The organism is Microbacterium arabinogalactanolyticum (assembly GCF_030268005.1).
In the GTDB taxonomy this organism is placed as follows: domain Bacteria; phylum Actinomycetota; class Actinomycetes; order Actinomycetales; family Microbacteriaceae; genus Microbacterium; species Microbacterium arabinogalactanolyticum.
On the sequence record NZ_BRZC01000007.1, the window covers coordinates 490,365 to 545,894 of the forward strand.

Annotated in this window: 57 protein-coding genes and 1 pseudogene; 14 read left to right on the forward strand and 44 right to left on the reverse strand. The window is 69.4% G+C overall.

The window, feature by feature from the left end; genetic code table 11:
• From MIAR_RS13890 to MIAR_RS13935, 10 genes and pseudogenes are all read right to left on the reverse strand, one after another.
• A pseudogene (locus MIAR_RS13890) lies at positions 1-748 on the reverse strand (hypothetical protein); the annotation flags it as partial.
• The gene (locus MIAR_RS13895; protein ID WP_285637125.1) at positions 745-960 is read right to left on the reverse strand and encodes a helix-turn-helix domain-containing protein; all 216 of its coding nucleotides are present in this window, start codon (positions 958-960) and stop codon (positions 745-747) included. The pseudogene MIAR_RS13890 and the gene MIAR_RS13895, both read right to left, overlap by 4 nt.
• Positions 960-1,436 carry a DUF2975 domain-containing protein gene (locus MIAR_RS13900; protein ID WP_285637128.1) on the reverse strand — a complete coding sequence of 159 codons (477 nt, stop codon included), beginning with the start codon at positions 1,434-1,436 and terminating at the stop codon, positions 960-962. Before MIAR_RS13900 ends, MIAR_RS13895 begins: the two co-directional genes overlap by 1 nt.
• A 132-nt stretch (positions 1,437-1,568) precedes the next feature.
• A complete protein-coding gene (locus tag MIAR_RS13905; protein ID WP_285637131.1) occupies positions 1,569-2,216 on the reverse strand; it encodes a spermidine/putrescine ABC transporter substrate-binding protein in 648 nt (215 codons plus the stop codon).
• Positions 2,217-2,339: 123 nt separating this feature from the next.
• Positions 2,340-2,834, reverse strand: coding sequence for a DUF6121 family protein (locus MIAR_RS13910; RefSeq protein WP_285637134.1), 495 nt, complete (start codon positions 2,832-2,834; stop codon positions 2,340-2,342).
• A gap of 39 nt (positions 2,835-2,873) precedes the next feature.
• Positions 2,874-3,911, reverse strand: a complete 1,038-nt coding sequence (locus tag MIAR_RS13915; RefSeq protein WP_285637137.1) for an ABC transporter — start codon at positions 3,909-3,911, stop codon at positions 2,874-2,876.
• A gap of 104 nt (positions 3,912-4,015) precedes the next feature.
• Positions 4,016-4,165, reverse strand: coding sequence for a hypothetical protein (locus tag MIAR_RS13920; protein WP_285637140.1), 150 nt, complete (start codon positions 4,163-4,165; stop codon positions 4,016-4,018).
• Positions 4,166-4,213: 48 nt separating this feature from the next.
• A complete protein-coding gene (locus MIAR_RS13925; protein ID WP_285637142.1) occupies positions 4,214-5,215 on the reverse strand; it encodes a TolB family protein in 1,002 nt (333 codons plus the stop codon).
• Positions 5,215-6,510, reverse strand: a complete 1,296-nt coding sequence (locus tag MIAR_RS13930; protein ID WP_285637144.1) for an MFS transporter — start codon at positions 6,508-6,510, stop codon at positions 5,215-5,217. Before MIAR_RS13930 ends, MIAR_RS13925 begins: the two co-directional genes overlap by 1 nt.
• Before the next feature lie 4 nt (positions 6,511-6,514).
• Positions 6,515-8,662 carry a chitosanase gene (locus tag MIAR_RS13935; RefSeq protein ID WP_285637145.1) on the reverse strand — a complete coding sequence of 716 codons (2,148 nt, stop codon included), beginning with the start codon at positions 8,660-8,662 and terminating at the stop codon, positions 6,515-6,517.
• A 174-nt stretch (positions 8,663-8,836) separates the two neighbouring features.
• On the opposite strand from MIAR_RS13935, the gene MIAR_RS13940 reads away from it, so the two are divergent.
• Positions 8,837-10,087: an ROK family transcriptional regulator gene (locus MIAR_RS13940; RefSeq protein ID WP_285637147.1), complete on the forward strand. Its 1,251-nt coding sequence runs from the start codon at positions 8,837-8,839 to the stop codon at positions 10,085-10,087.
• A gap of 51 nt (positions 10,088-10,138) precedes the next feature.
• On the opposite strand, the gene MIAR_RS13945 is transcribed toward MIAR_RS13940, so the two are convergent.
• The 7 genes from MIAR_RS13945 to MIAR_RS13975 form a co-directional block, all read right to left on the reverse strand.
• Entirely contained in the window at positions 10,139-10,786 is a 648-nt protein-coding gene (locus tag MIAR_RS13945) for an HAAS signaling domain-containing protein (protein ID WP_285637150.1), read from the reverse strand.
• Positions 10,783-11,478: an HAAS signaling domain-containing protein gene (locus MIAR_RS13950; protein WP_285637153.1), complete on the reverse strand. Its 696-nt coding sequence runs from the start codon at positions 11,476-11,478 to the stop codon at positions 10,783-10,785. Before MIAR_RS13950 ends, MIAR_RS13945 begins: the two co-directional genes overlap by 4 nt.
• A complete protein-coding gene (locus MIAR_RS13955) occupies positions 11,475-11,810 on the reverse strand; it encodes a PadR family transcriptional regulator (protein ID WP_285637155.1) in 336 nt (111 codons plus the stop codon). The genes MIAR_RS13950 and MIAR_RS13955 overlap by 4 nt, the downstream gene beginning before the upstream one ends.
• Before the next feature lie 187 nt (positions 11,811-11,997).
• The gene (locus tag MIAR_RS13960; protein ID WP_285637157.1) at positions 11,998-13,884 is read right to left on the reverse strand and encodes a glycoside hydrolase family 13 protein; all 1,887 of its coding nucleotides are present in this window, start codon (positions 13,882-13,884) and stop codon (positions 11,998-12,000) included.
• A gap of 131 nt (positions 13,885-14,015) precedes the next feature.
• On the reverse strand, positions 14,016-14,966 hold the full coding sequence (locus tag MIAR_RS13965; protein WP_285637160.1) for a sugar ABC transporter permease: 951 nt from the start codon (positions 14,964-14,966) through the stop codon (positions 14,016-14,018).
• 1 nt (position 14,967) lies between these two features.
• Entirely contained in the window at positions 14,968-16,584 is a 1,617-nt protein-coding gene (locus tag MIAR_RS13970) for an ABC transporter permease subunit (protein ID WP_285637163.1), read from the reverse strand.
• 85 nt (positions 16,585-16,669) lie between these two features.
• Positions 16,670-17,923 carry a sugar ABC transporter substrate-binding protein gene (locus MIAR_RS13975; RefSeq protein ID WP_285637166.1) on the reverse strand — a complete coding sequence of 418 codons (1,254 nt, stop codon included), beginning with the start codon at positions 17,921-17,923 and terminating at the stop codon, positions 16,670-16,672.
• Positions 17,924-18,110: 187 nt separating this feature from the next.
• On the opposite strand from MIAR_RS13975, the gene MIAR_RS13980 reads away from it, so the two are divergent.
• Positions 18,111-18,599, forward strand: coding sequence for a YajQ family cyclic di-GMP-binding protein (locus MIAR_RS13980; RefSeq protein WP_285637169.1), 489 nt, complete (start codon positions 18,111-18,113; stop codon positions 18,597-18,599).
• Between the two features lie 522 nt (positions 18,600-19,121).
• Here the strand turns inward: MIAR_RS13980 and MIAR_RS13985 are convergent.
• Positions 19,122-19,307, reverse strand: coding sequence for a hypothetical protein (locus MIAR_RS13985; protein WP_285637171.1), 186 nt, complete (start codon positions 19,305-19,307; stop codon positions 19,122-19,124).
• Positions 19,308-19,659: 352 nt separating this feature from the next.
• Positions 19,660-19,902, reverse strand: a complete 243-nt coding sequence (locus MIAR_RS13990) for a hypothetical protein (RefSeq protein ID WP_285637174.1) — start codon at positions 19,900-19,902, stop codon at positions 19,660-19,662.
• Positions 19,903-20,034: 132 nt separating this feature from the next.
• Here MIAR_RS13990 and MIAR_RS13995 point away from each other — a divergent pair, with 132 nt between their 5' ends.
• A complete protein-coding gene (locus MIAR_RS13995) occupies positions 20,035-20,250 on the forward strand; it encodes a MerR family transcriptional regulator (protein ID WP_285637177.1) in 216 nt (71 codons plus the stop codon).
• Between the two features lie 142 nt (positions 20,251-20,392).
• Positions 20,393-20,599, forward strand: coding sequence for a WhiB family transcriptional regulator (locus MIAR_RS14000; protein ID WP_285637180.1), 207 nt, complete (start codon positions 20,393-20,395; stop codon positions 20,597-20,599).
• 62 nt (positions 20,600-20,661) lie between these two features.
• Here the strand turns inward: MIAR_RS14000 and MIAR_RS14005 are convergent, their stop codons facing one another.
• From MIAR_RS14005 to MIAR_RS14025, 5 genes are all read right to left on the reverse strand, one after another.
• Positions 20,662-21,348 (reverse strand): hypothetical protein, encoded by a 687-nt coding sequence (locus MIAR_RS14005; RefSeq protein WP_285637183.1) that lies wholly within the window; start codon positions 21,346-21,348, stop codon positions 20,662-20,664.
• 213 nt (positions 21,349-21,561) lie between these two features.
• Entirely contained in the window at positions 21,562-21,714 is a 153-nt protein-coding gene (locus MIAR_RS14010; protein ID WP_285637186.1) for a hypothetical protein, read from the reverse strand.
• A gap of 2 nt (positions 21,715-21,716) precedes the next feature.
• Complete coding sequence (locus tag MIAR_RS14015) at positions 21,717-22,211, reverse strand: hypothetical protein (protein WP_285637188.1); 495 nt, start codon at positions 22,209-22,211, stop codon at positions 21,717-21,719.
• A 173-nt stretch (positions 22,212-22,384) separates the two neighbouring features.
• Positions 22,385-22,813 carry a hypothetical protein gene (locus tag MIAR_RS14020; protein ID WP_285637191.1) on the reverse strand — a complete coding sequence of 143 codons (429 nt, stop codon included), beginning with the start codon at positions 22,811-22,813 and terminating at the stop codon, positions 22,385-22,387.
• Positions 22,806-23,264, reverse strand: a complete 459-nt coding sequence (locus MIAR_RS14025; protein WP_285637193.1) for a hypothetical protein — start codon at positions 23,262-23,264, stop codon at positions 22,806-22,808. Before MIAR_RS14025 ends, MIAR_RS14020 begins: the two co-directional genes overlap by 8 nt.
• Positions 23,265-23,702: 438 nt before the next feature.
• Here MIAR_RS14025 and MIAR_RS14030 point away from each other — a divergent pair, with 438 nt between their 5' ends.
• Positions 23,703-24,326: a GntR family transcriptional regulator gene (locus MIAR_RS14030; protein WP_285637196.1), complete on the forward strand. Its 624-nt coding sequence runs from the start codon at positions 23,703-23,705 to the stop codon at positions 24,324-24,326.
• 18 nt (positions 24,327-24,344) lie between these two features.
• Here MIAR_RS14030 and MIAR_RS14035 read toward each other — a convergent pair whose 3' ends face one another.
• The 5 genes from MIAR_RS14035 to MIAR_RS14055 all read right to left on the reverse strand — a co-directional run bounded on the left by MIAR_RS14035 (position 24,345) and on the right by MIAR_RS14055 (position 29,816).
• Positions 24,345-25,331, reverse strand: coding sequence for an alpha/beta hydrolase (locus MIAR_RS14035; RefSeq protein WP_285637199.1), 987 nt, complete (start codon positions 25,329-25,331; stop codon positions 24,345-24,347).
• A gap of 59 nt (positions 25,332-25,390) precedes the next feature.
• Positions 25,391-26,770, reverse strand: a complete 1,380-nt coding sequence (locus MIAR_RS14040; protein WP_285637202.1) for an FAD-dependent oxidoreductase — start codon at positions 26,768-26,770, stop codon at positions 25,391-25,393.
• A gap of 14 nt (positions 26,771-26,784) precedes the next feature.
• Entirely contained in the window at positions 26,785-27,846 is a 1,062-nt protein-coding gene (locus MIAR_RS14045; protein WP_285637205.1) for a polyprenyl synthetase family protein, read from the reverse strand.
• 86 nt (positions 27,847-27,932) lie between these two features.
• Complete coding sequence (locus MIAR_RS14050; protein ID WP_285637207.1) at positions 27,933-29,201, reverse strand: isochorismate synthase; 1,269 nt, start codon at positions 29,199-29,201, stop codon at positions 27,933-27,935.
• A gap of 9 nt (positions 29,202-29,210) precedes the next feature.
• On the reverse strand, positions 29,211-29,816 hold the full coding sequence (locus tag MIAR_RS14055) for a DUF402 domain-containing protein (RefSeq protein WP_285637210.1): 606 nt from the start codon (positions 29,814-29,816) through the stop codon (positions 29,211-29,213).
• 75 nt (positions 29,817-29,891) lie between these two features.
• Between MIAR_RS14055 and MIAR_RS14060 the strand changes: the two genes are divergently transcribed.
• A complete protein-coding gene (locus MIAR_RS14060) occupies positions 29,892-30,605 on the forward strand; it encodes a class I SAM-dependent methyltransferase (protein WP_285637213.1) in 714 nt (237 codons plus the stop codon).
• Between the two features lie 107 nt (positions 30,606-30,712).
• Here MIAR_RS14060 and MIAR_RS14065 read toward each other — a convergent pair whose 3' ends face one another.
• Positions 30,713-31,555 carry a PPK2 family polyphosphate kinase gene (locus MIAR_RS14065; protein ID WP_285637216.1) on the reverse strand — a complete coding sequence of 281 codons (843 nt, stop codon included), beginning with the start codon at positions 31,553-31,555 and terminating at the stop codon, positions 30,713-30,715.
• A 116-nt stretch (positions 31,556-31,671) separates the two neighbouring features.
• On the opposite strand from MIAR_RS14065, the gene MIAR_RS14070 reads away from it, so the two are divergent.
• Positions 31,672-33,237, forward strand: a complete 1,566-nt coding sequence (locus tag MIAR_RS14070; RefSeq protein WP_285637219.1) for a DNA recombination protein RmuC — start codon at positions 31,672-31,674, stop codon at positions 33,235-33,237.
• A 26-nt stretch (positions 33,238-33,263) separates the two neighbouring features.
• Here MIAR_RS14070 and menD read toward each other — a convergent pair whose 3' ends face one another.
• Both menD and MIAR_RS14080 read right to left on the reverse strand, forming a co-directional pair.
• Positions 33,264-34,946 (reverse strand): 2-succinyl-5-enolpyruvyl-6-hydroxy-3-cyclohexene-1-carboxylic-acid synthase, encoded by a 1,683-nt coding sequence (gene menD / locus MIAR_RS14075; RefSeq protein WP_285637222.1) that lies wholly within the window; start codon positions 34,944-34,946, stop codon positions 33,264-33,266.
• Positions 34,943-35,284, reverse strand: a complete 342-nt coding sequence (locus tag MIAR_RS14080) for a PLD nuclease N-terminal domain-containing protein (RefSeq protein WP_285637225.1) — start codon at positions 35,282-35,284, stop codon at positions 34,943-34,945. Before MIAR_RS14080 ends, menD begins: the two co-directional genes overlap by 4 nt.
• 93 nt (positions 35,285-35,377) lie before the next feature.
• On the opposite strand from MIAR_RS14080, the gene MIAR_RS14085 reads away from it, so the two are divergent.
• Positions 35,378-35,638, forward strand: coding sequence for a DUF4229 domain-containing protein (locus MIAR_RS14085; RefSeq protein WP_285637228.1), 261 nt, complete (start codon positions 35,378-35,380; stop codon positions 35,636-35,638).
• 66 nt (positions 35,639-35,704) lie between these two features.
• Here the strand turns inward: MIAR_RS14085 and MIAR_RS14090 are convergent, their stop codons facing one another.
• The 3 genes from MIAR_RS14090 to MIAR_RS14100 are packed head-to-tail and all read right to left on the reverse strand — an operon-like array spanning position 35,705 to position 37,013.
• Positions 35,705-36,346 carry a dihydrofolate reductase family protein gene (locus tag MIAR_RS14090; protein ID WP_285637231.1) on the reverse strand — a complete coding sequence of 214 codons (642 nt, stop codon included), beginning with the start codon at positions 36,344-36,346 and terminating at the stop codon, positions 35,705-35,707.
• Between the two features lie 8 nt (positions 36,347-36,354).
• Positions 36,355-36,648, reverse strand: coding sequence for a DUF4287 domain-containing protein (locus tag MIAR_RS14095; protein WP_285637234.1), 294 nt, complete (start codon positions 36,646-36,648; stop codon positions 36,355-36,357).
• Between the two features lie 11 nt (positions 36,649-36,659).
• On the reverse strand, positions 36,660-37,013 hold the full coding sequence (locus MIAR_RS14100; RefSeq protein WP_285637237.1) for a cupin domain-containing protein: 354 nt from the start codon (positions 37,011-37,013) through the stop codon (positions 36,660-36,662).
• A gap of 67 nt (positions 37,014-37,080) precedes the next feature.
• On the opposite strand from MIAR_RS14100, the gene MIAR_RS14105 reads away from it, so the two are divergent.
• Positions 37,081-38,112, forward strand: a complete 1,032-nt coding sequence (locus MIAR_RS14105) for an ArsR/SmtB family transcription factor (protein WP_285637240.1) — start codon at positions 37,081-37,083, stop codon at positions 38,110-38,112.
• A 1-nt stretch (position 38,113) separates the two neighbouring features.
• Here MIAR_RS14105 and MIAR_RS14110 read toward each other — a convergent pair whose 3' ends face one another.
• Positions 38,114-39,085 carry a 1,4-dihydroxy-2-naphthoate polyprenyltransferase gene (locus tag MIAR_RS14110; RefSeq protein WP_285637243.1) on the reverse strand — a complete coding sequence of 324 codons (972 nt, stop codon included), beginning with the start codon at positions 39,083-39,085 and terminating at the stop codon, positions 38,114-38,116.
• A gap of 34 nt (positions 39,086-39,119) precedes the next feature.
• Complete coding sequence (locus MIAR_RS14115) at positions 39,120-39,575, reverse strand: Lrp/AsnC family transcriptional regulator (protein WP_285637245.1); 456 nt, start codon at positions 39,573-39,575, stop codon at positions 39,120-39,122.
• A gap of 72 nt (positions 39,576-39,647) precedes the next feature.
• On the opposite strand from MIAR_RS14115, the gene MIAR_RS14120 reads away from it, so the two are divergent.
• Complete coding sequence (locus MIAR_RS14120) at positions 39,648-41,078, forward strand: DUF6421 family protein (protein WP_285637248.1); 1,431 nt, start codon at positions 39,648-39,650, stop codon at positions 41,076-41,078.
• A gap of 117 nt (positions 41,079-41,195) precedes the next feature.
• Positions 41,196-41,840 (forward strand): SDR family NAD(P)-dependent oxidoreductase, encoded by a 645-nt coding sequence (locus MIAR_RS14125; RefSeq protein ID WP_285637251.1) that lies wholly within the window; start codon positions 41,196-41,198, stop codon positions 41,838-41,840.
• Here MIAR_RS14125 and MIAR_RS14130 read toward each other — a convergent pair.
• Positions 41,803-42,450 carry a TMEM175 family protein gene (locus MIAR_RS14130; RefSeq protein WP_285637253.1) on the reverse strand — a complete coding sequence of 216 codons (648 nt, stop codon included), beginning with the start codon at positions 42,448-42,450 and terminating at the stop codon, positions 41,803-41,805. The two genes, MIAR_RS14125 and MIAR_RS14130, sit on opposite strands and share 38 nt — an antisense overlap.
• 79 nt (positions 42,451-42,529) lie before the next feature.
• Entirely contained in the window at positions 42,530-43,945 is a 1,416-nt protein-coding gene (locus MIAR_RS14135) for an MFS transporter (protein WP_285637255.1), read from the reverse strand.
• Positions 43,946-44,026: 81 nt separating this feature from the next.
• On the opposite strand from MIAR_RS14135, the gene MIAR_RS14140 reads away from it, so the two are divergent.
• Positions 44,027-45,094, forward strand: a complete 1,068-nt coding sequence (locus MIAR_RS14140) for a threonine aldolase family protein (protein WP_285637258.1) — start codon at positions 44,027-44,029, stop codon at positions 45,092-45,094.
• 118 nt (positions 45,095-45,212) lie between these two features.
• On the opposite strand, the gene MIAR_RS14145 is transcribed toward MIAR_RS14140, so the two are convergent.
• The 4 genes from MIAR_RS14145 to MIAR_RS14160 form a co-directional block, all read right to left on the reverse strand.
• Positions 45,213-47,126 (reverse strand): M3 family metallopeptidase, encoded by a 1,914-nt coding sequence (locus MIAR_RS14145; protein ID WP_285637261.1) that lies wholly within the window; start codon positions 47,124-47,126, stop codon positions 45,213-45,215.
• 91 nt (positions 47,127-47,217) lie between these two features.
• Complete coding sequence (locus MIAR_RS14150) at positions 47,218-47,805, reverse strand: NUDIX hydrolase family protein (RefSeq protein WP_285637264.1); 588 nt, start codon at positions 47,803-47,805, stop codon at positions 47,218-47,220.
• 130 nt (positions 47,806-47,935) lie between these two features.
• Positions 47,936-51,175 (reverse strand): hypothetical protein, encoded by a 3,240-nt coding sequence (locus tag MIAR_RS14155; RefSeq protein ID WP_285637267.1) that lies wholly within the window; start codon positions 51,173-51,175, stop codon positions 47,936-47,938.
• The gene (locus tag MIAR_RS14160) at positions 51,165-52,499 is read right to left on the reverse strand and encodes an SWIM zinc finger family protein (RefSeq protein ID WP_285637269.1); all 1,335 of its coding nucleotides are present in this window, start codon (positions 52,497-52,499) and stop codon (positions 51,165-51,167) included. Before MIAR_RS14160 ends, MIAR_RS14155 begins: the two co-directional genes overlap by 11 nt.
• 55 nt (positions 52,500-52,554) lie before the next feature.
• Between MIAR_RS14160 and MIAR_RS14165 the strand changes: the two genes are divergently transcribed.
• Positions 52,555-53,199, forward strand: coding sequence for an alpha/beta hydrolase (locus MIAR_RS14165; protein WP_285637272.1), 645 nt, complete (start codon positions 52,555-52,557; stop codon positions 53,197-53,199).
• 3 nt (positions 53,200-53,202) lie between these two features.
• Here MIAR_RS14165 and MIAR_RS14170 read toward each other — a convergent pair whose 3' ends face one another.
• Positions 53,203-53,484, reverse strand: coding sequence for a hypothetical protein (locus tag MIAR_RS14170; RefSeq protein WP_285637274.1), 282 nt, complete (start codon positions 53,482-53,484; stop codon positions 53,203-53,205).
• Positions 53,485-53,768: 284 nt separating this feature from the next.
• On the opposite strand from MIAR_RS14170, the gene MIAR_RS14175 reads away from it, so the two are divergent.
• The gene (locus tag MIAR_RS14175; RefSeq protein ID WP_285637276.1) at positions 53,769-55,505 is read left to right on the forward strand and encodes an ABC-F family ATP-binding cassette domain-containing protein; all 1,737 of its coding nucleotides are present in this window, start codon (positions 53,769-53,771) and stop codon (positions 55,503-55,505) included.
• Positions 55,506-55,530: the final 25 nt, after the last annotated feature.

Here is a 55,530-nt window from a genome sequence, read left to right on the forward strand (position 1 = left end):
CGGCGAGCCCGAGCAGCGAGGTCCACAGCCAGATGCGGATGCGGGCGCGCAGCGCAGCGGCGAGCATCAGGAGGCCCGCCGCCGCCGTCGCGATCGCGGCGGAGGTCCATGCCGAACCGGCACCCGGGAACGAGCCGGCGACCGCCTGCACGTCGAGGCCGACGAACACCAGGCCGAGCCCCCCGACCGCCTCCGCAGAGGACTGGAGTCGACGCCGTGCCAGCAGCCACGCGCCGCCCAGGAACGCCAGCGTCACACCCGCGATGATCCAGCTGCGCACCGCGCGGTCGGCCAGCTCGGGGTTGAAGAAGGTGAACACGATCGCGGCGACCGCGAACAGTCCCGCCCCGGCGGTGGCGAGCACCGACTGCAGGCTCGCACCGTCGGTCGCGGGCGGCGACGGACGCAGGGGCTGCACACCGACGGCGCCCGGGACGGGTCCGGCCTGCGCGGCAGCCGGCGGCCCGGCCTGCACCACCGGGGAAGGCCCGGCCTGGCCCACCGGGGGTGCGACGACGCCGACCGCGGTCGGCACCGGCACCAGCCTCGGGACGGTCGCGAGCAGCGCCTCCCGAGCACGCAGCGATTCCGCCGCCGTCGTCGACGCGTTCCAGAGCACGACGCCCTGCGGCCCGCTCAGATCGGCCCCGCAGTACGCGCAGCGTCCCTGCACGAGATGCGACATCTCGCACAGCGGGCAGAGCCGCGCATCGTTCAACCGCTCTATCGCGGCATCCGACCACTTCATGAGCGCCCCCTCGGCTCGTATCTCAGAATGTCGCCGGGCTGGCACTCCAGCACCCGGCAGATCGCGTCCAGTGTGGTGAAGCGCACGGCCTTGGCCCGCCCGTTCTTCAGCACCGCCACGTTCGCCGGGGTGATGCCGATGGCATCGGCGAACTCCTGCACGCTCATCTTTCGACGGGCGAGCATCACGTCGATGTCGATCACGATGGGCATCAGACCACCTCGGACAGATCCTGCTCGAGCTGCAGCGCCTTGCGCAGCAGGCCCCGCATCACGCCGACCAGCAACGCCAGCGACAGGCTGACCACCACGCCGAACACCGCGAGCACCAGGATGCTGGGGTTCACCGCGCCGTCCTTCGCCAGCACGATGAACGAGGCGACGAGCAGGGCGGCGGCCGCCAGCATCGTGCCGATGATGATGTCGACCCAGCGGAAGGAGTGCGGGCTGAAGATGCGGTCGGCGCGCACCAGCGACAGCAGGGCGAACACGCAGACCAGGACGATCTGGACCAGGGCGAGGAACAGCACCGCTCCGATGATCCCGGGGACCTCGAGATATGCGAGGCCGGGGTTGCGGCGCGCGGTCTCGTCGGCGACGCCGGGGATCATGACCACCTGCACGAAGACCAGCAGCGCGATCAGCACGGCGATCATCGCCCTGAGCAGGAGTGTGGCGACGGGCTGCATGGCGCTCCTATCGAAAGACAGTAACTATCTATCGAAAAACGATAGCCAGCGGATGCATAGGAACTCAAGCGGGTGCGGGTGATTCCCAGCATCCGTGCGGCCGCACGTCGTTGGGCGGGTCGACGCGCGACGTTACGGGGTGTCGGGATCGAAGGGCGAGTCCAATGCCTCGCTGAGCTCGGCCAGCATCGCCTCGATCTGCGGCTCGACGTACTGCGAGATCGCCGCCTGCACGCTCAGCCGGTGCCGCAGCAGGATGCCGCAGATCTCCCGGCCGATCATGTTCGCGTACTCGTCGGCGAGCGCGACCTCCTGGCGCAGAGCGGCCTTCGCCTCATCGCTGAGCGGAGGCAGCGGCGGCAGTTCCGCGGATGCCTCGTCGGCAAGACCGGCCACGGTGAACAGGAACGGCGCCCCCGGCACCGGGTCGGGGTCCAGCGGCATCCCCTCGTACTCGGGATCCAGGCCCTCGGCGGGACGGTACGTGCGCGAGCGGTTGCGGTCGGCCTGATGATCGAGCTCGGCCTGCAGCATCGGCAGGTTGCGTGCCGTGTACTCCGCGACGGCGTGATCGACGATCGCCTTGATGCGGGTGGACAGACCGTGCTGCACCCCGTGCGGGACGTTCCCGCCGATCCCGGCGGCGGAGAGGATCGGCGACCCCAGGCAGCGGCGGCACGGAGCGACCCGGCCGCGATGCGTGGCGGGCTCCCAGCGCGGCACCCAGCGCAGCCAGGCGTCGACTGCCTGGCCCACCTGGGTTTCCAGTGACCGCTCCACGGTTACAGGGTACGGCCCGGAGGGCTTCGGGGCGCGGCATCCGGGCGTGTCATCCGTCGCCGTCCGGCGGCGGATCCGGAACCCCACGTCCGGCGCCTCGCGCGGTGAGGCCTCCGTCACGCCTCATTCCTCGTCGGTGCGCTCCCACGGCCAGTGCGGAGCGGCCGCCTTCGTGCGGCGCAGGGCGATCGCGATCCAGGCCGCGATGAGGGCCGCTCCCAGCAGCACGGCGCTCGAGCCGCGCGAGATCAGCTGCACGACGGCCTCGAGTGCGGAGTCCGTGCCCGCCCCGCTCAGCAGCGCGCTGAGCCACACGAGCACGAGATGCGCGACCGCGGTGACCAGCACCACGGAAGGCACCGCGAGGAACGACGCCCGCCCGCGGGACAGCGTCGGCCACAGCATCCACGAGAAGGCGCCGATCGCACCGAGCATGCCGACGATGCCGGGCCACCAGTCCAGCCCCGGCACCGCGAGGATGTCGATGTCTGCGAAGTAGCTCAGCATCCCCAGGCCCAGGATGCACAGCGCAGCGAACGAGACGAAGCCGATCACCAGCGACAGAGACGCGGAGACCCCCTGCGGCGGCGTGCCGTGGGGGTCTCCGGTGGTGGTCATGGCGCCACCTTACGCGCGTGCGCGACGGTGGAGGGCGGTTCAGCGCAGAGCGCTGGGGCCCGCCTCGAGGGTGCGCTCGTACTCGGCCTGAGCCTCCGCGTTCAGCGCTTTCTTCTTGGCGCCGCTGCGGGCGACCCATGCGCCGAACCAGATGGTGAGCTCCCGGGCGAACAGGAAGGCGGCGATCGCGAGCGGTGCGAGCAGCTGCTCGTTGACCAGCTCTGCCGACTTGCTGGGCGCGATGCTCCAGAACGGCGCCTGGAACAGCTGGCCGAGGATGTGGCCGCCGTAGGTGGCTGCGGCGACGAGCAGGCCCAGGATGACCCACTTGCCCCAGCGGGCGCGGTTGACGAAGGCGCCGAGCAGCCAGAACGCCAGCCAGAAGACGACCACCGGAACCCAGAAGGCCCACGTGGTCAGCGGCTTGAGAGCCGCCGTGCCGATGTTCTCGCCCGTGACGTCGCCCGCGAGGGCGCCGAGGCCCAGGATCGCGCCGAGGTAGAGGATGGCGAAGACCACGGCCGCGATCAGGCCGATACCGCCTGCGGCACCGCGGTTGCCCAGCTCCCGAGGCGGCTCGGGAGCCTGGACGAAGATCGGCTGCGGGGCGGCGGGCGGGGCGACCGGCTCGGCGGGCATGACCTGGGTCTCGGCTGCGGATGCCGCGGCTGCAGCCCCGGCGCCGTAGGCGGTGTCCGCGACGGTCGGGGTGTCGCTCACGTGCGAGGTGGCGACCTCACCGGTGTCCGAACCGGAGGAGTACGAGTAGTCCCGTCCGACGGCGGGCTTCACGTCCTCCTCGGCGGGCGCCGCCTCTGCCGCGGCTGCCTCATCGGCATCCGCGGTCTGCTCCGCGGCGGGCCGGGACTCGGCGGAGTCGGCTGCCCCGAACGTGCCGGGGTAGTCGCGCTCGGCGGCGGCGAACGCCTCCATGTCGGCGTCGGAGTGCGGCTCGGCGGAGTCCGCGGGGGTTTCGGCGCGGGCCGCGGCGGCAGCGTCGAGACCCTCGTTGGCGCTTCCGACGACGTCGTCGATGTCGTTCGGCTTGTCGTTCTGGGGAACCTCGGGGTCGCTCATGGCCTCGCCTCTCCTGGATAAGGTGCACAGCGAGGGTAACGCGCGCGCAAACGCGCGCCTCGGAGGCGTGCCGACGTGTCGGTGCTTCGCCGTCCGGCGAGACGTCAGCCGCCGCCGACCATCTGCTCGAGGATGAACAGCAGCCCCGGTCCCGCTCCCAGGGCGAGCCACAGCAGGCCCGCCACCGTCGCCGCGCAGAGGAGCCCGACGATCCAGCTGATCGCCAGGCTCCTTCCCCCCACGCGTGCGGTCATGGCGTCACGGTACGCCCGGCGACGGTCGGCGGGCGCGCGCAACGCCGATCAGGGTCGCACCATCGCCGGCGACGACGCTCCCGGGGCGAGAAGTCTCGGCGCGCCCGTACCGTCGGAGGGCACGGCCCAGACCCCGTCGTCGACGGCGTACGCGAGCGTGTCGTCATCGAGCCAGGCAGCCTGATCGTCGACGCTGCGGTCCTCGGCCACGGCCGTCTCCTTCATGGTCGCCAGATCCAGGACGTACAGCCGCCAGGGCGACTCGACGCCGGGGTCGACCCGCTTCTTGAAGGCGATCCGGGTGCCGTCGGGCGAGAGCGACGGGCACTCGACGTTCTTCCGCAGCGTGTGCGCGGTCCACGACGCCAGGTCGCCCTGGGCGAGGTAGGTCTCCCCGCCGGTCGACACCGTCACGTAGAAGGTGTTCTGGTCGTCGGCGAAGGTGAGGCCCCAGTAGTTGACGTCCTCCGGCGACCGGAGCCGGCCGTCGATGGAGAGGCCGAGGTCCTCCACCGACTTCACCAGGAAGTCCTGCTCGAGGTCGTAGAAGCCGGTCCTGGTCGAGAAGTCGGTCGTGGCGTACTCGTCCCCGGTCACGAACACCGTCCACGATACGAAGCGCCCCTCCCCCGACACGCGCGCCCTGCTGGGCACGCCGCCGAACTCGAAGCGCTGCTGCTGCTCGAGGTGGTCGTCCAGGATGATCGCGCTGGTCATGGGCTTGACGCCCAGACGCGTGGTCAGGCACACCGCGGTGCCGCCCTCCGCGTAGAAGCGGGCGCAGTTCAGCCCGGTACCGGTGCGGTCCGGCGCCGCACCCCCCTTCCCGGCCTTCGCATCGGGTGACTGCACCACGATCGACCCCCCGGCATCCCGCACGTAGAGACCCGGATGCTCCGCGGGCGTCGCTTCTCCGGCGACAGGCGCGCCGCCTGCGGACGGCCTGTTCATGGCATAGGCGGTGTAGCCGACGCCGATGGCGGCGAGCACGAGTGCGGCCCCCGCCACCATCAGCATCCTGCTCCGCACTGCGGAACGTCCCGCGGCCATCACGCCCTGCTCCCGGCATCCGATGACGGAACGACGCCCTCGTCCGCACGGTGGTCGGGACGGATGAGCACGGCCGCGACGATGACGACGGCCAGCAGGGCGACGGATGCCGCCGTGAACGCCGCGCCGAGGCCCCACAGCGTCCACGCCGCACCGAAGAGCACGGCCGCGAGCAGGCGCCCGACGGCCTGCCCGGTCTGCAGCAGGGCGAGACCCCCGGCCCTGCGGTCCCGCGGGATGCCCGGCCCCGCCAGCGCCATCAGCACTCCGTCGGTCGCGGCGTAGAACAGCCCGAGCATCCCGAGTGTCAGCACCAGAAGCAGGGGACCGTCGATCGGCAGCAGCATGGTCGAGTAGGCGCCCAGCAGCGCCAGGTTCCCGAGCAGGAACGGCAGACGCCGGCCGATCCGGTCGGCCAGCCGGCCGAACGGCACTGCGAGCACCAGGTAGACGGCGGCGCTGCCGAGCGGAAGCAGCGGGAAGAACACCGTGTCCAGCTGCATGCGGTCCTGCAGACCGAGATACAGGAACCCGTCGCCTATCGTGACCATGCCGAGCAGGGTGGCCGCGATCAGCAGGCGACGATAGCGCGGTTCGGCGAGGATGCCGACCGTCTGCCGCAGTGTGGGTCGCACACTGCCGATCGGCATCGAGGAGCGGCCGGGGACGAACGCGATGAGCACCAGCACGCCCAGCGTCGCGACGCAGAAGCTCACCATGAACACCGCGTCGAACGCGTCGGCGACCAGCCAGAGCAGCAGGAAGGCCGCGAGGGGACCTGCCAGCGCGCCGGCGGTGTCCATGGCCCGGTGCACGCCGAATGCACGGCCCTGGTGGGCGTCGTCGACCGACAGCGAGATCAGCGCGTCACGCGGGGCGGTGCGGATGCCCTTGCCTATCCGGTCCACGGCGAGCGTGGCGGACAGCGCGGTCGTGTTGGCGCCCGCCAGGAGCAGGAAGGGCTTGCACACGGCGGACAGGCCGTAGCCGATGCCCGCGACGAGCTTGTGTCGCGACCATCTGTCGGCGACGTGCCCGCCCAGGAGCCGCACGAACGCGGTGACCCCGTTGTAGAGGCCGTCGAGGAAGCCGAACTGGAGTGGGCTCATGCCCAGTCCGACGACGAGGTACAGCGGCAGGACCGCCGTCACCATCTCGGAGGAGAGATCGGTGAGCAGGCTCACCGTTCCGAGGGCGACCGCGGTGCTTCCGACTCCGGCGGCTCGGCGGCCCACCGTGGGGTGGACCGCCGAGTCTCCTTCGTCCTGCCGCGCTTTGCTGCCGGCGAGATACATGTCGTCAGTGGCAGCTGTACGTCGGGCTGGTGTCCTGCACCTGGCCGTCGATCGTGACGAACTGGGTCGTGAACGAGTCGTCCGTCAGGTTCAGCTTCAGAACGCCGTAGTCGGAGTTGTACCGGAAGAGGCTGTTCTTCTGGGGCGTGTCCTCGATGTCGCGGAGGTTCACGCCACCGAGGCCCGCGATGATCTCGACGATGCCCGTGGCGGACGTGGCACCCGCCGACGTCTGCGGTGCGAAGCGCTCGTAGTGGTGGTCGTGCCCGTTCAGCACGAGCTCGGTGCCCGCCGCCTCGAGCTTGGTCCACACCGGCTTGCTGCTCAGCTGGTTGCCGTGCTCCCCTGATGTGAACAGCGGGTCGTGGAAGTAGGCCACCGTGCACGGTTTGGTGTTGGCGGCGAGATCGGCGTCGAGCCAGTCCATCTGCTCGCGGTCGTAGAAGAGGTTCGAGTTCAGCGCGATGAAGTGCCAGTTGCCCTGGTCGTAGCTGTACCAGCTCTTGCCCTGGGGCGTGGCCTGGGCGCCGAAGTACTGTCGATAGGCCTGCTCGTCTCCGCGGTCGGTGTCCTCGTCGTAGTCGTTGTCGTACTTCTCGTGGTTCCCCGGAACCGGGTGGGTCTTGTCCTTGAAGACGCCCCAGGACTTGGAGTAGTAGTTCTGGAAGTCGGACAGGTGACCGTCGTCGTACTGGTTGTCGCCGAGCGTGATGTAGAACTCGGGCTCCATGGACTGCGCCAGGTCGGCGGTGAGGAAGTGCGCGCACGTGTCCTCATCGGGCGCGGAGCACTGGCCGGCTATGTCGCCGGCGGCCGCGACCGTGAACGCGCCGGAGCCGGGGTTGCCGCCCGGGTCGCCGCCGTCGGTCCCCGCGGTGCCGAACACGGAGAGGTCGTACAGCGAGTACCCGTAGCTTGTGCCGCGGGCGGTGCCGTAGATGCGCAGGTAACGGCCGGTGCCGGTCAGGTTCGTGAACTCGTCGGTGCCTCCGTTTCCCGCGGATTCAGTGGCCAGCGTCGACCACGTCGTCCCGTCAGGGGAGATCTCCACGCGGTACTTGGTCGCGTAGGCGGCCTCCCACTTCAGGACCACCTTCGACACCGTCGCGCCCGTTCCCAGATCGACGCGGATCCACTGCGGGTCCACGCCCTCCTCGCTCGCCCATCGGGATGTCGCGTCCGCGTCGACGGCCTTCGCGCCCTCGAAGCCGGCGCCCTCCGTCGACGACGTCGCGGTCGGCCGGTTCTTCGAGATCAGCGTCACCGTCCCCGGCACTCCGGACGTCGGAGTCGGGGTCGGCGTGGGCGTCGTCCCGGTGCCGTCGCCGATCTCGTTGAGCGGCCAGCGTGGCGTCGGATCCGTGGCGATCGAGAACGGGTCACCGTATACCGACCACGTCAACGGGGTCTCCAGGTCCAGGTTCCCCGCCTTGAGCCACACCCGCTGCGCGTTCTCGATCCGGGAGACGTCCTCATGCGCCTCCTCCTTCTTCATCTCCTTGACGCGCTCGTCCAGGAAGGCGTTGAGGTAGGTGGTCTCGTTGCCGCCATTCGCAGGGGTCGATGTCCTCGCCTTGGCCGCGGCACGGATGTCCTCCATGCCGTCGAAGCCGTGGACCACGGCCGCGTCGTAGTACGCGAACTGGCCCAGCGCGTTGAGGTGATCCTCCAGCGCCAGGTCGACGGAAGGCTCGAAGTACCACTCCCGCGTCAGATCCCGCTGCGCCCGCTGGAACGCGGGAACATCACCCTCCGCCTCCCACGCGGCCACGAATGCGCTGCCCAGACCGGCATGCGAGTCACTGCCGTCCACGGAACGGAGCGCCGGCAGGTACTTGGCGAGGGGATTGCTCGGATACTTGGCGGTGTATCGTTCGACCAGTTCGAGCATGTCGCTCGTGCCCGACGTGAACCCGATGATCCCCCCGGTGTACCCTCGGCCATCCTTGATGTCCTCGATGTACCCGTACCGGTTGTACCAATCCAGCACCGAGTTCTCCGCCGACGTGATGATCTCCTGCGCGATCTCCCTCTTCACGGGATCGCGCAGCGTGCTCAGGTCATCCGCCTGAGCGGCGCCCACCGCCAGTCCGCTGAGGGGGATGATGACCGCGGCCGCAAGCAGCGCGATCAGTGGTCTCCGTTGACGCATGATTCCTCCGGTATCGCTCATAGTTTGGAAAACACCTTTACGATGAGTTATACCCGACACGGATCCCGATGGCAACCGTTTTCCAGACCCGGGGTTCCGTCCGCCGACGGATAGCATCCGTGTAACCGCTCCCACGACTCCGGGTGCAATCGATCTCATCCTCAGAAGGACACCGTGGCCACTCGACCGATCGGAACCAGCGTCGTCCGCGCGATCAACGCTCGTGCGGCATTCCGGCTCCTGCTGGACCAGGGCCCGCTGAGCAGGCCGGAGATCGCCTCAGCATTGGCCGTGTCGAAGCCCACCGCATCCCACCTCCTCGCGCAGCTGCGCGAGAGCGGCCTCATCAGGAGCATCGGGAACCGCGACGGCGGCATCGGCCGGGCCGCGGAGCTGTTCAGCGTCGACGGCGGGGTGGCCCACGCGGCGGCCGTGGACGTGACGCCGGAGCGCATCGCGGCCGTCGTCGTGGATCTCACGGGCGCGAGGGTCGGCGAGTACGTGCTCCCGACGTCCGATCAGGCGGCGCCCGATCCGGGCGCCCAGGTGCTCGCCGTGCTGCAGTGCGCATGCGACGGCACGGACGTGGAGCCGGCCGGGCTGCAGCGCGTCGTCGTCGGGATCCAGGGGGCGATCGATCCCACCTGCGACCGGTTGCGGTTCGCCGCCCATCTGCCCGGCTGGCAGGATGCCGCACTCACCTCCACGCTGCAGGACGCCATCGGCACGACGGTCGACATCGAGAACGACGTCAATCTCGTGACCATCGCCGAGCACGCCCGCGGTGCGGCGATGGACCACGACAGCTTCGCCGAGCTGTGGGTCTCGGATGGCATCGGCCTGGGATTGATGTTCGGCGGCAGGATGCTCCGCGGACGCACCGGCGGCGCAGGAGAGATCTCCGACCTGCCCCTTCCCGGCGCTCCTGTGCCACCCGACGAGAACGAGCACGGCGCCAGCGGCATGCAGGCCCTCGCCGGCGCCCCGTCACTGGGACGGGTGCTCGCGGAGCGCGGGTTCGGGGCTGCAGCACCCGCGGATGCCATGCGCAGCGCGGCGTCCTCGGATGCCCCCGACGCCGAGGCCGCGCTCGACGAGGTCGCACGCCGTCTCGCGCTCGGCCTGTCGGCCGTGGTCGCCATCGTCGACCCGGACGCGTTCGTGCTGGCGGGCGACATCTCCGTCGCAGGCGGCGAGCGGCTCCGCAGCCTGGTCGAGCGGCACCTGCACTCGACGGTCGTCGCCCGGCCGCCCGTGCTCCTCTCCGAGCTCGTCGACGAGCCGGTGCTCGCCGGCGCCGCGCACATGGCCCTCACCGCCGTGCAGGACGACCTGCTGCGAACCATCACCGGCGGGCAGCGGACCCCCGCGGCAACCGCGACCCCCGCAGGCAGCACCCCGGACACGCCCGGCGCCTCCGACTGACGCGCTGACGCCCGGCGGGGAATCCGCCGGGCGTCAGTCTCGGAGTCGTGGTCAGGCTGCCGATCGGCCGCGCATGCGCCAGAGCAGCCAGAGTCCGGAAAGCGGGATCACCAGCAGTCCGAGCACCCAGAAGCCGGACCAGATCACGTCGTACCACGTAGGCAGCAGCGGGCTGGAGACCTCAGGAGGGACACCGTCACCGCTCATACTCCCGCCCGATGCCTCACCGGTCGTGGTCCACATCGTCAAGCTCGACAGCACCGAGAAGCCCCCCAGCACCAAGGGGACGAGGATCGCCACCGCCTTCTCCCACGTGCGCCACATGGAGCTCATGGCGACGAGGACCGCCCCGACGATCCACCCGATGAAGGGGAGGACGAAGCCGCCGAAACTCAGCGTGAGTGCCGCTGCGATCGCGAAGCCGCGCGTGCGGGTCGCGGGGACGGGCGCCGGGTTCACCGCAGGCGCAGTGCCCCCGGCGACTCCAGGTACCGGAGGTACGAAGCCGCCGGCGTCCAGAGCCTCGCGAGCGATCCTGGCGGGATCGCCCAACTGTGCGATGCGCGCTTCAGCGGCATCTGGATCCAGAGCCGAGAGCTCCTCGGCGATGCCCGCACGGATCTCGGCGGCGATGCCATGCGGCACGTCTCGCAGAGCGACTTCCAGTCGTGCGAGGTAGTCGGAGGTCGTGGTCATCATGATGCTTCCTCTCCCAAGGGGCGAGAGACGGTTCGGGGGAAGGGCTCCTGAGGTGTGCGGCCGCGCATGCGCCAGAGCAACCAGAGTCCGGACAGCGGGATCACCACAGCGACGGCGATGATGATGAGGAAGTGCGGGCCTGCGAGGAGGAGGTCGGGGACGAGCGGGTTCTCCACTTCCGGCGGAGTGCCCGTTCCGGATGCCTCGTGCACCTCCACGGCGCCCGTCGTCGTGAAGGCGGCGAATGAGAACAGCATCAGTCCGCCGAAGAGCACCACGGGGACGAGGATGGCGACCAGTTTCTCCCAGGTCCGCCACATCGAGCTCATGAGGACGAGCGCCACGCCCACGAACCAGCCCACGACGGGCACGAGGTAGCCGCCGAAGCTCAGCGTGAGCGCCGCCGCTATGGCGAACCCGCGGCTACGGGAGACCGGGACGGAGCCCGGCGATGCGACCGTATCCGGACGCGCGGCGGCCGGCGCAGCCGGTGGCGCGTACCCGCCGGCATCGAGAGCCTCACGGGCGATCACGGTCGGATCGCCCAGTTGCGCAATGCGCGCCTCGGCGGCATCCGGTTCCAGGCTCGTCAGCTCCTCGGTGATGCCGGCGCGGATCTCCGCGGCGATGCCGTGTGGCACATCGCGCAGCGCGACTTCGAGTCGGGCGAGGTAGTCGGCGGTGGCGGTCATGATGGTACTTCCTCTCCCACGAGGCGTGAGACGGTCAGGGCGAAGGGCCGCCACTGCGTGCGGAACAGCGCGAGCTGCGCGACTCCGGCATCCGTGAGCCGGTAGTACCGGCGCACCGGACCGGAGTCCGACGGCTGGTCGAAGGTCGTGACCCAGCCGTTGTCGCGGAGCCGCCCGAGCAACGGGTACAGGGTGCCGATGCTGGCGATGAGCCCGGACTCGGTGAGTGCGTCGGCGAGCTGCCAGCCGTACATCGGCTCGCGGGCGAGCAGGCCGAGCACGCAGTACTCGACCACGCCCTTGCGCATCTGCGCTCCCACATCCGCTGTCATGCGTCACAAGCTAGCATGCGTCGCAAGACAGCACAACATGCGGTGCCGGTCCCGTGCGCGCCAATTCGTCGCATCCGCTCGGTCGACCGATGGCGCGGATGCGACGAAGTGGAGCGGATACGCGCGCACGACATCAGCGCAGACGGGAGGCCGTCCCGCGCGTGGGCACGGTGCGCGCGGCGCGGGGTCAGCCGCGCGGCACGAGCACGCCGGGCAGGCTCCACGCGGCGAACGCCGGGCCCTCGGCCGCGAGCGCGACCGCGCCGTCGGATGCCGTGGCCAGTGTCGCGTCGCCGTACAGCTCCGCGGCGTCCGCTGCACCGGCCAGCGCGCCGGGCGCGAGCTCGACGTCCGCTCCCCCGCGGGTCGCGAGCACGAGCAGGCTCTCCTCGGCGCTCTCACGAACGAACACGACGGTCTCGTCGTCGACGTGCAGCCAGCGCATCCCGCCCGTCCCCAGCACGGGGTGCGCACGGCGCAGCCCGACCAGCGAGCGGTAGGTCTCGAACACCTCTGCGAGCTCGGGCTCGTCCTGCCGCGACCACGGCATGGGTGTGCGGCTCGCCTCGCCGTCGGTGCCGGTCACCCCGAACTCGTCACCGGCGAACACGACCGGCACCCCGGGCATGGTCATCGACAGCCCGACCGCCACCGGCAGCGTGCCTGGCGCGGCGTTGGTCGCGAAGCGGGCCGTGTCGTGCGTGTCGAGCGGCTGCATGTTCCCCAGCCGCACCCGCCACGGGATGCCCGCCGTGAAGCGGGTCACGGCATCCGCGAACTCTCGAGCGGTGTACTTGGGGATGCCGCCGATCGGCTGCCCGAAGAACCACGGCTCGGTCAGCTCCTCCCCCTCGCCGTTCAGGTAGGGCGCACCGGTCGGCTCGCTGAGCCACCCCCACAGCGGGCGGGTGAACGAGGGATAGGTCATCGCGCCATGCCAGCCATCGCCCTGCAGGTCGCTGGCGGCGTCATTGGTCGACTCGCCGAGCAGGATCGCGTCAGGGTTGATCGCGAGCATCGTCTCGCGGAGCAGCTGCCGCACCTCGGCATTCAGGTCGATGTCGCCCAGGCGGCCGGTCATGTTGGCCACATCGATGCGCCAGCCGTCGATGGAGTACGGCGGCTTCAGCCACTTCGCCACCACCGCGTCCTCGGCGGTGATGAACCGCTCACGCAGCGCCTGGCTCGCCCAGTTGAACTTCGGCAGCGTCGGCGTCCCCAGCCACGACTCGTAAGTCGTGTTGCCGGCATCCGTGAAGTAGTAGAAGCTCTCGGTCTCGGCGCCCGGGTGCCCGAGCGCCTTCTGGAACCATTCGTGCCGGTCGCCGGAGTGGTTGCTTGTCAGGTCGCCGATCACGCGGATGCCGCGGGCGTGCGCCTCTTCGATCAGCCGGATGTACGCCTCGTCACCACCCAGCAGCGGGTCGATGGAGTCGAAGCTCGCCGCGTCGTAGCGGTGGTTGGAGGCTGCCGGGAAGACGGGCGTCAGATAGAGCAGGTCCACCCCCAGCGAGACGAGGTGGTCGAGGTGCTCGATGATCCCTGGCAGGTCGCCGCCATAGAACTGCTGCGAGCGACCGGGCATCACGGCATCGACCGGGTCATCCCAGGATGCCGCGATCGCCCACTCGGGGGTGGGGTGCTGATCCGCCTGGGCGGAACGCGCGAACCGGTCGGGGAACACCTGGTACATGACCGAGCCGTGCAGCCAGGCGGGTGGGGCCGGGTGCGCGACGAACGCGAAGTCCTCCGCGTCCAGCGTCTCGAGCGTGTGGATGCCGGTCTGATTCAGCCACTCGACGCGTCCGCTCTCGTGCTGCAGCACGAAGCGGTAGCCGTGCCGGCGGTTGCGCACGTGGATCGGCGCCTCCCACCAGTCCCAGCCGTCGACGGAGCCCGTGAGCAGGGCATCCGTCCACTCCGGCTCGTGATCGGGGTTCGACCGCGTGCGCACCGCCTTCAGCGGCCCGTAGCCGGACGGCACACGCAGCCGCACGGTGACCGTGTCGCCGAGAGCGGGCGCGTCGTCGGAGACGTGGAGCGGTGAGCCGTCGTGGTGGGGAAGCGGATTCATGTCAGGCCTTTCGTGACGGCGGGTGCACCCGCCTGAAGCGACGTGGTTGCACAGCCGGCGGCCATGACAGAGCCCTTGGATTGTTGTTCGGGAGAGAGTCTCCCACGAGGCGGTCCGCCTCGTGGGATCCGCTACTTGACGCTGCCGGCGGTCAGACCGCCGACGATGTACTTCTGCAGCGCGAGGAACAGCGCGACCGGCAGGATCGCGGCGAGCACGGCGCCGGCGGCGAACACGCTCCAGTTCTTCGAGAACTCGTCGGAGACGAAGCGGTACAGGCCGACCGCGAGCGTCTGCTTGTCAGGATCGATGAGGATGACGGATGCCAGGACGAACTCGCTGCACGTCCCGATGAAGCTCAGCAGACCGACCACCGCGAGGATCGGGGCGACCAGGCGCAGGATGATCGTGAAGAAGATCCGCGCGTGGCCGGCGCCGTCGATCTTCGCGGCCTCGTCGATGGACGCGGGGACCGTGTTGAAGAACCCGTACATGAGGTAGGTGTTCGCACCCAGCGCGCCACCGAGGTAGACCATGATCAGACCGATCTGGGTGTTCAGTCCGATCGCCGGGAAGATGTCGCTGATGGTGACCATCAGCAGGAAGATCGCCACCATCGCGAGCATCTGCGGGAACATCTGCACGACCAGCAGCGCGGTGAGCGTGAAGCGACGGCCCTTGAAGCGCATCCGCGAGAAGCTGTAGGCCGCGAGGGCACCCAGCAGCACGGTGAGCGCCGAGGTGATCAGGCCGATCACGAGGGTGTTCATGAACCAGGCGCCGTAGGGCTGAGACGGATTCTGGAACAGTTCGACATAGCTGCCGAAGTCGAAGCTGCTGAACAGCGAGTTCGCCGTCAGCAGGGTGCCCCCGGGGTTGAGCGACGCACTGATCACGTACAGCAGCGGGAAGAGCGCGAACACGGTCGCGACGACGCCGACGAGGTGGCGCCAGCCGGTCTCGCGGAAGTACTTGCCGAACGGCCGGCGGGGCTCCTTGCCCTCACCGCGGACGCCCGCGCCGGTTCCTGCTCCGGTGACGATCGCGCTCGTGGAGGGCGCCGTGGTCTGAGTGGTGCTCATGTCAGTTCAGATCCTCCAGGGCCTTGGTCCGTCGGAACGCGATCACCGAGATGGTCGCGACGAGGATGAAGATGATGATCGAGAACGCGCTCGCGAGGCCGTAGTCGGACGTCGACCCGACGAACGCCACCTTGTAGACCATCGTGATGAGGATGTCGGTCGCCCCGACGTTGACGCCCGCCGTGATGTCGCGCGGACCTCCGCCGGTGAGCATGTAGATCAGGCTGAAGTTGTTGAAGTTGAACGCGAACGACGAGATCAGCAGCGGCGCGACCGCGACCAGCAGCAGCGGCAGCTTGATCGAGCGGAACACCTGCCAGGCGCTGGCGCCGTCGACCCGCGCCGCCTCCTGCACGTCGTCGGGAATGGACTGCAGGGCCCCCGTGCAGATCAGGAACATGTAGGGGAAGCCCAGCCACAGGTTGACCAGGATGATGCTGAACTTCGCGAGCCACTCATTGGTCAGCCACGGGATGTCGGCCCCGTTGAACAGCACGACATTGAGGAAGCCGAACTCCTGGTTCATCATGCCCGCCCAGACCAGTGCCGAGAGGAACCCGGGGAAGGCGTACGGCAGGATCATCAGCACCCGGTAGTACTTCTTGGACTTCATCCGCGGGTCGTTGAACACGATCGCGAGGAACAGTCCCAGCGCGAAGCACGTGAACACCGACAGGATCGCGAACACGAAGGTCCACACCAGCACCTGCAGGAACGGTCCGCGGATCGACTCCTCCGAGAACGCCCTGGCGAAGTTGTCGAAGCCGACGTTGATCTGCCACCCGGGCTTGAGCTGGGTGCCGTCTTCGGCGGTGAACGCTCCCGTGCCCACATCCTTGTAGACCACGCCGGAGCGGGTGTCGGTCATGGTCCCGGCGGCATCGTCGTACACGAGCTTGGACGTGTACGCGTATGCGGTGGAGCCGTCAGGCGTGCGCAGCACGCCATCGTTCGGATCGGAGCTCAGCGGCACCGACATGTCGGCGATCTTCTCCTGCTGCGCGACGATGTCGCCGAACTTCAGCGTGGTGTACCCGGGCAGCCCCACAGCCTTGCCGGCCTGCATCTCGGCATCCGACACCTCCTGGAGGGGGCGCTCCTCGCCGCCGATCTGCACGTCGCCGTCCGGGTCGGTGACCAGGAACGACAGCTCGCCGAGCTGATCGACGATCGTCAGCTTGTACGACGGGGAGTCCGGCACACGCTCCTGTGCGGAGAGCATCAGCGCGTTGACGGCGCTCGCCTTGCTGGCGTTGTGACCGGTGCTGTAGTTGGTGAAGGCGACATAGCCGGTGTACAGCGCGGCGAACACCTGGAAGACGAACAGGAAGATCAGGCCGGGCATCAGGTACTTCGCGGGAAGCCTCCCGCGCCCCATGTAGACCCAGACAGCCAGCAGCGCGACCAGCACGACGATGACCGCGGCCACCCACTGGTCGGTGCGCGAGAGGACGAGGGCGGTGTACACGGCGAGCGCGAGGATCAGCCCCAGTAGGACGATCTTCGTGAGCACCAGCACCCAGCCGCCGCCGGCGGCCTCGGCCATGCGTGCGGCGCGGCGGTGACGCGGCGTCGTCGGTGCGGTGGTTCCGTGCTCCGGATCCTGCGTGATCGTCATTGAGGTCCTCGTCGAGATCGCTGTGCGGTCGTTCTCATGCGGAGTGCGGGCGGCATCCGGTTCTCCGGACGCCACCCGCCTCAGCTCACTTCTTGATGGCGCCCTGGATGTCGGCGGCCATCTTGTCCCACAGCGCGGCCGGGTCGCCGCCCTTGTTGTTGATCAGCGCGGTCTCGGTGACGCCCCAGTACTGCCAGACTGCGCCCATCTCGGGGATGCTGGGCATCGGCACGGCCTTCTCGCCGACCTTGCCGAAGCCGGCGGTGATCGGGTCGCTCTTGACGGCGGCGTCGTATGCGGCAGTCAGCGCGGGCGCCCGCCCGCCGACCTTGTACAGCGCGGTCTGCACCTTCTCGGAACCGACGTAGTTGAGCAGGAACTCGTTCGCGGCGAGCTTGTTCTTGCTCTCCGCGCTGAGGAAGAATCCCTGCACGCCGGCGAACGGCTGAGCCTCCTGGCCGCCCGCGGACGGGATCGGGTCGATCGCGATCTTCAGCCCCTTCTCCGTCGCGGCCGGAGCGTTCCACGGACCGGTGAGGAAGAACGGCGACTTGCCTGCAAGGAAGTTCTCCTTGGCGAGATCGCCCGTGATGTTCGTGTTCAGGATGCCGGCCTTGCCCTGCTCTCCGAGCCAGGCGGCGAACTTCTTACCGCCGTCGTTGCCGATCTGCAGGTCGGAGGCGTCGTATCCGCCGTCGGAGTTCGTCCCGAAGACCGGGGCGCCGAAGGACGTCTGGAACGGGTACAGGTGGTACGGGTCGGCCTGCTCGGGGTCGAGGCCCACGAGGAACGCGTACTGGGTGCCTGCTGCCTTGCCCTTGGCGATCATGTCGTTGAAGTCGGTGGGAGCCTCAGCCACGAGGTCGGTGTTGCGCATCAGGCCGATGTTCTCGATCGCGTACGGCACGCCGTACAGCTGGCCGTCGTAGCTGAAGGCGTCGAGGGCGACCTTCTGGAACTCCTTGGCGCGGTCGCCGAGCTCGACGGGGGCGACGACACCGTTGGAGACGAGCACGCCGAGCCAGTCGTGGGCGCCGACGACGACGTCGGGCCCCTTCCCCGTCGGTGCCTGCTGCACGAACTGGTCGCGGATGTCGCCGAATTCCTTCTGCACGAGCGTGACCTTCACGCCGGTGTCGGCGGTGAACTCCTTCGCCGCGTCCTTCATGACGTCGGCGCGGTCGGCGTCCACCCAGACGGTGATCTTCCCGGACAGGCCGGCCTTGTCGCCGGAACCGGAGTCACCGGATGGGCTGGACGATGAGCAGCCGGCCAGGGCCAGCGCGGACGTGGCGGCGATTGCGCCGAAAGCGAGGATGCTCCTCTTGGTCACCTTCATTGGTGCGTGCCTCTCTGATACGGGACCTGCAGGAAACTGCAAGCGCTTACAGTATGCCTGGCGCAGAGGCGGGAATGCAATGGCGGAGATCCTTGATATCAACCCGTTATCCCACCCCTGGGTGACCACTGGATTTGAAAGCGCTTCCAGATCCGTCGTCAGGCGGCATCCTCGATAGACTTCCGGCATGGCTGACAGCTCATTCGACATCGTGTCCAAGGTGGATCACCAGGAGGCGGACAACGCCCTCAACCAGGCCCGCAAGGAGATCGAGCAGCGCTACGACTTCAAGGGCACCGGCGCCTCCATCTCGTGGAGCGGCGAGCAGATCGTCATCGTCGCGAACTCCGAGGAGCGCGCGAAGGCGGTGCTGGACGTGTTCCAGACGAAGCTCATCAAGCGCGGCATCTCGCTGAAGAGCCTGGAGTCCGGCGACCCCGTCGCCAGTGGCAAGGAGTACCGCCTGACGTCGACCCTCAAGGACGGCATCTCCAGCGAGAACGCGAAGAAGATCGGCAAGATCATCCGCGACGAGGGCCCGAAGGGCGTGAAGTCCCAGATCCAGGGCGACGAGCTGCGCGTGCAGTCGAAGAGCCGCGACGACCTGCAGGCCGTGATCGCGCTCCTGAAGGGCAGCGACCTCGACATCGACCTGCAGTTCATCAACTACCGGTAGAGCTACCCGCTGACCTGGAGTTTTCCTGTTTCAGTCCGCACAGAGTCCGCAATTGGAAGCGCGGACGCTGTCGGACCGCGATTCTTGTTCCACCACGAGACCACGGTATCGATGCGCTTGCGCGCATCACGCTCGACCTTCCGGCCCTCCTTCGATTACCCCGACGGTAAGTCCTGTTCGATCTCCATGGTTCGCAGATCTAAGGTCAATCGCTCATCGTGAGTCCTGGAATCTCGACGTGCGCATGCGGCGGATCATGGTCACCTGAGTGGATCACGAGCATTACACCATTGCCGAGGTTCAACCCCTCCGCCGTTAGCGCAATCATGACCCCATCGACATCGAACGCTACGACGTCACCATCGTGCCCGCCGTAAGCATGCTGGATCATGCCTTACACACGGGCCGCGATGTGCTCCGGGGTCACATACCCGTTAGCTACGGCGTCCGCCCAGTCTTGCTGATCGGTCGTGATCGGCCGGTCAGACTCCTAATGCCAGAAGGGGTTCCCGACATAATGGCTCATATTGCGCCCACTCCCCCGCCCTCACCGAGACCTGCGATTTCGGCCATGAAGCCCGCTGTCGCACCGCGGGTCTTGCCCTCCGCGGACGACCACAGGTGGCTGTACACGTTGAGCGTGATCGAAGGCTGAGCGTGCTCGAGCGCGCGCTGCACGGTGACCACATCGCGCCCCGCCGCGATCAAGTTGGACGCTCACGTGACTATCGCAGAACTAGACGGCTGGCGCGTGCGGCCCGTCAAGCAGCGAACCTTCGTCCGCGACAGGCGAGCTTGGGCGGCTGAACCACGGGACTATGGAAGCCCGGCCCCGTGAGGACCGGGGCTTCACCCTACGGTTCGAACCCACTTACAGCGCTCTTCTCTTGCGCGTGAGGCAACCGCTATCGCGCGTACCGATTTGTCGGCGGAGGCTGCGCGGGCAAACTCCACTCGTTGCCACACGACGAGCACACGCCCCGGTACTTCGGGAGCGAGTACCTCGGAGGGTTCTCCACCCGCTCAGCGTGTTCGCCGCACTTCGGGCAGAATAGGCCGCTCATATCAGCACCCACTCGAAGTGCCGCTCTTCAGCAACAGCCTTCGCGTAGTCCGCGATCTGCCCCGGCTGCAGTTGCACCCCGATGTCGGCGAACCACCGCCCCACGCGCGGCTCAATCTCCGCCACATCCTTCCCCGCGAATTCCGCACGGAACCGAACGTCGGCATCCTTGATCTTCTGCTGGATGCCCTCGACCAACCGGCGCATCCCCGCCTCATTGATCTTTACCTTGCTGGTCATCGCTGACCTCCCATCGCAACTCGAACCGATAACCCCTGCAGTCATCCCCAGGATTCGAAACGCATCACCAGCGTCCCACGAGCATCCGACATGACCCCAGGTGCGAACCCGGCTCTAGACGATGATGAGCGCATGGAACCGACGAACACCTCTGAGTCCCCAGCCCGCCGAGGCCCCGCCCTCACCACGAAACACGCCGCCGAGTATGTCGGCTTGAAACCGCAGACCCTCCGCGTCATGAAAGGCGAGTGCACCGGCCCCACCACTTTCGAGCAGGGCCACCTGAACGTCTACTACCCCGCCGACCTCGACGAGTGGCTCAACGAAAGGCTCCACCTCGAAAGCTGACCCGATCGGGTGCAATGACCCTCGCGCGCGGCGTCACGGGCGAGACGAAGCCGAACCCGCGGGGAACGATCCGGGCCACCGTCGAGACTTAGGGTTAGCCTGACATCTAGAGCAGCGGAGTCCGCGTACACGCGGCTGTCACATGCACTCGAGCTCCGCGCACCCCGAGTGCAACCACATCGACCTGTTCACGGCCGACATCCTCACCCGAGCAGACACCGAAGTCCTCAAGCCCATCTGTGCCGCCTGCGACGTCGCACTCCTCTGCCGGCAGTACGCGAAGCCCGCACGGCTCAAGCACGGATTCTGGGCCGGGAAGGACTACACGCGCAAGCCGGCCTCATCCTGAAGGCCGCCTGATGCCCGCACACTCCCCAGGCCACCCGGGACACTCTTAGCGAGGCTCATCCCTCAGGCTTCCGCGTCCAGGGAGAAGTATCCTGACGCGAGGTCATGTTCGACCTGCGCACGAACGTTCGCGATGATGCGGAGCAAGACGTCCAGTTGCATGACCACCGCCGTGCGGATGCTCCGCTCCGACGGCACGTTCGCCAGACGCGCGATCCGCGCGTCATCTTCATGAAGTGCCACGCCGTAGATGTAATCCATGGCGATCTGATCCGTGCCAAGCAACTTGCCCGGTCCTAGACCGTTGTCCATTTCCAGGCGCCCGCTGTACATGGGAGCACCACCCTCGGGCATCACCAGCCCCGATGACCGCACTACCTGGGCGACGTGGTCTACCAGGGGCTTGCGTGCAACCGACTGTTCACGCGTGAGCAGAGATCTAAGCGCGCTCACCACGCCAGGGAGAAAACAGTCCTCCCCGGACAGGAAGAACACGCGACACTCAACGATCACACTATCGAGAGTCCTTTTGTCGAGATCAGGCGGCTCGAAACTAGAGAGGCGAGAAGTGCCCGACTCCCGGTCGATCTCCCACATCAGTTTGATCGCTAGGTTCCCGTTCTCCGGATCACGCAGGTCGACGATCGGCTGCCCAAGTCCGTCTCCGCTTCGAGCGAGAAACTTCCGAAGCTTCCGCTTTGCGACGAGGGCGCGTGCACCTGCCCGATCATCAACCTGTCCAGGACTCACAACTGCACAATATCGACCAGTCGATGTCACCGGTACGCGCGCGTAATGTGCGCGGGTGAGCTGCGTGCAACCGAATCTGACCGGTCATCGAACGTTCGATCCGCACGTGCGCGCGTGCGTGTCAGCCGCGTGCGGCCGAACTCTCGTTCAGGAAGCTCCTGAATCGTTTGAAGCCCCGGCCCTCACACGAGGAACCGGGGCTTCGCCGTCATGCTACTCGCCCTTCGGCCTCGCCGAAGGGATCGGCTTCTCACGCGGCGGCTCACCACCCGTGCCGAGGATCGTCTGCTGACCCTCCGTCACGCGCTGGAACGCATCCTCGTCCGTCTGCGGCGGCGGCGGCCACTCCTCGTCCTTATTCGCCATGTTCACCCCCCTCCAAGGTTGTGCGAGATGGCGATCGCCGCGAGCACCAGACTGATGCCCAGCAGACCGAGGCCCGCCGAAACCATCCGCATCCGGAGCGAGATCCACGCTTCTCGACGTTCGATCAACGACAAGTACTGGTCCACGAGGTACAGGCTTGCCTCCTTTGGCTCCCGCCGAGCGAGCACCTCAGCGCGAATCTTCTCCGGCTTCAGCTCCTCAATCGACTTCGGGAAGATCGTCGCGATCCCGAATCCTGCAGCAGCGATGTTCACCACCAGGGCCACGAGCACCTCGTACGACATTGGCGTCGCCACGAGCAGCCCCGCGAAGATCGCTGACGACGCGATCAGAACGCCCGAACGCGACTCCGCATTCGCTATTCGACGGTCCTGACTCGCAAGATGCCGTTCCAGCTCACTCAAGACCAGCTCAAACTGACGCTCCCGCCCATCCGGCGGAGAACCGCGATCACGGAGCCAGCTGAGCAACGACATTCCCACAGCATCCCAGAACACGGCCTTCCCTCCCAGCGAGGGCGACGTGTGTTCGAGCACCGGCGCGTAAGTAGACGCAGGGAAGGGGCGAGACCGATTGGTCTCGCCCCTTTCGCGTACCCGGAGGGGGTGGCCGGTTCCGATGGCACCCGGTCGGTCACGAGTGCGTTCAATCAGGCGAACGTAACCTCGCGCGCGTCTTGCAGCTTGGATGGCCTGTCGTCCCGCAAGATCGCCGGGACCATGACGCCATGCTCCTGGGTGGCCACGTAGTCAAGGAAGGTTCCAACATGCACGACACCCGAGGGCGCTTCAGAGATCATGTCTTCGGCGACGTCGGAGAACAATGCGCTCTCACCACGAACCGCACTGACCTGGCGCACCCTCGACTTTCCGCTGACGAAGATGTTCGCGTATCCCCCGACTGCGTGGACGCGATGCATCAGAGTTGCAAGGAGCTCAGTCTCCAGTGCGGCAATTACTGGCCGACGCCCATCGACGCCAACCACATTGAGCGAGATGTCACTCGTTGACAGATTCAACATCAGTTCGATACGAAACTTGTCGAGGTCAGTGAGTTGGAGCTCGGTTGCATCAGTCATCGCCGTTTCCCCTTTCGTTTCCGACTCTAGTTGCAAGTTTGATGATCTGGATGGTCGCCGTGCGGAACGCGGGTTGAACATCATCCACGGTGTCTATCCGTCTGATGTGGAACGGATCTGAATCCTTACTAGGACCAACCAGCAGGTGAGCATGCGCATGCCCATGGCAGATGTCTGCGCGGACCAGGTCGAGTGTGTCCCATCCTCCCTTGGCGAGACGCATTGCCGATGCAATCAAATGGAAGTCTACGAGCCTGTCATCCGTCCACGTCCTCTGCTCAACCTGGAACGTTGCATCGTCATCCAGTGGAAGGTAGAACACCTTCTCAGTGCAGGTTGAGCGCGAAGGTGGAACGTACGCGCCATGCACTTCGCCGGATCTCCGCGCTTCCTCCGAGTCACGTGCGACTCGGCGCTCGTCCTGCTTCGCCTGCTGAGTTCGTCGCACCATCAGCCCAGAATACGGGCCTGGCTGGCGCATCCGGCGAGCGACGCGAACACCCGCCAACGCTCCCATCATGTCCGCAGCCGCCGACATTGGAAACAGCGACCGCGATGGCGCATGGACAGGACGAAGTCCGCAGAAAGTCCGCCAGAAGCCCTGTGGAGCCTCGGGGCTAACTTCGCCACACTTCGGACGATCCCTGTCATTTCACGGCATCCCTCGATACGCACGGTTCCACACTGACCGAGATGCGTGACATCAACTACCGCTGACCCGCAGCCGCCGTCATACCGGCATCCTGCCCTCTCCTCAGATGCCCGCGCACCCGCTAGAGTGGGGCCCAGCGGGGCGTTAGGGGACGCTCCGCCCGGGGATTCGTGGGGAATCCCTGGGTCATTGGGGAATCTGGGGGTCATCGGGGTGTCCGTCGACGAAGAACAGCGGATGGGGTCCGCGAGCACGGCGAAGAAGCAGCTGCTGGCCGAGGGGGTGTTCCACCTGATCGGCGAACGCATCGTCACGGGCGAGCTCGCGCCCGGCGACCGCATCCGCGACGCCGATGTGGCGCAGGAGCTGGCCGTGTCGCGCACGCCCGTCCGGGAGGCGCTGCAGCGGCTCGAGCGCATCGGCCTGGTGACGATGTACCCCAGCCGGTACACCGAGATCAGCCGCCTCACGCCCGAGACGATCCGGATGTCGCACGACTTCGCCGGTCTGCAGGCCGGCGTCATCGTGCGGCTGTCCTGCCCGCGCCTGACGACCGCCGACCATGAGACGCTGTCGCCGATGATCGCGCGGATCGCGGCGAGTGTGGATGACCCCGCCGCCTGCTCGCAGGCTCGACGTGAGGTGATCGGCTACCTCGCCGCCCGGAGCGGCAACACGCTGCAGCAGTCACTGGTCGACGAGGCCTCCATGGCGCTGGCTCGCGCGCTGCGCGGGTTCGCGATCACCCCCGAGCACAAGCCGCGCCTTCTCGACGCCTGCGTCGAGCTGGACCGGGCGCTGCACGACGGCGATGCGGATGCCGCAGAGCAGGCCTGCCGCGTCATCTACGACGTGGCGTGATCCGGGGCATCCGGTCCGTCAGCGCGAGGCCACCCACCCGGTGACCCAGCGGTCCAGGCGGGCGTAGGCGTCCTCGCGCGCTTCGTGGCGCGACAGGAACACGTCGTGCAGTGCGCCGTCGATGCGCTCGACCGTCACCGACGGCCCGAGCTTCAGGGCGGCGCGGGCGATGTCGTCGACGACCAGCACGCTGTCGGCCCTCGTGAGCTCGTCCGACCAGCGCGTCGGCACCGCGGTGCGCGCCGACAGCAGCACGCAGACCGGGGCGTCGATGTGCAGGCCTGCGGAGACCGCCCGATGCCCCTGCAGGATCGCGTGCAGCCACGCGGCGTGCACGGTCATGGTCTGCTCGGGACGCCAGGCCAGATCCACCTCCATGGGATCGTCGGGGTCGGCCACCTCGTTCTGCGCACGCGTGTAGAAGCCCAGATCCACCTGCGGCGCGGCGTCCTTCGGCCACCATCTCGCCTGCAGCTCGACCATCGGCGCGATCGCGGTGCGCGCAGCGCCGAGCTGGAACTCCAGCCACGGCGAGTTGAGGATGACGGCGTCGACCGCGCGCGGATGGCGTGATGCCCACAGGCTGAGCGTCAGCCCGCCCGTGGAGTGCCCGAGCAGCACGAGCCGGCGCCCCTCGGCATCCCCTCGCGCCGCGAGCGCGGCCTCGATGTCGGCGTCGTATTCGGCGAGGTCCGTGATGAACCCCGGCGTCTGCCCGGGACGCAGGCTGCGCCCGTACTTGCGCAGGTCGAGGGCGAAGAACCGCGCACCGCGCGAGGTCCAGAACCGGGCCAGGCGCTTCTGGAAGAAGTAGTCCGACCACCCGTGCACGTACAGCACGTCGACGTCCGCCAGCGGACGCCGGTCGCGGACGTGCCACCACGGCCGCGGCTCGGGCAGGGCGCGGACGACCGTCGCGACCACGTCGCCCTCGGCATCCGGCTCCAGCGGCAGCGTCAGCTGCTGGAACTCGTCGCCGAGGACATCCGGAACCCACTCGCCCATGAGGTCAACCTATCGGTCGGCCGGACGGCGCTTCGAACCCACGGCTCCGAGGGGTCCGCTCACTCCCCGCGCGAGACGCGGACCATCTCGTCGCGCGGCACGAGCTTGACGCGCTCGCGCGTGCTCTCGTGGGCCTCGCCCAGGGCGATCTCGTGCGCGTCCAGGCGGTGCCAGCCCTCCAGGTCGGTCCACTGGACGCCGCGCTCGGCGAGCAGCGCCGGGATCGCCTCGTCGGACGGGTCCTCCGGGTGCCACCACGAGCCCTGGTCGTTGATCAGGTGCTGCACGGTCTCCATGGCATCCGACTTGGTGTGGCCGATCAGGCCCACCGGACCGCGCTTGATCCAGCCGGTCGTGTAGATGCCGGGCACCCGCTGGTTCGACTTGGTCTCCAGCACCTGGCCCTCGCGGTTCGGGATGACGCCGTGCTTCTTGTCGAACGGCACACCCGCCAGTGGCGAGCCGAAGTAGCCGATCGCGCGGTACAGCCCCTGCATGGGGACCTCGCGGAGCTCGCCGGTGCCGACCGCGCCGCCGGCGCCGTCGGACTCGGTGCGCTCGTAGACGAGGGCCGCGACGCGGCCGTTCTCGTCCTTCTTCACCTCGACCGGGCGCGCCCAGAAGTGCAGGTGCAGACGGCGGGATGCCGTGCCCCCCGCGTTGTTCACGGAGTCGAGCTTGCGCCAGGACTGCATGATCCGGTCCATGACCATGACCTGCTTGTTACTGGCGACGGCCTGCTGGGAGGCCTCGTCGTACTGGAAGTCCTCGTCGTACACGACCATGTCGACGTCGCGCAGCTCGCCGAGCTCGCGCAGCTCGAGCGGGGTGAACTTCACCTGTGCCGGACCGCGCCGGCCGAACACGTGCACGTCGGTGATCCGGCTGGCCTTCAGCCCCTGGTAGACGTTGTCGGGGATCTCGGTCACGAGCAGGTCATCGGCGTGCTTGGCGAGCATGCGCGCCACGTCCAGCGCGACGTTGCCGTTGCCGATGACGCCGACCGACTCGGCATCCAGTGTCCACTCCGGCGAGACGTCCGGATGCCCGTCGAACCAGCTCACGTACTCGGCCGCGCCGAAGGAGTGGGCCGCGTCGATGCCGGGGATGTCCAGGGCCGAGTCGCGGACTGCGCCGGTCGCGAAGATCACCGCGTTGTAGTGGCGCTTGAGATCCTCGAGCGTGATGTCGGTGCCGAAGTGGACGTTGCCGAACAGGCGCATGTCGCCGTGGTCGATCACGTTGCGCAGCGCGTTGATGATGCCCTTGATGCGCGGGTGATCGGGCGCGACGCCGTAGCGGACCAGGCCGTACGGCGCCGGGAGCTGCTCGAACAGATCGATGGAGACGTCGAACTTGCGCTCCGCCTTGAGCAGGATGTCAGCGGCGTAGATCCCCGCCGGTCCCGCCCCGACGATGGCCAGTTTGAGCTTCGTCAATGGGGTTCCTTCCGTCAGCTGCTGCGGTCTGCCAGAGACTCCGCGAACCGGGTCAGCGACTCGCGCACGGTGCCCTTGGGCAGCGGTGCGAGCGCGGCGACGGCATCGGCCGTCCAGGTGCGGGCGAGCTCCATGGTGCGCCGGGTGGCGTCATGATCGCGCAGTTCTGCGAGCGGCCCGTCGAGGACGGCGGGATCCGCCCCCTCGGCGATGCGCGCGACGCCCTCGTCGATGCGCGCGGCCAGGTCGATGTCGGCGGGCGCCGTGCCGGTCTTCAGCAGCAGCGAAGGCATCGTGGGGACGCCCGCCCGCAGGTCGGTGCCGGGAACCTTGCCGGTCTCCTCGGCATCCGCGGAGAGGTCGATCACGTCATCGAGCAGCTGGAAGGCGACGCCGACCTTCTCGCCGTAGACGCGCAGCGGCTCCTCGAACTCGGTGGGGGCGCCGGAGAAGATCACGCCGCCCTGCGTGGCCGCGGCGATCAGCGAGCCCGTCTTGTCGGCGAGCACCTGGATATAGAACTCGATGGGGTCGTCGCCCGGCTGCGCGCCCACGGTCTCGTGCATCTGACCGAGCACGAGGCGCTCGAAGGTGTCCGCCTGCAGGCGCATCGCCCGCTCGCCGTGCCGCGACATGATCTGGCTGGCGCGCGAGAAGAGGATGTCGCCGGTGAGGATCGCGACGTTGTTGCCCCACACGCCGTGCGCGGCCGGGACGCCGCGTCGGGTGTCGGCGCCGTCCATGACGTCGTCGTGGTACAGCGAGCCCAGGTGGGTGAGTTCCAGCGCCTTGGCGATGTCGATCACGGCCGCGCTGTTGCCGTCGCCGAGCTGAGCTGTCAGCAGCGTGAGCACGGGGCGGATGCGCTTGCCGCCGGCCTCGTAGAGGTAGCGCGCCACGGCGTCCGCGACGGGGTCCGCCATCCTCAGCTCGTCGGCCAGCCCCGCCTCGACCAGGTCGAGCCCCTCCTCGATGCGCGTGGCGATGCGTCGCGCGGCGGGACCGAGGAAGACGCGGTCGCTGAAGCCGAGTCGGCTCGCCAGTCGCGTGCCCGGGGAAGCGGGGCTCGAAGTCACGTGTTCCAGCCTACCTGCGCGCACGGGCGCGCATGTCCGCCCGGTGGCTGACGAGTCGCAGACGACTTCTCCGGCCCCGCGATCAATCAGGCCAGGGCGTCCACGAGCGGACGGAACTTGACGCGGGTCTCCAGCAGCTCCGCCTCGGGGTCGCTCCCCGCCACGATGCCGGCGCCGGCGTAGGCCGTCACGGCGCGAGCGCAGGATTCGTGCTCGGGGGCGTCAGCGAACTGGGCGCAGCGCAGGGCGATCGCCCACTCGCCGTCGCCCGAGGCGTCTATCCAGCCGACCGGCCCCGCATAGCGCCCGCGATCGAAGGGCTCCAGGCGGCGGATCGCCTCGACCGCGGCATCCGTCGGAGTCCCCGCGACGGCCGCGGTGGGATGTATGACGCCGACGAGGTCGAGTGCCGAGGCGCCGTCGCCGAGCTCACCGCTCACGTCGGTGGCGAGGTGGAAGAGATTCGGCAGCTCGAGCACGAACGGGGCGTCGCTCGCCGTGAGGGTGCGGGTGTGCGGACGCAGCGTGGCCAGCACGCTCTGCACGGCGAAGCTGTGCTCGGCGAGGTTCTTCGCACTGGTCGCGAGATCGGCGGATGCGACGGAATCGGCTTTCGGGTCGGCGCCGCGCGCCGTGGTCCCGGCGAGCACGCGCGCGGTGACCGTACGGGCGTGCGTCGTGACGAGCGTCTCGGGGCTCGCGCCGATCAGGCCGTCCACCGCGAAGGTCCAGGTGTCCGGGTAGTCGGTCGACAGGGCGCGCACCAGACGGCGAAGGTCGGCGTCGCCCGGCACCGTACCGGCGAGATCACGGGCCAGCACGACCTTGCTGTACGAGCCGTCCGCGATCTCGTCGAGCGCCCTGCGCACGGCATCCTGGTAGCTCTGCGGCGTCTGCGCACCGGGGCCGACGCGCCCTGCCCAGTGCGGCGCGAAGCTCTGCGGCTCCGGCACCTCGGAGAAGCCGGGCTCGTCGGAGGCGCGAATGAGGGTGATCCAGCTTCGGCCGTCTCGGCGGCCGATCACGGCCCTCGGCACGACGAGCACGCTCGCGGCCGACGAGTCCTCGTCGAAGGTCAGCGCGCCGAATGCGACCAGTCCGGTGCCGGGAAGTCGCACGGGGTCGTCGATCTCGGCATCCTGCACCAGCTGCCGCCAGGCGTCCGCGATGATCGCGGCGCGGGGCCTGTCCTGCCCGGCCGGGACGCGGACGGTCGCGGCGATCCCGTCGCCTGCGGCCACGATCCCCTCGCCGCGGCGCAGCCATGCGACGGGTCCGGCGGCGGAGGTGTGTGCCAGCAGATCGTCGACGGGTGGGATCTCGCGGGTCTGCGCGACCAGGCGGGTGCTGCTCACCCGTCCAGCCTACTTCTCGGGCCGGCGCTCCATGCCCAGCGCCTCCAGGCGGTCGAGCCACGGGTCGGCGGTGGCGTCGTCGAAGGGGGCGACCTGCGCGCGCACCTTCTGCTCCAGATCCAGCGCGAGCGCCTCCAGGTGCGCGATCACGTCGGCCGGGTACCCGTACTGCACCAGGTGCTCCGCCCACTCGTCGCGGTCATCGACCCAGGTGCCGCGCTCCCCCTCGACGCGCACGACGTCGAGGTCCATGTCTATCCCGTGCGCGAGCGCGGGCATGCCGGGGGCGCCGTCCTCGGCATCCGCCGTCCAGCGCAGATCCCATGCGAGGTCGATGTAGATGCGCATGCCCTTCGGATGCCCGCGGTTGATCGTGAGCGCGAGGTCGGCGGCGCCGCGATCCGGGTCCGGATGCGGGATGAGCGTGATGTTCGGAGCGGATGCCGTGAACTCGCGCCCGGGACGGCTGCTGCGCCATCCCTGCGGCTGCCCCACCCAGTCGCCCCACCGATCCGAGCCCAGGTAGACCTGCTCGTTGGTCCAGTGCGGCGAGCCGTCCCACTTGCGCCACTGGACGATCATCGGGGTGCCGGGCTCAGGACGTTTCGCGCTCACCCGCCGAGTCTATGCCTGGGGTTCTCATGCGCCGGCGGCGAAGCGCACGGCATCCGCCCGCTTTAGGATCGAAGCATGGAGCCGAACCGCGCCGACCTCGGCAAAGACCCCTCGCACGTCAGCGGCATGTTCGACCAGGTCGCCGCCGGGTACGACCGCACGAACACCGTGATGACGTTCGGCAACGACGCCTTCTGGCGCGCGGCGACCACGCGCGCCGTCGCGCCGAAGCGCGGCGAGCGCATCCTGGATCTCGGCGCGGGGACCGCATCCTCGTCGGCCTCCCTCGCCGGCAGCGGCGCGCAGGTCGTCGCCGCGGACTTCTCCCCCGGGATGCTGGCGGAGGGTCGCCGTCGGCACGGACACCTGCCCAACCTGAGCTTCGTCGAAGCGGATGCCACGAACCTCCCCTTCAAGGACCGCGAGTTCGATGCCGTCACGATGTCCTACAGCCTGCGCAACGTGCAGGAGCCGAAGAAGGCGCTGGCCGAGCTGTTCCGGGTGACGAAGCCGGGCGGGCGCATCGTGATCAACGAGTTCTCCACGCCTCCGGGCAAGCTGTTCCGAGGGCTGTACCGCTTCTACAACGCGCAGGTGCTGCCGAAGGTCGCCCGCCTCGCCGGCACCAACGGCGATGCCTACGACTACCTCAACGAGTCGATCCGCGATTGGCCGGACCAGCGCACGCTGGCGGGCTGGATCCGCGAGGCCGGCTGGACGGACGTCGAGTACCGCAACCTGTCGTTCGGGATCGTCGCCCTGCACCGCGGACGCAAGCCGCTGGCCTGAGCTCCGGCCACAACTCCGGAGATCTGTGCGCGTCGAGTCCGAATCGGCCGACTCGGGCAGCTCCGACAGATGTTTCTCCGGAGTTATGGCGCACTCGCTGAACTGACTCAGCTGGCCTCGAGGCGCATCTTCTCGGCCTCCACGTCGAAGTCGGCGGCGGGCCACTGCGGGTCGATGTCCTCGAGGGCGGCGATCAGCAGCTCCTGCACGGCGAGGCGCGCGTACCACTTGTGGTTCGCCGGGATCACGTGCCAGGGCGCCTCGGCTGACGAGGTGCGCTCGAACGCGGTCTGATACGCCGCCATGTAGTCGCCCCAGCGCAGACGCTCGTCGACGTCGCCGGGGTTGTACTTCCAGTGCTTGTCCGGGCGGTCCAGGCGCTCCATCAGGCGCGCCTTCTGCTCGTCCGGCGAGATGTGCAGCATGACCTTGACGATGCGGATGCCGGATGCCGCGACGCGGCGCTCGAAGTCGGCGATGGCGCCGTACCGGCGCTCGATCTCCTCCTCGGATCCCAGCCTGCGCACCCGGCCGATCAGCACGTCCTCGTAGTGCGAGCGGTCGAAGACGCCGATGAAGCCGGGCTGGGGCAGGCGGCTCTCGACCCGCCACAGGAAGTCGTGCGCGAGTTCCTCGTCTGTCGGTGCCTTGAAAGCCACCAGCTCGATGCCCTGCGGGTCGACTCCGCCGACCACGTGCCGCACGATGCCGCCCTTCCCCGCGGTGTCCATCGCCTGCAGCACGAGCAGCACGGCATCCGTGGCGATGCCGGCGCGCGATTCCGCGAACAGGCGCTCCTGCAGCTCGCCCAGCACCTCGCGGCGAGCGGCGAGCTCCTTCGCGCCCTGCTTCTTGCCGCCGTCGAAGCCAGGAGTGCTGCCGGCATCGACATCCTCCAGCCGGAAGCCCTCTCCGACCTGCAGTGCCGTGGCCCATGTCGTCTTCGTCATGCCTGCCATTGTGCCGGGTGCACGGCCGGGTGCGCCGCAGTGCCGCGAGACGAAGTACGCCGCGCTGAGCAAGCGGAGCGAGACGAAGTGTCGGTGGCCCCGTGCACAATCGGACCATGGACACCTCGCTTCTCGTGATCGTCGTCGCCGTGATCGCCGCCGCCCTCGCCGGCGGACTCGGCTTCGTGCTCGGCACACAGCGCGGGCGCGCCACGGATGCCGCCGGTCAGGCCGCGGCGAGTGCCGCGCAGCTGCGCGTCGAGGCGCTGGAGCGGGATGCCGCCGCGCTGCGCGCGGAGATCGCCGGTCGCGTGCAGGAGGAGCGCGCTCTCGGCGAGCAGCGGCTGGCGGAGGCACGCCGGCAGGGCGAGGCTGCTGTCGCGGATGCCAGGGCGCAGGCGCAGGCACGCCTGGAGCACGAGCGTTCGGAGCACGTGCGGCGGCTCGCCGAGGTACGGGATGAGGCGGAGGCCGATCTCGCCGACGAGCGCCGCCGCGCCGCCGAGCGCCTGGAGGAGCTGAAGGCCGATCAGAAGCGACTCTCCGACGAGTTCGACGCCCTGAGCCGGCGGGCGCTGGAGGCCAACTCCAAGGCGTTCCTGGAGCAGGCCGAGGAGCGGCTGAAGCGCAGCCAGAGCGAAGGGGCTGCCGAGCTGCAGAAGCGGCAGGACGCCGTGCAGCAGCTCATCGAGCCGATCCAGAAGACGCTCGACACGGTGAAGACCGAGATGACCACCGCCGAGAAGGCACGGTTGGAGGCGCACGCTGCGCTCAGCGAGCAGGTGCAGTTCATGCGGCAGTCCTCCGAGACGCTGGGCGCCGAGACCCGCAACCTCGTGAACGCGCTGCGGGCGCCGCAGGTGCGCGGCCGCTGGGGCGAGCTGCAGCTGCGCCGTGTGGTCGAGGCCTCGGGCATGGTCAACCACGTCGATTTCGACGAGCAGCTGCACCACAGCACCGACGAGGGTGCGCTGCGCCCCGACATGGTGGTGCACCTCGCCGGTGACAAGCGGGTCGTGGTCGACTCGAAGGTCGCGTTCAACGGCTATCTCGAGGCCATGGAGGCCACGGACGACGCCGTGCGCGCCCAGCGCCTCGCGGCGCACGCCCGGCATCTGAAGAAGCACATCGACGACCTGGGCACCAAGGAGTACTGGGACGTGGTGGCCGGCTCTCCCGAGTTCGTGGTGATGTTCGTGCCCGCCGAGCCGTTCCTGGCCGCGGCGCTCGACCAGGACGCCACCCTGTACGAGTACGCGTTCGAGCGGAACGTCGTGATCGCGACTCCCTCCACCCTGATCGCGCTGCTGCGTACGGTCGGGCACGCCTGGCGGCAGGATCAGCTCGCGCAGGAGGCGCAGCAGATCTTCACCGTCGGCAAGGAGCTGCACAAGCGCCTCGGCACGCTCGGCCAGCACCTCGCGAAGCTGGGCAAGAGCCTGAACAGCACTGTCGACGCCTACAACCGGTTCGCGGGCTCTCTGGATCGCAACGTGGTCACGCAGGCGCGCCGATTCAGCGCGCTGCAGGGGCTGGACGAGGTGCTGTCCGACACCTCACCGGTCGAGGCCCTCGCGATCGCTCCGTCCAAGGCCGATCTGTACGAGCTCGAGGCGCCCTCGGCGGATGAGGAGCGGTACGCCAGCGCGGACGTCGGCGAGATCGCACAGCGGCTCGAGTAGACCGCGGCCGGTCGGAGCGGCATCGTTCAGCGCTCCAGCGGGACCTCGATGATCTGCGGACCCGCCACCGGCGAGGTCAGCGCCTGGTCCAGCGCGGAGCGCGTGGTCACCTGCGCGAAATCCCACCCGTAGGCGGCGGCCAGTTCGCGCAGGCTCGCGCCATGCGGCGTGTAGAAGGCACGATCCAGGTCCTCGACGGGAGCGGATGCCGCCACCTCGAGCCCGTCGAAGATCGTGCCGCCGCCGTCGTTGCCGACGATCACCTGGATGCGCGGCCGCGGCTCATCCGCCGGCAGCAGCAGCGCCCCGACGTCATGCAGGAAGGCCAGATCGCCGAGGAGCACGCGCGTCACGCCGACCGCGCCGGCAGCCTGGCTCGCCAGCGCGATGCCGAGCGCCGTGGCGATCGTGCCGTCGATCCCCGCCAGCCCGCGATTGGCGTGCACGGGCACCTTCTTGCCGCCGAGCACCTGATCGGCCACGCGCACCAGTCGCGAGGATCCGAACACGAGACGGTCATGCGGCCAGGTGGCGCGCCACACGGCGTCCGCGAGGATCCCCCGGTCCACGCGGCGCCGCACCGCATCCAGCTCGGCCCGCACCGCGCTCAGCCGGGTGGCCTTGTCCTCGGACGACAGCCCGTCCTGGTCCGGCGCCGGGGCACTCAGATCGATCGCCCTGCCTGCCGAGGCGTTCATCCACGCGCCCAGCCACTGCCGGTCGGCTGTTCCGTCGGCCACCGACACGGCGTCCACCGAAGTCGTGCGTCCGTTGAGATCCAGCTCCTCGCCGCCGCCGCGCACCGCGACGACATCCAGGTCGGCGCGGGCGAGGAGGGCCGCGACCTCTCGGCTGAGGGTCGGATGCCCGAAGACGACGGCGCGCTCGACCCGGCCGCCGAGTGCCTCGTCCCGCAGCAGCTCGCGGTAGCCGTGCACGATGAGCCGGCCGAAGCGCGCGCCGCTGACGATCTCCGCGATCAGCGGCCAGCCGCCGCGATGCGACAGCTCCTCGGCCCCCGCGCCGGCATCCGCTCCGGCGATCACGATCGTGCGCGGGCCGCGCTCCAGGACCAGCGGGTCCGCGGCCGCACGGGCAGGCGCGGGACCCGGCACCGCTTCGGCGGTACCCGCTGCGGACAGGGGTTCGCGCGCGGGAAGGTTGAGATGCACCGGGCCGCCGACTCCGGCGACTCCGTCGCCGAGCAGACCCAGGGAGGCCTCCACAGCCGCGCGGGCGAGGCCGGTCCAGCCGTCCTCCGGCGCGGACGGCGGCACCGGGGCATCCGTCGCCATCCGCACGAACGGCCCGAACAGACCCTGCTGCACGGTGGCCTGGTTCGCGCCGATGCCGCGCAGCTCCGGCGGGCGGTCGGCGGTCAGCAGCAGCAGCGGGATGCCGGAGTGGAAGGCCTCCATCGTGGCGGGCAGCAGATTGCCCGCCGCCGTGCCCGATGTGCAGACGATCGCCACCGGGAGTCCGGTCTCGCGCGCGATGCCGAGGGCAGTGAACCCCGCGACGCGCTCATCGATGCGCACGTGCACCTGCAGGTGGCCCGTGCGCGACAGATCCATGGCTGCCAGCGCGAGCGCCTGCGACCGCGAGCCCGGCGCGAGCACGAGGTCGCGCACGCCGCTCCCGATCAGTCCGGCGAGCAGTTCGGCGGAGGCTTCCGAAGCGGGCGAGGCGGAGGGGACGGGCCCCGTCACGAGCGCGGGTCCGCGCCGTCGGGGTCGTCGTCCAGGCGCGCCAGTTCGGCCTCGAGCTCGCGGATGCGGGCATCCTGCTCGGCGTCGTGCATGCGTCGCAGCACCCGCGGATCATCGTCCGGCGGCACCACGTAGGCCGTGTTCACCTCGTCGGCGCGGAGCCGGCCGAGTGCGAACCAGAGGATACCGCCGATCACCGGCAGCAGCAGCACGATGAGCACCCAGGCGGTCTTCGAGACGCCACGGTGCCGCGTCGCCGGCTGCACGCTGCAGTCGACGATGCTGAACACCCAGAACACCACGGCGAGGAAACCGCCGATGATCAGGAAACGCGCCATGCTTCCAGTGTAGGTCGCCGGGTCCGGACGGGCCCCGGGACCTCATCGCCGCCGCACAGCGCACGCCTAGCGCGCGCTTCTAGACTCTCCTCTGTGAAGAAGTTGCCACCCCTCCTCGTCTACTCCGTGCTGCGGCTGCTGGCGTTCCTCGTGCCGCTCGCGATCATGTGGTTCTTCTTCCCGATCTTCCAGGAGTTCTGGTGGCTGGCGGCCCTGTTCGCCGCGCTGATCGGCATGAGCATCTCCCTGCTGTTCCTGCGCGCGCCGCTGTCCGACGCGTCGCGCGACATCTACGCCCGCCGCAACCGCACGGACACCGATGCGGATGCCGAGGATCGCGCGACCGACGAATGAGCCGCACGCGGTGAGATGCGGAAGGAGCGGATGCCGATCGGCATCCGCTCCTTCCGCGTCAGCGCCTCAGCGCCGGAAGGTCACGTGCGTCGTGCCGCTCTCCGCCACCTCGCTGACGACCTGGTAACCCTGCTCGAGGCCGCGCAGGTCGTCCCACAGCCGCTCGCCGCGGCCGAGCAGGATCGGCGCGATCGCGACATGCAGCCGATCGACGAGGTTCGCGCGCAGGAACTGGCGCACGACGTCGACGCCTCCGCCGACGCGCACATCGCCTCCCGCGGCGGCCCCGGTCGCCCGCGCCAGGGCGTCCCCCGGGGTCGTGTCGATGAAGTGGAACTCGGTGCCGTTCGCGAACTCGATCGACGGCCTCGCGGTGTGCGTGAGCACGAACACCGGCACCTGGAAGGGCGGCTCCTCGCCCCACCAGCCCTGCCAGTCGGGGTCGTCGCCGAACAGGTGCAGCCCGAACATGCCCGCGCCCATGATCTCGGCGCCGGTCCCCTCGAAGTAGGCGCTCGCGTACTTCTCGTCCACATCCGTCGTGCCCTCGCCGGAGGTGTCGCCCAGCACCCGCTCGCGGAAGGTGCGCGTGGAGACGTACGCGGCGGTCAGCCGCCCCCAGTCCTCCCCCATCGGGTTCTCCGGGGTCTGGTCGACGGTGGTCGCGAACCCGTCGAGCGAGATGTTCAGGTCTACTCGTACTGCCATGGTCTCTCCTAGCCGTTCGCGGGATTCGTGGCCTTGCCGTCCAGCCACAGCACGTCCGAGGCGTCACCGTGCGATCCGGTGCTCCCGACGTGCTTGTCGCTGATCTGAGGCCCCTTGGTGATCACGTGCACGAGCGCCATTCCGTAGCCGCGCGACAGATCGTAGTCGGATTTCAGCCACTCCAGGATGGGTGTGGCCTTGGTGGTGGAGTCGAAGCCGCGCTGCGTCGCCAGTTCGATGAACTGGCGCGGGGTGAGGCCCGTCTTCGTCTCGATGTTGTCGAGGTACGCCTGAAAGGACATGTCCGCTCTCCTCAGAGGTCTGTCTGGATGATGACGGCGGAGGCGTGGATGCCGATCAGGCGCATCGTCCCGGTGCCGGTGTTGGTGAACTTGTGCGGCACGAACGCCGGACCGGTGACGGTGTCACCCGCACTGGCGACGATCTGCTCATCCCCCACCTGGAAGGTCGCGTCCCCCTCGAGCACGACCCAGGTCTCAGGATACGGATGCCAGTGCAGCCCCGACCCCTTCCCCGGCTGGTTGTCGACGTAGAAGTACGACACCGCGGCCCCGTGGTCACGGCCCTCGAAGCGGCGACCGGGACCGGCCCCGAGCGGTATCTGGGCTGGTGCGACGAGCGTCGGCTCGGCGAGTGTGTCGATCATGATCTGCTCCCTGTCGTGTGCATGCCTCACTCTTCCGCCGCGTGCGACGCGGCCCTAGAGTTTCGATGTGGATCGAAACGTTCAGCGCCGGCCGGTGGAGGGTCGGGAGCACCCCGATCATCGCGTCGACTTCCACCTGAGCCCCGGTGACATCCAGGCGGTCCGCTTCGGCATCTCGCCCGGTCACGAGTTCGCGCACGCCGTGCGGATCCTGCTGCGGCCCGAGCAGCATCCGCTGCAGTGGGGCTGGCTGCGCCAGGTGCGCGATCGGCTGCCGCGAGAGCCGTTCAGCCTGCTCGCCCAGGTGATCGGCGACGACGGCTACATGCCCGACTTCCTCACCGCGGACGCGAGGTGGGACATGACGCCCGCCGATGAGCTCGCCGCCCTGCGCGAGGCGCCGATCCCCGGCATCCTGGTCGATCTCGGCAAGATGATCGTGCGCTCCTCCGGCGAGCGCCGGGCCGCACTCGTGCGGATGCACGCAGACCCCGTGCGCGCGCGAGCCCTGATCGCCGACGCCTGGGATCAGGTGTGGGATGCCGTGCTCGCCCCCGTGTGGCCGCAGTTGGAACGACTGCTGCGCGCCGACATCGCGGTGCGGGCGCGCACGATCACCACGGACGGCCTCTCCGCGATGGCGGGCGCGCTGCACCCGAACGTGCGATGGAGCGACGGCGCCGTACGGGTGCGCCTGCGCCGGCACAGTGAGGACGTGGACTGCCGCGGCTCCGGGCTGGTGCTCGTCCCGTCGGTGATGTCGTCGTGGGGATGCATGGTGATCACCGAGACGCCCGCGCAGCCGACGCTGTTCTACCCCGCGCGCGGAGTCACGGCGGGGTGGGCGCGAGACAGCGCGGAGCTCGAGGACGCCCTGGGCGCGCTGCTCGGTCCCGCGCGTGCGGGGATCCTGCTGCGGGCGCACGTCGCGCGCACCACCACCGGCATCGCGAAGGATGCCGGGATCGCCGCGTCCACGGCATCCCACCACCTGACAGTGCTCCGCGACGCAGGCCTGATCGCCAGTTCGCGCGAGGGCAATCGGATGCTGCACCTGCGCACCCCGCTCGCCGAGGCGCTGGTCGGCGCGGCGCTCTGAATCAGGCCGCGACGAGCGCCCAGTACATCAGTGCGGCGTATCCGACCGACGACAGCGAGGTCAGGCTCAGGGCGATGATCAGCTCGCGCGGCGTGCGGTACGTCCAGACGATCAGGATCGCCGGGATGATCGCCAGCAGCACCAGGAGTGACAGCCACGCGACGGGGTACAGCAGCAGCGCGAACACTGCCGCGATCACGAAGGGCGCGATGACGAAGACGGTGTAGACGATCTGCGTGGCGCGCTTGCCGATCAGAACGGTGAGCGTGCGCTTGCCCACGGCGCGATCCTGATCGATGTCGCGCAGGTTGTTGGCCAGCAGCACGGCGCAGGCGAACAGACCGGCGGCGACCGCAGCGAGCCACGCCTCCAGCGGCAGCGCGAAGGACTGCACCCACGTGGTGCCGAGCACCGCCACCAGCCCGAAGAACACGAAGACGAACAGCTCGCCCATCGCGTTGTAGCCGTACGGGCGCTTGCCGCCGGTGTAGAACCAGGCAGCGACGATGCACGCCGCGCCGACGAGGAGCATCCACCACTGCTGCGTGCGGATCACGATCGCGAGCCCCGCGACTGCGGCGAGTGCGAAGAACACCAGTGCGGTGTTCAGCACCTGCTTCGGCGAGACGCGACCGGAGGCCGTGAGACGAGCAGGGCCGACGCGATGGGCGTCCGTGCCCCGGATGCCGTCGCTGTAGTCGTTCGCGAAGTTCACGCCGATCTGCAGCAGCACGGCGACCGCCAGGCACGCCAGCGCGATCACCCAGTGCAGGTGGGGATCGGTGACCTGCGCCGCGCCCGTGCCGAGGACGACCGGGGCGACGGCCAGGGGCAGGGTGCGCAGCCGAGCCGCGCCCACCCAGTCGCCGAAGGTCACCGGGCCCGCCTCGATCACGGGCCGCTTCGCCGGGTTGCCGGAGGTCTGCCGCTTCTGCGGCGCGTGCGTGCGCGACTTCTTGGAGGTTCCTGCCACGACCGAATCCTATCGAGCGGGCGCCCCCCGCCGGTCAGGACGCCGGCGGCGAGACGATCGGGCGGTGCTCGTAGTAGGTCTGCAGCACGATCGTCGCGCGCGTGCGTACGTTGGCGATCGAGCGGATGTCGTTGACCAGCTTCTCGAGAGCCCGGGGGCCCTTCACCCGGACGAACAGCATGTAGCTTGCCTCGCCGGCGATGGAATGGCATGCCTCGATCTCGGTCAGGTGCTCCAGCAGCTCGGGGGCGTTGTCGGGCTGGCCGGGATCGATCGGCGTGATCTCGATGAACGCCGACAGCGGCTTGCCGACCTGCTCGGGGTCGAGCAGCGCCTGATAGCCCGTGATGACTCCGCGGGTCTCCAGACGCTTGAGCCGCGACTGCACGGCGGAGGTGGACAGTCCGACGGTCTCGGAGAGCTGGGCGAGCGTCACCCGCCCGTCCCGGGAGATCTCGGCGAGGAGCGCGTGGTCGACAGCATCATCCATGAGTGGAATAATAGTTGTTGAAGCCGGTTCTCACCGGAAAATTTCCGCTTCTGACCACGATCGGAGGGTTCGATGTCCACCATCACCAGCACCATCAACACCATCATCGGCGAGCCCGAGGTCGTGGAGGACGCGTCGACCGCCGAGACCAGCGCGGCCTGGAAGCTGCTGAAGGATGCCGCGATCGCGCTGCGCCCGCTGCAGATCAAGGACGGCTCGGTGCCGGAGGCCGCCGACCGTGAGGCCGCCGCCCAGCACGTCGCCGAGATCATCGCGGGCATCCGCGCGCTCGCCCCCGCCTTCCCGCACGACGCCGACTACCTCGACGCACTCGTGGTCGATTTCCAGCGCTGGGCGGACGGCGGCTTCACCGAGCCCGACTTCCTCGACTCGCTGATGGCGTTCCAGCCCCAGCAGCACCGCATCGACGGCATCCGCCACCTCGTCGTCTTCCCGATGTACACCCAGAACGGCTCGAGCGACCGCCTCGTGGAGGCGCTGATCGTCGAGACGATCTGGCCGGAGTTCATCGCCGAGCTCGAGGCCGGCGACTACGGCAACAAGCTGTTCGTCTCGCTGCGTCTGGTCGACTTCACCCCCGGCTACGACACGAACTCGGCCGTGCTGTTCCCCGAGACCGTCGCGATGCGCGAGATCCCCTCCTTCACCTGGGGCGCGATCTTCCAGGACCGCGAGGCGGCCCGCTACCGTCGCGTGGTCCGCGCAGCATCCGAGATCACCAACCTCGAACTGCCCGAGCGCGCCGCGGCCATGCTCGACGACCAGCAGATGACCGAGAAGACCTTCGTGATGTGGGACATCATCCACGACCGCACGCACATGCGCGGTGATCTGCCCTTCGATCCGTTCATGATCAAGCAGCGGATGCCGTTCTTCCTGTACTCCCTCGAGGAGATGCGCTGCGACATGACGGCGTTCCGCGAGTCCGTGAAGATCGAGCGCGCGTTCGACGCCCGCGTCGCCGCGGGCGAGCAGCTCACCGAGGCCGAGCAGGAGATGCACGACTACGCGCACCTCGTGCAGTACGCGGTGATCTTCGACCGCATCTTCCGCTTCGCGATCACGGGCAACCGCACCCGCAACTACGACGCGGTCGGCGGTCAGCTGCTGTTCGCCTGGCTGCACCAGCACGGCGTGCTGCACTGGACCGACACCGCGCTCGCCTTCGACTGGGACAACGTGCCGGACGCCGTCGTCGCGCTGGGTGACGCGATCGACGACCTGTACTGGCACTCGATCGACCGCCCGAAGATCGCGCACTGGCTGGCGGCCTACGAGCTCGTCCGCGGCACACTCACCCCGCACCCGGCATCGCAGTGGGCACGCGGGCTGTCCGACGAGATCCTCGCCGGCGCCCCCAAGGGCTACACCGATGCCGTGATGGACGACGAGTTCCCGCTGTCGATGTTCTTCGAGACCCTCGACAAGAAGATGAAGCCGGTCATCGAGTCGACCGTCGGCATCCGCGGCACCGATCTGTGACCAGCACAGACGACTGACGCGCAGGTCTGAAGGACGACTCCGCTTCTGAAGGATGATTTCCGGCGGAGCGTCCTTCAGACTCGCATCCATCCTTCATACGCGACGCTGGGAGCGCCCATGAACCGCACGATCCTTCTCGCCGGCGCGACGAGCGCTGCAGGCCTCACAATCACGCGAGCCCTGATCGAGGCGGGGGCCACGGTGATCGCGACCGGTCGCTCTGCCGAGCGCCTCGCTCCCCTCGCGGACGCCGGCGCACGGATCGAGGTGGCGGATGCCACGAGCCTGACCGACATGACAGCACTCGCCGAGCGTGTCGGAGCCGTCGACGGCGTGGTCCCGCTGGTCGGCGGATGGCGCGGAGGCGGCGGGCTCGCCGGTCAGAGCGACGAGGACTTCGACGCGCTGCTGCCCGCCCTTCAGGCGGTGCGCGCGACCAGCCGCGCCTTCGACGCATCGATCAGGGCGTCGGATGCCGGTCGCTTCGCGATCGTGTCGTCCACGGTCGTGAACAAGCCCCTGGCGGGCGGGGCGAACTACGCGACCGTCAAGGCCGCGGCCGAGACGTGGACCCGTGCCGTCGCCCAGGGATATGCGAAGGCCGCCCGCGACGCGGGAACCGACCTGCACGCGGCATCCGTGATCTTCCGTGCTGAGGGCGCGCTCGCCCCGGACTCCCTGGCGCGCGCGGTCATCGCCCTGTGGGACGCGGACGCCGCCGAAATCAACGGGCGCGTCGTCGACCTCGCTCCACCCGCTTGACCAGCCTGATCGCCGGGCCGGTCAGGATCATCAGGAACATCGCGAAGTAGCCGATCTGCGGCACGAGCAGCGCGACGACCAGCGCGACGACGAACAGAGCGACGGTCACCGCATCGGCGCGGATGCCGTCGCGCAGAAGCCCGTCGGGGATGTCATGCAGCTCCCGATGGCGCCGCAGGTAGGCGCGGATCGCCAGCAGTATGAGGTTCGCGACGATGAGGGTGCCGACGTACAGGCACTTCTGCGCCACGTCGTCGGGCATGGCGCCCAGCATCGCCGTCGGCACGGGCAGCCACACGATCGTGAACATCCAGGCGACCGTCAGACCGATCAGCGCGCCGGACGTGCGCTCGACCCGGTCGAAGATCCGGTGGTGCGAGATCCAGAGCGAGGCGATCAGCACGAAGCTCATCACGAAGCTGAACAGCTGCCCGAAGTCCTCGCTGAGGTATTCGAGCACCGTGCGCCCCTCGCGCCCGAGGTCGATGACGCCCTCCATCAGCGGAAGGATCAGCAGGGTCATCGCGATGGCGACCACCCCGTCGGTGAAGGCCTTCAGCCTGTCGGCGGAGAGCAGTGGACGTTCTGACGTCTCGTGCGTGTCGGTCACCGGGGAATGCTCTCGCGAGGTCGTCGCCCCGTCAAGCACTGCCCGCGGCGATCTGCGGAACGGACGCCGTACCGAGGGCTCAGTCCTCCCCATCGGCGGGAGCCGCCGGGTCGACGAGTCCGCCCCGTGCGGCGATCGGCGTGCTGGTCGGCGCGACTGCGGAACTGTCTCCCTCACCCGTCTCCGCAGTCGGAGATCCCGTGGCATCCTGCGCGTACGCGGCACTGAGCCGGCGATAGGCGCGTGTCGTGAACGCGATCAACGCGAGGGCCACCGTCGCCAGACCGGCGAAGAAGAAGATCAGGGCGATGCCGCGAGCCCGGCCGTCACCGATCAGCCATCCCCAGGCCGCCTGCCCGTCGGCGGACTTCATGAACGGGATGATCACATACTGGGCGATCGGTGCGATGAGGAACGCGGTGATGGGCGCCGCGGCGGCTTCCATGGCCGAAGCGAAGCCGAACACGCGGCCCTGCCGCTCGAACGGGACGACCTTCTGGATCACGGTCTGCTCGGCCGCCTCGATCGCCGGCACCAGCGCCATGTACAGCCAGATGCCGACCACGTAGAGCGGCCACCAATCGCGGATGGTGAAGAACGCCCCCAGGACCCCCATACCCACCACGAGCACCAGCATGGTGCGGATGGGGTTGCGCCCCAGGCCCTTGGCCGCGACCACTGCTCCGCCGATGAGGAATCCGGTGGACGCCACGGCGAGCGCGATTCCCCACAGCTGCACCGACATCATCTCGAGGCCGTACGGGTCCATCAGAGCCATGTAGACGCCGCCGATGAGGTTGTTGAACATCGAGAAGAACAGCAGCACGAACAGACCGGGGACGGCCCGGATCGCCCGGATGCTGCCGCGCACGTCCATCGCCGATGGCGCGTCCGGGTCGATGGCCGGCGCCGATTCCGGGATCCGTACGAACAGGATGTGCACGAGAGACACGACGGTGAGGGCGACGGCGATCACAAGCGTCCCGCCCATGCCGAAGAACCCGACCGAGAGTCCGCTGAAGACGCTGGTGACGAGGAACGCCAGCCCCTGCACCGTGCCCACCATGCCGTTCGCGTTGGCGTGCCGTTCCTCCGGCACCAGCAGCGTCACGGTCGTGGACAGCGCGATGTTGCGCATCTGCTCGACCACGGCGCCGAGCAGGATGATGCCCGCGAACAGCCAGAGCCACGGCCCTCCGAAGTCCAGCAGCGCCTGCTCGGGCTGCCACAGGAAGATCAGCCAGGCGAGCACGAACGCGACTGTCGTGATCGCGCTGGAGAAGACGAGCACCGCTCGCTTGCGGTGCCGGTCGACGATCGTGCCGAACACGATGGAGAAGATCGCGATGAGCAGCATGTAGGCCCCGCCGACGATGCCGGTGGCCATCACGTTCCTCGTCTCGAGGTAGACCCAGAACGTCAGCGCGAACCACAGGAAGCTGGTGGTGACGTTGGCGACCATGGTGTTCACCAGCACCTGCAGGAATGTGCGCATGGGACGAGGGTAGGCGGGAGCGCCGACATCCGACAGGGACGTCTGGAGATCGGGACGGATGCCACGCTCTAGGCTTGTACGGTGAGCACTCTGCATGACACCGCCGTCCGCGGCTTCGCATCCGACAACTACTCCGGCATCCACCCCGAGGTGCTCGCGGCGATCGCCGCGGCCAACGACGGTCACCAGATCGCCTACGGCGAGGATCTCTACACGACCCGCCTGCAGGAGGTCTTCGCGCGGCACTTCGGCGAGGGCGTGCAGGCCTTCCCCGTCTTCAACGGCACCGGCGCGAACGTGACCGGTCTGCAGTCGATGCTGCCGCGCTGGGGCGCCGTGATCTCGGCCTCCACCGCGCACATCAACGTGGACGAGGGCGGTGCTCCCGAGAAGATCGGCGGCTTCAAGCTGCTGACCGTGCCGACCGACGACGGCAAGCTCACCCCTGAACTGGTCGACCGCGAGGCGTGGGGCTGGGGCGACGAGCACCGCGCGCAGCCTCTGGTGGTCTCGATCACGCAGTCGACCGAGCTCGGCACCCTCTACACGGTCGACGAGATCAAGGCCCTCGCCGACCACACGCACGAGCGCGGCATGAAGCTGCACCTCGACGGTGCGCGCATCTCGAACGCCGCGGCGGCCCTCGACGTGCCGCTGCGCGCGTTCACGACCGACGCCGGCGTCGACGTGCTGAGCTTCGGCGGCACGAAGAACGGCGCCATGCTCGGCGAGGCCGTCGTGGTGCTGAACCCCGAGGCATCGGATGGCCTGATCTACAGCCGCAAGTACAACATGCAGCTCTCCTCGAAGATGCGCTTCGTCTCCGCCCAGCTGATCGCGCTGCTCGAGGGCGACCTGTGGCTGCGCAACGCGCGCCACTCGAACGCCATGGCCCAGCGCCTGCGCGGCGAGGTCGAGGCCGGGCTCGCCGACGGGTCGATCCAGGGCGTGTCCTTCTCGCAGCCCACGCAGTCCAACGGCGTCTTCGCCGTGCTGCCCGACGGCGTCGCCGACAAGCTGCGCGAGAGCTTCCGCTTCTACGACTGGGACGCCTCCCGCAACGAGGTGCGCTGGATGTGCAGCTTCGACACGCAGGAGTCCGACGTCGACGCGTTCGTCGCCGAGCTCGGGCGGCTCACCACGGCCTGACCCCGTTCTCCTTCGCCGAGACCCCTACCTGTCGCCGAGACCCCTACCTGCAGACGTCTGCAGGTAGGGGTCTCGGCGGTTACTGGGGGTCTCGGCGGATGCGGGTTCGGGTGGGGCGTCAGGCGGCGGGAGCGCCCAGCCACTCCCGGTAGGCGTCGACCGTGAAGGGGCGGCCGAGGAACGCCTCGATCAGATCGGCGGCATCCCTGCGCCCGCCCGGCTCGAGGATCTCGCGGCGGTAGCGGGTGGCGGATGCCTCGTCCATCAGCCCCGTGAAGCCGGTGAGCAGGTCGCGCGCGATCACGAGGCTCCACTGGTACGTGTAGTAGCACGAGCCGTAGCCGGTGAGGTGGCCGAAGGCGGCGTACGAGTGCGTCCCCCGCAGGTGCTGGAGGGGGCTCGACACCTCGTACCAGTGGTCGGTGTCGGCCGCGAGGTCCGCGGGCCGGTCCATGTGCAGGTGGTACGAGACCCGGGCGTGACCCAGCTGCGTGCGCACCAGGAGCGCCCGGCCGAAGGCATCCGCCTCCCGCATCCGCGCGACCAGCTCCGCGGGGATGGGCGCGCCCGTCTCGTCGAGCGCGAAGGAGGCCAGCACGTCGGCATCCCACACCCACTCCTCCAGCATCTGGCTGGGCGCCTCCACGAAGTCCCACTCGGTGGCGACACCGGAGAACGGCGCCCACTCCTGGTCGCCGCCGAGGATGTCGTGGACGAGGTGCCCGAACTCGTGGAAGAAGGTCTGCACCTGCCGATGCTCCATCAGACCGGTCGGGAAGTTGCAGACCAGGGCCGCCTCGGGCAGCACGCGGCCGCGCACTCCGGGAGCCAGGCCGAAGACGGCGGCGTGGTTGAACTTGCCCTCGCGCGGGTGCAGGTCGAGGTGGATGCGGCCGATCCGCTCCCCCGCGCGCAGCACGTCGTACGACCGCACCTCGTCGTGCCAGGCGGGAACATCGACGGGGGCGTACTCGATGCCGAACAGGCGCCCGGTGGTGCTGAGCAGGCCGCCGAGGACGCGGGTGAAGTCGAGGTGGCGGCGCACCTGCTGCGCATCGACGGCGAAGCGCTCCTCGTGCAGTCGGGTGAGCAGGTACATCTGGTCGGCGTTGGTCACGCCCTCGGCATCCGGGACGTCCTCCCGCAGCCGCTCGAGCAGGATCGCGTACTCGGACTCGGCCGCCGCCTTCGATGCCTCGTCGACCTCGTCCAGGAACGAGGCGACCCGGGCTCCGGAGCGGGCCATGCGGTCCTCGGTCTCGTAGTCGGCCCAGCTGGCGTACCCGAGCAGCTCGGCGTGCTGCTGGCGGATGTCGAGCAGCTCGGCGAGAACGGGGTCGTTCTCGGGCCAGGCGAGGTCGGCGCGGGCGACGCGCAGCGCCCTGCGCGTCTCGCGGTCGTGCGCGTAGTTCATCACCACGGTCACGTCGAGGTTGTCCGTCGACACCGCGACCAGGCCGTCATCGCCGACCGGATGCCCGGCCAGGAAGTCCTCGGGGAGTCCGGCGAGCTTGTCCGGGGCGACGCGGATCTCGCGGCGTCCCTCGCGGATGTTCCGGGAGAAGGTCACGCTGAGCTCGGTCTCGCGGGCGGCGAACGCGCGCAGGCGCTCGCGGGTGTCGGCGTCCCGGTCTGCGCCGCCGCGGCGGAAGTCGCGCTGGATCTTCGCGAGCAGCCGGGCGGCGTCGGCGTCGAGCCCCTCGGCATCCGCTGCACCGAAGACCGCTGCCAGCTCGGCGTCGGTCATCAGTTCGGCGTCCTTCGCCTGAGCGGCGGAGGTGCGCGATTCCGCGGCCTCGCGCACGGCCCGGTCGGGATGCACCTCGGCGAGCACCTCGGCCTCGTTGTACGCGCTGCGCAGCTCGATCTGCAGGTCGTTCCACAGCTGCAGCGACTCCAGCGCGGTGCGTGAGGAGCCGTCCTTCAGGCGGGCGGCGAGCTCGTCGACGTGCGCGAGGCGGTCGTCGGTGCGGGTGCTCGCGAACGCGAGCCAGTCGGCGGATGCGGTGGGGAAGGCGATGGGTTCACTCACCCGACCGAGCCTACGCGGGCGCCCTTCGTCTCGCTTCGCTCGCTCAGGAACCGGGTGGGATCGGGCGCTCGCTCAGGAACCGGTTCTGCTGTCAGCGCAGCAGACCGAGGTGCGCGAGTGCCTGGCGGAGCAGCGTGCCGCGGCCGCCCTCCATCTCGGCGGAGAGGCCGTCGGATGCCGCTTCCTCCGGCGAGAACCAGGTGACCTCGAGGGCGTCCTGACGCGGCTCGCACGTCCCCGTCACGGGGACGACGAACGCCAGGGATACGGCGTGCTGCCGGTCGTCGTGGAAGGCGCTCACCCCGGGGATCGGGAAGTACTCCGCCACTGCGAACGGCGTCGGAGAGACGGGGAGCAGCGGGAAGGCCATCGGCCCCAGGTCGTTCTCGATGTGCCGGAACAGGGCGTCCCGGACGGTCTCGCCGTAGCGGACGCGGCCGGAGACCAGGGTGCGGGTGATCTCGCCGAGCGGCGTGGAACGCAGCAGCACGCCGATCGAGGTGACCTGGCCCGCGCCGTCGGTGACGACAGGGACCGCCTCGACGTACAGCATCGGCAGGCGGCGCCGCGCCTCTTCGAGCTCGATGTCGGACAGCCACGCCGGGTTGGAGTCCGCAGCGGGCACGTCGTCGAACCCGAAGCCGCCGTCGGGGTCAGGATCTGGTGTGCGCACCGCCATGAGACATTTCTACCAGCCGCTCCGCGAGGGCGCGCCCCTGACAGGCTCGCCCCACCCAGCCGCTCCGCGAGGGCGCGCCCCGACAAGCCCACCCACCCAGCCGCTCCGCGAAGACGCGCCACGACCTCCTCTACGCGTCCACCCGCTCGGCGAGGGCACGGGCCTTGACGAGCGCGGCCTGACGCCCCGGGCGCTTCGCGATGTCCTCGATGCCGGGCAGACGGGCGGCGTCCGCGGGAATCCAGCCTCGGCCCGCTGCCTCGGCGAGCTGCGGAAGCACGAGCCCCGCCATGTCGAGGACGCGGTTGAGCCAATGCGGCAGCGTCTCCGCCCGGGCGGCGAAAGCGATCGACTCCGTGATCACGGGCCAAAGCACGGCGATCGTGCGCGGCTCCTTCTCGATCGCCCGCATCATCCTCGCCGGGCTCACGTCGTCGCAGGCCAGCAGCGCCGGCATGACGTGCCTGACCGCCTCCCACCCGATGAGGTCGTTCGCGGTGAGATTGGCGATGAGGTAGATGCCGCCGTCGCCCCATTCGCCGTCGTGGCAGAGCGCCGCGAGCACCACGGCGTGCATGGACGTGGTCAGCGGTCCGCGGTGCACCCCCGGCTCGCGTCCGATGCGGCGTTCGAGGCGCGCGCCGTCCCAGGCCAGGTAGACCTGGTCGGTGGACCGGCCCTCCGGATCGGGTCGCCCGTCGCGCCAGGGGATCGCCGAGCACTGCCCCTCGTTCTCGAGGTCGTACGTCCAGCCCGGCTTGGCGATGCGGAACGCCTGGTCCGGTGCATCCGCCGGCCGCAGATCGATCGCGAGCATCTTCGTCTTCGCGTCCGGATCGGCCCACTCCGCCGTGATCGTCGCGCCGTCCACCACGGCGGGGATCCCGCCCGCGCCCTCCGGCCAGACGTCGGCGAACGCGGGACCTTCCGGCGCGCTCCTGACCGGAGCCGGCTCCATCGCGGGAAGGGCCGCCACGGCCGACTTCGCGGCGGTCACGGCGCGTGACGCACCCGAACGCGACGCGAGGGCGCGCAGCCCGGGAACCGCGAGGATCTCCGTCGGCGCGATGCCTTCGTCGACTGCGGCGAGCGCCGTGGGCACGAGCTGGGCGAGGGCATCCGCGAGCTCGGCCGTGCCCGACAGCATCCGCGGTGCCGCGAGCGACTCGACGATCAGCCCGTCCAGCAGCGGCCAGACCACCGAGGCGAGCCCCTCGTCTGCGAGTTCCAGGCACACCCTCGCCATGGCCGCGAGGTCGCTGGCGTCGAGGTGCTCGACGTCGATCAGCTCGGGGCGCAGGAGGCCGCGTTCGAACGCCTCGATCACGGCGGTGAACGCATCCTCGGCGGCACGCGGATGCAGCTGTCTGAGCGCCCCGATGAACCGGGCGGCGACCGGCCGGCCGTACGGCGCCGCGTGACGGGCCCCCTGACGCAGCATCACGCCCCGGGCGGCGAGCGGGTAGCTCTCGAAGCCCTCGCCCACGGTCTCGGTCCAGGTCGGGAAGACGGCGCCGTCGTGCCACGACCGCCAGCTCCGCTCGGACAGCTCACCGCACAGGCCGCTCAGCGAAAGCGGCACCATCACGTCGGCGGCACGCCAGCCGTCGCCGGAGGGAGACGGCTCGAGGGGCGGCTCCACGACGGGGTCCGCCGTGTAGGCGACCACGACCGCACCGGCGGATGCCGCGACGGTGCGGTCCTCGTGGTCGACGACGGGGATCGACACCCCGGCGAAGCCGGCCTGCAGCTCCTCGGTGATCAGGGAGAGGTCCAACCGGACCAGTGCGAGGACGAGATCGGATGCCCGTGCGGCGACGCCCTCGGCGTGAAGGACGCGCAACCGTGCGAGCAGGTCCTGCGGGTCGATCCGCAGGTCGACCCAGGAGGGCGTGGAGAGCATCACGGGCACCCGCCCGGCGCTGCTCAGCAGTTCGAACTCCCGCGTGACCATCAGCCCGCGGGTGGCCAGATGGGTGTCCTTCAGATCCCCGGCGACCCAGCCGGTGATGTAGTGCAGGCCCCCCGCCCAGCGCTGCTTCACGCCGCGCAGGGCTGTGCGCGCGGCGTCGGGATCTCGGTGCGCGAGCCGCACGAGCTGGTCGAGGAACATCTCGGCCTCGACGTCGTGCACCTCCTCCGGCTTCGCCAGCAGACGCCCTGCCGTCGCGGCCAGCGCCTCCGGTTCCGCGGGCTCGGGCTCGAAGCGGGGCGCGGTCCACACCTCCGGCGTCGGTCGCCAGCTCCCGCGCCCCTCTTCCCCCGCCTGTTCGTCGTCGACCCGGATCGTCCCCCACCCGTCGAGAACATTCTGCGCGGCCTTCACGAGCGCGACGTCCCGTTCTCCCGTGAGCGCGCGCACCTGCTCGACCAGCTCGCCGGATCCCTCCGCCTGCGGGCGCTGGCGGGCGGCGAGCGAGGCGAGCACGCTCAGCCGCGTCTTCTTGCCCTTGACCGCGAGAGCACCGGCGGCGAGCTCGACGAGCAGGTGGTCATCGGATGCGGCGATGAGCCGGGGCGCGAGCATCTCCACCACCGCCGCGTCCCCCGCCGAGAGCACCGGGACGAGGGCGTTGGCCCGCGCGAGGAGCTCGTCGTCGGTCGCGGCCAGGGTGTCCGCGATCACGCGTGCCCAGACCGCGCGGTCGCCGGGGCGCTGCGCGGTCTCCAGGCCGATGAACGCCAGTTCGAGCGTCTCATCGCGGGACATCCAGCCCGCCTCGTACGCCGCGGGGAACGCCTCTCCCAGCGAGGCGGTGGCCGGCTGCGCCTGCTCCACCGCGACGCGTGCGTGCTCGATGAACCGCTCGCGGATCACCTCGGCGTCGATGAGATCGCGATCCGGGAAGATCTCCGCGGGTCGCCCCAGCGCGGCGGCCGCGAATGCCGACCAGTCCTTGAGGTACTCGACGGTGCGCGGGATCTCCAGGCCCAGCATGTGGACGAGCCGCACGGCCGCCCCGCCGTACACCGACGTGGAGTTGACCCACGCCCTCCGCCGCGAGACGCACGCGAGAGCGATGAACTCGGCGGCGAAGGCGGGACCGCGCTGGGCGATGATCTCGGCCTGGATGCCGTCGGCGAGCGCGTGCGGCGTCGGGAGCACGTCGATCGTGCGGCGGGCGTCCGCGCCGAGGCGGATCGTGAACACACCCAGTCGCGTGGTGTCGACATCGATCGACGAGCGCCACCCGAAGGTGTTCTCGCCGAGATCGGCGAAACTCCCCCATTCCCCCTTGCGCAGGCCGGCGAGCGCCTCCTTCTGCTGCGCGGCGGTGCCCAGGGAAAGGTTCGGCAGCTCCTCCAGCGCCGCGTCCTCCCAGCCCAGCTCGCGGAAGATGTCGATCGCGCGGGCGAGGTCAGTCGTCATTCGTGTCGTTCTCCTCATCGATGCGCCCCTCTGCGAGGAGCACGGCCAGCAGATGCTTGCACGGCCCGTGGCCCGTCCCGTGCGTCAGATGCCACGTGCAGGTGCACGAGGCCGGGTCGACCGCCACGAGATAGTCGCCGTCCCCCGAGCGCACACGCCATCCCGCGCCGTCGCGGCGCACCGCATCCGAGGCGAGCAGCCGGCGGGCGGAGACGAGCCGGGGGTTGTCCCGGGTGACGCGGGCGGGATCGTCGGGCAGCTCGCGGTGGAAGTGCGCCCGGTCGTGCACATCCCAGCCCACGCGGCCGGATGCCGCGAGCACCGCCAGCGCCGAGCGCACCCTCGCCTCGGGGAGGGCCGTGTCGGCCTGCAGTCTCGTCACGTCGATGCGCGGCTCGAAGGCGAGCATCGCGGCGACCAGGTCCGCGTCGTCGAGGGCGTCGGGTGTCGCCAGACCGATGAGCAGGGATCCCTCACCGGAATGACCGCGCCACGGTTCCTCGGTCAGCCCCAGCGTGATCCTCGCGCCGGGCAGATCGATCTCGACGACCGCCACGCCCGTCTCGGCGCTGCCGTGGAACGCCGCGCCGCGCACATGCGGCAGCATCCGTCGCAGCGCGGACAGCCGGTGAAGGCCCGCGATCCGGACGGCGCCCGTCGACGGCCGCGCCGCGAGGCGTGCTCCGGTCGATGTCGCCGTCAGCCAGCCGCTGCGGCCGCTCGCGGTCGCCGCGGGAACGGACCCGATGAACGCCCGTGCCCGGGCGGCGTCCAGTGCGAAGCCCGGCGACGTGCCGCGATGCAGCTCCGCGACGTTGCCCAGCGCCGGCACCCACCGGGTCGGCATCCTGACCGGTCGCTCCTGCGACTGCGCCTCGGGCGTCGCGGCCGTCAGGCCGGCATCGCCGACCTGCAGGTGCAGCAGCTCGGTGCGGCCGACGCCCGACAGCATCCGCCTCGTGTCGGCGGTGATGTCGACGTTCGTGGTGCCGAACCCGATCTCGCCCCCGTCGAGGCCGTCGCCGAACACGTCGAGCCGCGCGTAGACGCTGTTGCAGGCGGAGAAGCACTCGGCTCGCAGCCGATCGCCGTGCGCGCTCAGCACCGGGTCGCGCTGCGTGGTCGGCGTGTACTGGAAGTAGCGCATGGCCGTGATGTCCGCCAGCGTCACGAGGGCGCGGGCGAGCACCTGCGGGCGGGTCGCGAAACCGCGGAAGAACTCCGGAGCATGCTGGGGCCCGGCCGGCGTCAGAGCGGGCGCGAGAGCGAGCGCCATGCCTGCATCGTCGACACGCGAGGTCGCTGCGAAGCCCCGTTCAGTCACGCTCATCACCCTAGGGGGCCTGACCGACGTCCGTCGTCCCTGGCAGGATGAGGTCATGACCGAGATCGACGACGCCCTGACGCGCTGGTCTGCTGGTGAGCGTGCCGGGAGACCCCTGCTCGTGCTGCTGCACGGCTACGGCGCCGACGAGAACGACCTGTTCGGGCTGGTCCCCTACCTCCCCGACGGGCTCGCGGTGGCCTCCGTCGCCGCCCCGCTGACCCCGCCCTGGCCGATGCCCGGCCGCTCGTGGTACCCGATCGACTCGCTGAACACGAGGGATGCCGCTGGCATCACGCTGGCCGCGGAAGGACTGCTGCGCTGGCTGGACGCCGTCGCCGCCGACGCGGCGCATGTCGCACTGCTGGGCTTCTCGCAGGGTGCTGCCGTCGCGCTTCAGGCGCTGCGCCTCGCGCCGGAGCGGATCGACGCGGTCGTCGTGCTGAGCGGGTACGCCGCTCCCGGCGATCTGCCGAACGACGCCGCACTGCAGGAGCGGAAGCCGCCGGTGTTCTGGGGCCGCGGCAGCCGCGACGACGTGATCCCGCCGAACCTCATCGACCACACCGCGCAGTGGCTGCCCTCGCACGCCGAGCTCTCCGGACGGGTGTACCCGGGTCTCACCCACTCCATCTCCGAGCAGGAGCTGACCGACGTCGATGTGTTCCTGTCGCAGTGGAAGGACTCGCTGGACGCCTGACGCTCAGGCCGGTGTCTCGGCGTCGTCGTCGGGTCGGTGCTCGCGGTCGGTCTCGGCGGCGTCTGGTTCCGTTCCTCCAGCCGTACCCGGATGCCGCTTCCGCGACCCTGCACGGGTGAACACCACCATGAGCACGACGGTCACGACGAGGCCGACACCGAGTCCGATCGGCATGATGTTCGTCGCGGTGCCGAGCGCAGCGGCGACGCCGAGGCCGATGATGATGCTCCCTGCGAAGCCCATGCGGGCCCGCATCTCGTGGGAGCTCGGCTGCCTGTCGTCCATGACATCCAACCTACGCGGGACGGACGCCCCCTCCGCCCGACGTCGACACGCCCGGGTTGCGTGAACCCGATCGAGCCGGTATCGTCTCAGAGTCCTGTCCGCCGTGTCTGGAAGTCCTTTGATCTGAATCGTCGCCTCTCCGCGTAAATCACCCACGCGCTGATCCGACGATCCTTCCTGCCACCGGCCCTTCGACAAGTTCAGGGCCCCAGAGGCACACGCCCACGACCGGCACGGTCGACTCGTCGGCATCCGCGCACCCGCACATCTTCCGGGAGCCGCTCATGTCAACACCGACCACTTTCACCTCCGCCGCCGTCACACTCGACCGGCTCACGTTCGCCTGGGCGGACGGTACCGTCGCGCTCGACGCCGTGTCGGGCTCGTTCAGCTCCGGCCGCACCGGGCTCGTCGGACGCAACGGCGCGGGCAAGTCCACGCTGCTGCGCCTGATCGCCGGTGACCTCGTCCCCACCTCGGGACAGATCATCCGCACGGCCGAGGTCGCCTACCTGCCCCAGCGTCTCACGCTCGACACCGACCGCCGCGTCGCCGAGCTGCTCGGCATCGCCGCTCAGCTCGACGCCGTGCGCGCGATCACCGCCGGCGACGTCGACCCGGCGCACTTCGACGCCGTCGGCGACGACTGGGACATCGAGGCGAGAGCCGAGGTGTCCCTCGCCGAGGCCGGGCTCGACCCGTCGTTCCTCGACCGCACGGTCGGCGAACTGTCCGGCGGCGAGTCCGTGCTGGTCGCGATCGCCGGCATCCGGCTGCGTCGCGCGCCGATCACCCTGCTCGACGAGCCGACCAACAACCTCGACCGCGTGGCGCGGGGTCGCCTGGCGGACATGGTCCGCGGCTGGAAGGGCGCGCTGATCGTGGTGAGTCACGACATCGCGCTGCTGGAGCTGATGGATGACACCGCCGAGCTCTACGGCAGCAGCCTGAGCGTGTTCGGCGGCCCCTACTCCGAGTGGCGGGCATGGCTGGATGCCGAGCAGGAAGCCGCCCGGCAGGATGAGCGCGATGCGACGCAGGCGTTCAAGAAGGAGAAGCGGCAGCGCATCGAGGCGGAGACCAAGCTCGCGCACAGGGCGAGCTTCGCGAAGAAGGCGTACGAGAACAAGCGCGAGCCGAAGATCGTCATGAACGGTCGCAAGATGGCCGCACAGGTCTCGGCCGGCCGGCTGCGCACCGAGGTCGCGGGCAAGGAGGAGACGGCACGCGCCGCGATGGATGCCGCCGGCCGCCGTGTGCGCGAGGACGCGTCGATGAAGATCGAGCTGCCCGACCCGGGCGTCTCGAACTCGCGACGTATCGCCACGCTCGGCGACGGGACTCGGTCGTGGGTGGTGCAGGGGCCGGAGCGCGTGGCGCTGATCGGGCGCAACGGTGTCGGGAAGACCACGCTGCTGCGGCGGCTGGTGGCTGATGCCGATCTCATCGGCGGGAACGTGAGCGCTTCGAGCGGGAATGCGCACCTCGCGCGGACGGATCCGGAGGATTCATCCGCCGCTGGCGCACATTCCCGCGTGGAGGGTGCGGATGCCGCGGCATCCGAGTTCCCGATCAACCCGGAACTGGTCGCGGAGGCGCACACCGATCGGATCGGCTACCTGTCCCAGCGTGTGGACGGTCTCGACGAGTCGGCGTCCGTGGTGGAGAACATCGCGGCGGCGGCTCCGCACGTTCCCGACAAGGAGCTGCGCAACCGGCTCGCCCGCTTCCTGATCCGCGGGGCCACGATGGACCGCCCCGTCGGCGCGCTGTCGGGCGGTGAGAGGTTCCGGGTGGCGCTAGCGAAGCTGCTGCTCGCCGATCCCCCGCCGCACCTCGTGGTGCTCGACGAGCCGACTAACAACCTCGACCTCGACACGGTCGATCAGCTGGTCCAGGCGCTGCTCGCCTTCCGCGGAGCGGTGCTCGTCGTCAGCCACGACGACGTGTTCCTGCAGCGGCTGGAACTCGACCTGACGCTGGAGCTGGATGCCGAAGGCCAACTGACCCAGATCGGGTGAGGGTTCCGCGGCGCGGTCCTGGCGG

Coding starts and splice junctions, on each gene's coding strand:
- MIAR_RS13895 (WP_285637125.1), bottom strand. CDS start 960: ATGCCCATCGTGATCGACATCGACGTGATGCTCGCCCGTCGAAAGATG.
- MIAR_RS13900 (WP_285637128.1), bottom strand. CDS start 1,436: ATGCAGCCCGTCGCCACACTCCTGCTCAGGGCGATGATCGCCGTGCTG.
- MIAR_RS13910 (WP_285637134.1), bottom strand. CDS start 2,834: ATGACCACCACCGGAGACCCCCACGGCACGCCGCCGCAGGGGGTCTCC.
- MIAR_RS13915 (WP_285637137.1), bottom strand. CDS start 3,911: ATGAGCGACCCCGAGGTTCCCCAGAACGACAAGCCGAACGACATCGAC.
- MIAR_RS13920 (WP_285637140.1), bottom strand. CDS start 4,165: ATGACCGCACGCGTGGGGGGAAGGAGCCTGGCGATCAGCTGGATCGTC.
- MIAR_RS13925 (WP_285637142.1), bottom strand. CDS start 5,215: ATGGCCGCGGGACGTTCCGCAGTGCGGAGCAGGATGCTGATGGTGGCG.
- MIAR_RS13930 (WP_285637144.1), bottom strand. CDS start 6,510: ATGTATCTCGCCGGCAGCAAAGCGCGGCAGGACGAAGGAGACTCGGCG.
- MIAR_RS13935 (WP_285637145.1), bottom strand. CDS start 8,662: ATGCGTCAACGGAGACCACTGATCGCGCTGCTTGCGGCCGCGGTCATC.
- MIAR_RS13945 (WP_285637150.1), bottom strand. CDS start 10,786: ATGATGACCACGACCTCCGACTACCTCGCACGACTGGAAGTCGCTCTG.
- MIAR_RS13950 (WP_285637153.1), bottom strand. CDS start 11,478: ATGACCGCCACCGCCGACTACCTCGCCCGACTCGAAGTCGCGCTGCGC.
- MIAR_RS13955 (WP_285637155.1), bottom strand. CDS start 11,810: ATGACAGCGGATGTGGGAGCGCAGATGCGCAAGGGCGTGGTCGAGTAC.
- MIAR_RS13960 (WP_285637157.1), bottom strand. CDS start 13,884: ATGAATCCGCTTCCCCACCACGACGGCTCACCGCTCCACGTCTCCGAC.
- MIAR_RS13965 (WP_285637160.1), bottom strand. CDS start 14,966: ATGAGCACCACTCAGACCACGGCGCCCTCCACGAGCGCGATCGTCACC.
- MIAR_RS13970 (WP_285637163.1), bottom strand. CDS start 16,584: ATGACGATCACGCAGGATCCGGAGCACGGAACCACCGCACCGACGACG.
- MIAR_RS13975 (WP_285637166.1), bottom strand. CDS start 17,923: ATGAAGGTGACCAAGAGGAGCATCCTCGCTTTCGGCGCAATCGCCGCC.
- MIAR_RS13980 (WP_285637169.1), top strand. CDS start 18,111: ATGGCTGACAGCTCATTCGACATCGTGTCCAAGGTGGATCACCAGGAG.
- MIAR_RS13990 (WP_285637174.1), bottom strand. CDS start 19,902: ATGACCAGCAAGGTAAAGATCAATGAGGCGGGGATGCGCCGGTTGGTC.
- MIAR_RS13995 (WP_285637177.1), top strand. CDS start 20,035: ATGGAACCGACGAACACCTCTGAGTCCCCAGCCCGCCGAGGCCCCGCC.
- MIAR_RS14000 (WP_285637180.1), top strand. CDS start 20,393: ATGCACTCGAGCTCCGCGCACCCCGAGTGCAACCACATCGACCTGTTC.
- MIAR_RS14010 (WP_285637186.1), bottom strand. CDS start 21,714: ATGGCGAATAAGGACGAGGAGTGGCCGCCGCCGCCGCAGACGGACGAG.
- MIAR_RS14015 (WP_285637188.1), bottom strand. CDS start 22,211: ATGTCGTTGCTCAGCTGGCTCCGTGATCGCGGTTCTCCGCCGGATGGG.
- MIAR_RS14020 (WP_285637191.1), bottom strand. CDS start 22,813: ATGACTGATGCAACCGAGCTCCAACTCACTGACCTCGACAAGTTTCGT.
- MIAR_RS14025 (WP_285637193.1), bottom strand. CDS start 23,264: ATGGTGCGACGAACTCAGCAGGCGAAGCAGGACGAGCGCCGAGTCGCA.
- MIAR_RS14030 (WP_285637196.1), top strand. CDS start 23,703: ATGGGGTCCGCGAGCACGGCGAAGAAGCAGCTGCTGGCCGAGGGGGTG.
- MIAR_RS14035 (WP_285637199.1), bottom strand. CDS start 25,331: ATGGGCGAGTGGGTTCCGGATGTCCTCGGCGACGAGTTCCAGCAGCTG.
- MIAR_RS14060 (WP_285637213.1), top strand. CDS start 29,892: ATGGAGCCGAACCGCGCCGACCTCGGCAAAGACCCCTCGCACGTCAGC.
- MIAR_RS14065 (WP_285637216.1), bottom strand. CDS start 31,555: ATGACGAAGACGACATGGGCCACGGCACTGCAGGTCGGAGAGGGCTTC.
- MIAR_RS14070 (WP_285637219.1), top strand. CDS start 31,672: ATGGACACCTCGCTTCTCGTGATCGTCGTCGCCGTGATCGCCGCCGCC.
- MIAR_RS14080 (WP_285637225.1), bottom strand. CDS start 35,284: ATGGCGCGTTTCCTGATCATCGGCGGTTTCCTCGCCGTGGTGTTCTGG.
- MIAR_RS14090 (WP_285637231.1), bottom strand. CDS start 36,346: ATGGCAGTACGAGTAGACCTGAACATCTCGCTCGACGGGTTCGCGACC.
- MIAR_RS14095 (WP_285637234.1), bottom strand. CDS start 36,648: ATGTCCTTTCAGGCGTACCTCGACAACATCGAGACGAAGACGGGCCTC.
- MIAR_RS14100 (WP_285637237.1), bottom strand. CDS start 37,013: ATGATCGACACACTCGCCGAGCCGACGCTCGTCGCACCAGCCCAGATA.
- MIAR_RS14115 (WP_285637245.1), bottom strand. CDS start 39,575: ATGGATGATGCTGTCGACCACGCGCTCCTCGCCGAGATCTCCCGGGAC.
- MIAR_RS14120 (WP_285637248.1), top strand. CDS start 39,648: ATGTCCACCATCACCAGCACCATCAACACCATCATCGGCGAGCCCGAG.
- MIAR_RS14125 (WP_285637251.1), top strand. CDS start 41,196: ATGAACCGCACGATCCTTCTCGCCGGCGCGACGAGCGCTGCAGGCCTC.
- MIAR_RS14135 (WP_285637255.1), bottom strand. CDS start 43,945: ATGCGCACATTCCTGCAGGTGCTGGTGAACACCATGGTCGCCAACGTC.
- MIAR_RS14150 (WP_285637264.1), bottom strand. CDS start 47,805: ATGGCGGTGCGCACACCAGATCCTGACCCCGACGGCGGCTTCGGGTTC.
- MIAR_RS14155 (WP_285637267.1), bottom strand. CDS start 51,175: ATGACGACTGACCTCGCCCGCGCGATCGACATCTTCCGCGAGCTGGGC.
- MIAR_RS14165 (WP_285637272.1), top strand. CDS start 52,555: ATGACCGAGATCGACGACGCCCTGACGCGCTGGTCTGCTGGTGAGCGT.
- MIAR_RS14170 (WP_285637274.1), bottom strand. CDS start 53,484: ATGGACGACAGGCAGCCGAGCTCCCACGAGATGCGGGCCCGCATGGGC.
- MIAR_RS14175 (WP_285637276.1), top strand. CDS start 53,769: ATGTCAACACCGACCACTTTCACCTCCGCCGCCGTCACACTCGACCGG.